Source organism: Burkholderia sp. Bp8986 (assembly GCF_003854225.1).
Lineage (GTDB): Bacteria > Pseudomonadota > Gammaproteobacteria > Burkholderiales > Burkholderiaceae > Burkholderia.
In genome coordinates this window covers 1-56,008 of the sequence record NZ_QTQM01000013.1, presented here as the reverse complement: position 1 = coordinate 56,008, position 56,008 = coordinate 1, and the positions used below count along the sequence as shown (strand labels likewise).

At 68.1% G+C, this 56,008-nt stretch carries 52 protein-coding genes and 1 pseudogene (1 of these 53 cut by a window edge); 32 read left to right on the top strand and 21 right to left on the bottom strand.

The annotated features are described in order from the left end of the window. The 3 genes in view from DID99_RS14590 to cobM are tightly spaced (at most 44 nt apart) and all read left to right on the top strand, a layout consistent with a single transcriptional unit that may run on beyond the window. Positions 1-570, top strand: partial view of a cobalt-precorrin-5B (C(1))-methyltransferase gene (locus DID99_RS14590; protein ID WP_124570493.1) — the 3' portion only. 519 nt of this gene lie to the left of the window's left edge; 570 of the gene's 1,089 nt are visible here — the last part of the coding sequence; its start codon lies off the left edge, out of view; the stop codon is at positions 568-570. Then, on the top strand, positions 567-1,298 hold the full coding sequence (locus DID99_RS14585) for a cobalt-precorrin-6A reductase (protein ID WP_124666987.1): 732 nt from the start codon (positions 567-569) through the stop codon (positions 1,296-1,298). The genes DID99_RS14590 and DID99_RS14585 overlap by 4 nt, the downstream gene beginning before the upstream one ends. A 44-nt stretch (positions 1,299-1,342) precedes the next feature. Then, a complete protein-coding gene (gene cobM / locus DID99_RS14580) occupies positions 1,343-2,071 on the top strand; it encodes a precorrin-4 C(11)-methyltransferase (protein ID WP_124570495.1) in 729 nt (242 codons plus the stop codon). A 264-nt stretch (positions 2,072-2,335) separates the two neighbouring features. Here cobM and DID99_RS14575 read toward each other — a convergent pair whose 3' ends face one another. Beyond that, positions 2,336-3,520 (bottom strand): MFS transporter, encoded by a 1,185-nt coding sequence (locus tag DID99_RS14575; protein ID WP_124666986.1) that lies wholly within the window; start codon positions 3,518-3,520, stop codon positions 2,336-2,338. A 135-nt stretch (positions 3,521-3,655) separates the two neighbouring features. On the opposite strand from DID99_RS14575, the gene DID99_RS14570 reads away from it, so the two are divergent. After that, positions 3,656-4,168: a MarR family winged helix-turn-helix transcriptional regulator gene (locus DID99_RS14570; protein WP_124570497.1), complete on the top strand. Its 513-nt coding sequence runs from the start codon at positions 3,656-3,658 to the stop codon at positions 4,166-4,168. A gap of 151 nt (positions 4,169-4,319) precedes the next feature. On the opposite strand, the gene DID99_RS14565 is transcribed toward DID99_RS14570, so the two are convergent. From DID99_RS14565 to DID99_RS14555, 3 genes are all read right to left on the bottom strand, one after another. Then, complete coding sequence (locus tag DID99_RS14565; protein WP_044843541.1) at positions 4,320-5,024, bottom strand: glutathione S-transferase N-terminal domain-containing protein; 705 nt, start codon at positions 5,022-5,024, stop codon at positions 4,320-4,322. A 322-nt stretch (positions 5,025-5,346) separates the two neighbouring features. Further along, positions 5,347-6,471 (bottom strand): porin, encoded by a 1,125-nt coding sequence (locus DID99_RS14560; RefSeq protein ID WP_124666985.1) that lies wholly within the window; start codon positions 6,469-6,471, stop codon positions 5,347-5,349. Between the two features lie 300 nt (positions 6,472-6,771). Further along, positions 6,772-9,465 carry a LuxR C-terminal-related transcriptional regulator gene (locus DID99_RS14555; protein ID WP_124666984.1) on the bottom strand — a complete coding sequence of 898 codons (2,694 nt, stop codon included), beginning with the start codon at positions 9,463-9,465 and terminating at the stop codon, positions 6,772-6,774. 255 nt (positions 9,466-9,720) lie between these two features. Between DID99_RS14555 and DID99_RS14550 the strand changes: the two genes are divergently transcribed. From DID99_RS14550 to DID99_RS14495, 12 genes are all read left to right on the top strand, one after another. Then, a complete protein-coding gene (locus DID99_RS14550) occupies positions 9,721-10,704 on the top strand; it encodes a universal stress protein (protein WP_124666983.1) in 984 nt (327 codons plus the stop codon). A 33-nt stretch (positions 10,705-10,737) separates the two neighbouring features. Then, positions 10,738-11,718, top strand: a complete 981-nt coding sequence (locus DID99_RS14545) for a quinone oxidoreductase (protein ID WP_124666982.1) — start codon at positions 10,738-10,740, stop codon at positions 11,716-11,718. A gap of 10 nt (positions 11,719-11,728) precedes the next feature. Next, a complete protein-coding gene (locus DID99_RS14540; RefSeq protein ID WP_124570502.1) occupies positions 11,729-12,577 on the top strand; it encodes a TauD/TfdA family dioxygenase in 849 nt (282 codons plus the stop codon). Between the two features lie 120 nt (positions 12,578-12,697). Beyond that, on the top strand, positions 12,698-13,753 hold the full coding sequence (locus DID99_RS14535; protein ID WP_044843535.1) for a 3-keto-5-aminohexanoate cleavage protein: 1,056 nt from the start codon (positions 12,698-12,700) through the stop codon (positions 13,751-13,753). 164 nt (positions 13,754-13,917) lie between these two features. Then, positions 13,918-15,246 carry an MFS transporter gene (locus tag DID99_RS14530; RefSeq protein ID WP_124570503.1) on the top strand — a complete coding sequence of 443 codons (1,329 nt, stop codon included), beginning with the start codon at positions 13,918-13,920 and terminating at the stop codon, positions 15,244-15,246. 22 nt (positions 15,247-15,268) lie between these two features. Next, complete coding sequence (locus DID99_RS14525) at positions 15,269-15,844, top strand: alpha/beta hydrolase (protein WP_124570504.1); 576 nt, start codon at positions 15,269-15,271, stop codon at positions 15,842-15,844. Between the two features lie 280 nt (positions 15,845-16,124). Beyond that, entirely contained in the window at positions 16,125-17,291 is a 1,167-nt protein-coding gene (locus DID99_RS14520; protein ID WP_044843531.1) for an ABC transporter substrate-binding protein, read from the top strand. 49 nt (positions 17,292-17,340) lie between these two features. Then, entirely contained in the window at positions 17,341-18,420 is a 1,080-nt protein-coding gene (locus DID99_RS14515; protein WP_124570505.1) for an ABC transporter ATP-binding protein, read from the top strand. Between the two features lie 145 nt (positions 18,421-18,565). Further along, entirely contained in the window at positions 18,566-19,438 is an 873-nt protein-coding gene (locus tag DID99_RS14510) for an ABC transporter permease (RefSeq protein ID WP_044843529.1), read from the top strand. Then, the gene (locus tag DID99_RS14505; RefSeq protein ID WP_124521752.1) at positions 19,438-20,361 is read left to right on the top strand and encodes an ABC transporter permease; all 924 of its coding nucleotides are present in this window, start codon (positions 19,438-19,440) and stop codon (positions 20,359-20,361) included. The genes DID99_RS14510 and DID99_RS14505 overlap by 1 nt, the downstream gene beginning before the upstream one ends. A 229-nt stretch (positions 20,362-20,590) precedes the next feature. Continuing rightward, a complete protein-coding gene (locus DID99_RS14500) occupies positions 20,591-21,028 on the top strand; it encodes a hypothetical protein (protein ID WP_044843527.1) in 438 nt (145 codons plus the stop codon). A gap of 277 nt (positions 21,029-21,305) precedes the next feature. Then, a complete protein-coding gene (locus DID99_RS14495) occupies positions 21,306-21,518 on the top strand; it encodes a hypothetical protein (protein ID WP_044843526.1) in 213 nt (70 codons plus the stop codon). Between the two features lie 342 nt (positions 21,519-21,860). Here DID99_RS14495 and DID99_RS14490 read toward each other — a convergent pair whose 3' ends face one another. Continuing rightward, on the bottom strand, positions 21,861-22,826 hold the full coding sequence (locus DID99_RS14490; RefSeq protein WP_124666981.1) for a D-2-hydroxyacid dehydrogenase: 966 nt from the start codon (positions 22,824-22,826) through the stop codon (positions 21,861-21,863). Positions 22,827-23,220: 394 nt separating this feature from the next. On the opposite strand from DID99_RS14490, the gene DID99_RS14485 reads away from it, so the two are divergent. The 5 genes from DID99_RS14485 (at position 23,221) to DID99_RS14465 (ending at position 27,945) form a co-directional block, all read left to right on the top strand. Further along, the gene (locus DID99_RS14485) at positions 23,221-24,411 is read left to right on the top strand and encodes a CaiB/BaiF CoA-transferase family protein (RefSeq protein ID WP_124666980.1); all 1,191 of its coding nucleotides are present in this window, start codon (positions 23,221-23,223) and stop codon (positions 24,409-24,411) included. Between the two features lie 29 nt (positions 24,412-24,440). Beyond that, on the top strand, positions 24,441-25,406 hold the full coding sequence (locus DID99_RS14480; protein ID WP_124570510.1) for a hydroxymethylglutaryl-CoA lyase: 966 nt from the start codon (positions 24,441-24,443) through the stop codon (positions 25,404-25,406). A gap of 19 nt (positions 25,407-25,425) precedes the next feature. Then, positions 25,426-25,809: a VOC family protein gene (locus DID99_RS14475; RefSeq protein WP_044843522.1), complete on the top strand. Its 384-nt coding sequence runs from the start codon at positions 25,426-25,428 to the stop codon at positions 25,807-25,809. A 294-nt stretch (positions 25,810-26,103) separates the two neighbouring features. Next, on the top strand, positions 26,104-26,931 hold the full coding sequence (locus DID99_RS14470; protein WP_124666979.1) for an alpha/beta hydrolase: 828 nt from the start codon (positions 26,104-26,106) through the stop codon (positions 26,929-26,931). A gap of 120 nt (positions 26,932-27,051) precedes the next feature. After that, positions 27,052-27,945, top strand: a complete 894-nt coding sequence (locus DID99_RS14465; protein WP_124485468.1) for a LysR family transcriptional regulator — start codon at positions 27,052-27,054, stop codon at positions 27,943-27,945. Between the two features lie 80 nt (positions 27,946-28,025). Here the strand turns inward: DID99_RS14465 and DID99_RS14460 are convergent, their stop codons facing one another. Continuing rightward, positions 28,026-29,483, bottom strand: coding sequence for an MFS transporter (locus DID99_RS14460; protein WP_124666978.1), 1,458 nt, complete (start codon positions 29,481-29,483; stop codon positions 28,026-28,028). Positions 29,484-29,969: 486 nt separating this feature from the next. Further along, on the bottom strand, positions 29,970-31,139 hold the full coding sequence (locus DID99_RS14455) for a hypothetical protein (RefSeq protein ID WP_124666977.1): 1,170 nt from the start codon (positions 31,137-31,139) through the stop codon (positions 29,970-29,972). Between the two features lie 143 nt (positions 31,140-31,282). On the opposite strand from DID99_RS14455, the gene DID99_RS14450 reads away from it, so the two are divergent. The 7 genes from DID99_RS14450 (at position 31,283) to DID99_RS14425 (ending at position 37,427) form a co-directional block, all read left to right on the top strand. After that, complete coding sequence (locus DID99_RS14450) at positions 31,283-32,209, top strand: LysR family transcriptional regulator (RefSeq protein ID WP_044843518.1); 927 nt, start codon at positions 31,283-31,285, stop codon at positions 32,207-32,209. Between the two features lie 117 nt (positions 32,210-32,326). Then, positions 32,327-33,529 carry a YbfB/YjiJ family MFS transporter gene (locus tag DID99_RS14445; RefSeq protein WP_124666976.1) on the top strand — a complete coding sequence of 401 codons (1,203 nt, stop codon included), beginning with the start codon at positions 32,327-32,329 and terminating at the stop codon, positions 33,527-33,529. Then, a complete protein-coding gene (locus DID99_RS14440) occupies positions 33,526-34,785 on the top strand; it encodes an MFS transporter (RefSeq protein WP_124666975.1) in 1,260 nt (419 codons plus the stop codon). Before DID99_RS14445 ends, DID99_RS14440 begins: the two co-directional genes overlap by 4 nt. A 279-nt stretch (positions 34,786-35,064) precedes the next feature. After that, on the top strand, positions 35,065-36,165 hold the full coding sequence (locus DID99_RS14435) for a nitronate monooxygenase family protein (RefSeq protein ID WP_124666974.1): 1,101 nt from the start codon (positions 35,065-35,067) through the stop codon (positions 36,163-36,165). Between the two features lie 168 nt (positions 36,166-36,333). Then, positions 36,334-36,705, top strand: a complete 372-nt coding sequence (locus tag DID99_RS14430; RefSeq protein ID WP_124485462.1) for a GFA family protein — start codon at positions 36,334-36,336, stop codon at positions 36,703-36,705. Continuing rightward, positions 36,702-36,845, top strand: coding sequence for a hypothetical protein (locus DID99_RS37265; RefSeq protein WP_185500367.1), 144 nt, complete (start codon positions 36,702-36,704; stop codon positions 36,843-36,845). Before DID99_RS14430 ends, DID99_RS37265 begins: the two co-directional genes overlap by 4 nt. 126 nt (positions 36,846-36,971) lie before the next feature. Further along, positions 36,972-37,427: a MarR family winged helix-turn-helix transcriptional regulator gene (locus DID99_RS14425; protein WP_044843621.1), complete on the top strand. Its 456-nt coding sequence runs from the start codon at positions 36,972-36,974 to the stop codon at positions 37,425-37,427. Positions 37,428-37,551: 124 nt separating this feature from the next. Here DID99_RS14425 and DID99_RS14420 read toward each other — a convergent pair whose 3' ends face one another. The 6 genes from DID99_RS14420 to DID99_RS14395 form a co-directional block, all read right to left on the bottom strand. Then, a complete protein-coding gene (locus DID99_RS14420; protein ID WP_124666973.1) occupies positions 37,552-38,295 on the bottom strand; it encodes a GNAT family N-acetyltransferase in 744 nt (247 codons plus the stop codon). 141 nt (positions 38,296-38,436) lie between these two features. Then, entirely contained in the window at positions 38,437-38,766 is a 330-nt protein-coding gene (locus tag DID99_RS14415) for a DUF4148 domain-containing protein (RefSeq protein ID WP_124666972.1), read from the bottom strand. A 72-nt stretch (positions 38,767-38,838) separates the two neighbouring features. Then, positions 38,839-39,165 (bottom strand): DUF4148 domain-containing protein, encoded by a 327-nt coding sequence (locus tag DID99_RS14410; protein WP_124666971.1) that lies wholly within the window; start codon positions 39,163-39,165, stop codon positions 38,839-38,841. A 90-nt stretch (positions 39,166-39,255) separates the two neighbouring features. Then, positions 39,256-39,585 (bottom strand): DUF4148 domain-containing protein, encoded by a 330-nt coding sequence (locus DID99_RS14405; protein WP_409362699.1) that lies wholly within the window; start codon positions 39,583-39,585, stop codon positions 39,256-39,258. 63 nt (positions 39,586-39,648) lie between these two features. Further along, positions 39,649-40,068, bottom strand: coding sequence for an organic hydroperoxide resistance protein (locus DID99_RS14400; RefSeq protein ID WP_124666969.1), 420 nt, complete (start codon positions 40,066-40,068; stop codon positions 39,649-39,651). Positions 40,069-40,339: 271 nt separating this feature from the next. Next, positions 40,340-40,804 carry a RidA family protein gene (locus DID99_RS14395; RefSeq protein WP_124485458.1) on the bottom strand — a complete coding sequence of 155 codons (465 nt, stop codon included), beginning with the start codon at positions 40,802-40,804 and terminating at the stop codon, positions 40,340-40,342. Positions 40,805-41,143: 339 nt separating this feature from the next. Here DID99_RS14395 and DID99_RS14390 point away from each other — a divergent pair, with 339 nt between their 5' ends. Beyond that, positions 41,144-42,076 carry a LysR family transcriptional regulator gene (locus tag DID99_RS14390; protein ID WP_124570521.1) on the top strand — a complete coding sequence of 311 codons (933 nt, stop codon included), beginning with the start codon at positions 41,144-41,146 and terminating at the stop codon, positions 42,074-42,076. 158 nt (positions 42,077-42,234) lie between these two features. On the opposite strand, the gene DID99_RS14385 is transcribed toward DID99_RS14390, so the two are convergent. The 7 genes from DID99_RS14385 to DID99_RS14355 all read right to left on the bottom strand — a co-directional run bounded on the left by DID99_RS14385 (position 42,235) and on the right by DID99_RS14355 (position 50,431). Beyond that, positions 42,235-42,942: an SDR family NAD(P)-dependent oxidoreductase gene (locus DID99_RS14385; RefSeq protein ID WP_124570523.1), complete on the bottom strand. Its 708-nt coding sequence runs from the start codon at positions 42,940-42,942 to the stop codon at positions 42,235-42,237. Positions 42,943-43,477: 535 nt separating this feature from the next. Further along, a complete protein-coding gene (locus tag DID99_RS14380) occupies positions 43,478-44,014 on the bottom strand; it encodes a DUF3331 domain-containing protein (RefSeq protein ID WP_124666968.1) in 537 nt (178 codons plus the stop codon). Positions 44,015-44,332: 318 nt separating this feature from the next. Then, entirely contained in the window at positions 44,333-45,079 is a 747-nt protein-coding gene (locus tag DID99_RS14375; protein ID WP_124667026.1) for a glucose 1-dehydrogenase, read from the bottom strand. Positions 45,080-45,238: 159 nt separating this feature from the next. Next, positions 45,239-45,880, bottom strand: a complete 642-nt coding sequence (locus DID99_RS14370) for an HD domain-containing protein (protein WP_124485454.1) — start codon at positions 45,878-45,880, stop codon at positions 45,239-45,241. 66 nt (positions 45,881-45,946) lie between these two features. Next, positions 45,947-47,416 (bottom strand): catalase, encoded by a 1,470-nt coding sequence (locus DID99_RS14365; RefSeq protein ID WP_124485453.1) that lies wholly within the window; start codon positions 47,414-47,416, stop codon positions 45,947-45,949. A gap of 373 nt (positions 47,417-47,789) precedes the next feature. Continuing rightward, positions 47,790-48,722 (bottom strand): AraC family transcriptional regulator, encoded by a 933-nt coding sequence (locus DID99_RS14360; RefSeq protein WP_124570525.1) that lies wholly within the window; start codon positions 48,720-48,722, stop codon positions 47,790-47,792. Positions 48,723-48,958: 236 nt separating this feature from the next. Continuing rightward, complete coding sequence (locus DID99_RS14355) at positions 48,959-50,431, bottom strand: efflux transporter outer membrane subunit (RefSeq protein WP_409333452.1); 1,473 nt, start codon at positions 50,429-50,431, stop codon at positions 48,959-48,961. 92 nt (positions 50,432-50,523) lie between these two features. On the opposite strand from DID99_RS14355, the gene DID99_RS14350 reads away from it, so the two are divergent. The 3 genes from DID99_RS14350 to DID99_RS14340 all read left to right on the top strand — a co-directional run bounded on the left by DID99_RS14350 (position 50,524) and on the right by DID99_RS14340 (position 55,434). After that, positions 50,524-51,141 carry a TetR/AcrR family transcriptional regulator gene (locus DID99_RS14350; RefSeq protein WP_124666967.1) on the top strand — a complete coding sequence of 206 codons (618 nt, stop codon included), beginning with the start codon at positions 50,524-50,526 and terminating at the stop codon, positions 51,139-51,141. A 76-nt stretch (positions 51,142-51,217) separates the two neighbouring features. Further along, complete coding sequence (locus DID99_RS14345; RefSeq protein ID WP_124666966.1) at positions 51,218-52,339, top strand: efflux RND transporter periplasmic adaptor subunit; 1,122 nt, start codon at positions 51,218-51,220, stop codon at positions 52,337-52,339. Then, positions 52,336-55,434, top strand: coding sequence for an efflux RND transporter permease subunit (locus DID99_RS14340; RefSeq protein WP_124666965.1), 3,099 nt, complete (start codon positions 52,336-52,338; stop codon positions 55,432-55,434). The genes DID99_RS14345 and DID99_RS14340 overlap by 4 nt, the downstream gene beginning before the upstream one ends. An 84-nt stretch (positions 55,435-55,518) precedes the next feature. Here DID99_RS14340 and DID99_RS37845 read toward each other — a convergent pair. After that, positions 55,519-55,821: pseudogene (locus DID99_RS37845) on the bottom strand (ISNCY family transposase); the annotation flags it as partial. Positions 55,822-56,008: the final 187 nt, after the last annotated feature.

Below are 56,008 nucleotides of genomic sequence, written 5' to 3'. Positions count from 1 at the left end.
GGCTTGTCGATTCTCGGCACGACCGGCATCGTGCGGCCGTTCTCGTGCTCGGCGTACATCGCGTCGATCCATCAGGGCATCGACGTCGCGCGCGCGAACGGGATCGCGCACATCGCCGCGTGCACCGGCAACGCGAGCGAGGATGCGATGCGCGCGCACTACGGCCTGCCCGACATGGCACTGATCGAAATGGGCGATTTCGCCGGCGCGGTGCTCAAGCACCTGCGCCGCGCGCCGGTCGCGCGCCTGTCGATGTGCGGCGGCTTCGGCAAGCTCAGCAAGCTCGCGGCCGGCCATCTCGACCTGCACAGCCGCCATTCGAGCATCGACCTGCCGCTGCTCGCGCAGTGGGCGGCCGAGGCGGGCGCGAACGACGCGCTGCAGGCCGCGATGCGCGCGGCGAACACCAGCCAGGAAGCGCTGAAGCTCGCGCAGGCCGAAGGCGTGCCGCTCGGCGATCTCGTCTGCGCGCATGCGCTGCGGGTCGCGCGCGACATCGTGCCGCCATCGGTCGCCGTCGAGATGTTCGCGATCGACCGGCAGGGCCGCTTCGTCGGGATCGCACGATGAGCGCGCGCATCCTGCTGCTCGGCGGCACCGGCGACGCGCTGAAGATCGCACGCGCGCTCGGTCCGCGGCACGTCTATAGCCTCGCGGGTCTCGGCAAGGTGCCCGACGACCTGCGCTGCGACGTGCGCGTCGGCGGCTTCGGCGGGGCGGCGGGGCTCGCCGCGTATCTGCGCGGTGCCAGCGTCGGCCTCGTGATCGACGCCACGCATCCGTATGCCGCGCGCATCAGCGCGAACGCGGCGGCCGCCGCGCGCGACGCGGGCGTGCCGCTGTGGGCGCTGCGCCGCGCGCCGTGGGCGCCGCAACCCGGCGACGACTGGCGAATGGTCGACGACTGGGCCGGCATCGAGGCTGCGCTCGCGCCGTTCCGCCGGCCGTTGTTCACGCTCGGCCGCGAACCGCTCGCGCATCTCGACGCGATCCCGCCGCACCAGTTCTGGCTGGTGCGCTGCCTCGATGCGCATCCCGGCAACGCGCGCGCGCAGATCGTCGCCGCGCGCGGGCCGTTCACGCTCGAAAATGAACGCGCGCTGTTCGCGCTCGCGGGCATCGACGTCGTCGTCAGCAAGAACAGCGGCGGCGCCGCGACCGAAGCCAAGCTCGACGTCGCGCGCGAACGCCGGCTGCCGGTCGTGATGCTGCGCCGGCCGCCGCTGCCCGACGCCGACCGCGCGTTCGACTCGGCCGCCGCGCTGCTCGACGCGCTCGACCCGGCCGCGCGTGCTTGATGCCACGCGACCCGGCTGTCCCATGAATTGACGGAGATTTTTCGATGACGGTGTATTTCATCGGCGCGGGCCCCGGGGACCCGGAGCTGATCACGGTAAAGGGCCAGCGCCTCGTGCGCACGTGCCCGGTGATCCTGTATGCAGGGTCGCTCGTGCCGCCGGCCGTGCTTGACGGCCATCGTGCGGAACGGGTCGTCAATACCGCCGAGCTCGACCTCGACGCGATCGTCGCGCTGCTCGCCGACGCGCATGCGAAAGGGCAGGACGTCGCGCGCGTGCATTCGGGCGATCCGTCGCTGTACGGTGCGATCGGCGAACAGATCCGCCGGCTGAAAGCGCTCGGGATTCCCTATGAAATCGTGCCGGGCGTGACGGCCACGGCCGCCTGCGCGGCGACGCTCGGAGTCGAGCTGACGCTGCCCGGTGTCGCGCAGACGGTGATCCTCACGCGCTTCGCGGGCAAGACGACGATGCCGGAAGGCGAAGCGCTCGGCGCGCTCGCCGCGCATCGCGCGACGCTCGCGATTCACCTCGGCGTGCGGCATCTCGCGCGGATCGTCGACGAAGTGCTGCCGCATTACGGGCCCGCGTGCCCGGTCGCCGTGATCTATCGCGCGAGCTGGCCCGACGAGGAACGCGTGACCGGCACGCTGGCCGACATCGTCGCCAAGGTGCAGGGCACGCAGATCGAACGCACCGCGCTGATCCTGATCGGGCGCGTGCTCGATGCGGAAGGGTTCGCGGATTCGACGCTGTACGCGAGCGGGGGGTGATGACGCGTGTACCGAACGCAACGCACTTCGCGTTGCGAGGCATCGCGACAATGCGTTGCCTCGCGAGCGGGGCAACCGATCAATACCCATCGTCGAGCGGCGCTCATCGCATGAACCAGCACGATCGGGTGAGAACGGGCAACCGCGCGAGCCGGGCCGCCGATCGATGCCCATCGTCGAACGGCACCGCATGAACCGGCAACGGGCAACCGCGCGCCGGCCACGAACCGGGTCGACGCCTTCACGTGCCGCGCCTGACCGGCGCTACGCACGCGCGACACGCCGCGCAAACTGCGGCGCGAAGCCGGCCGCCAGCGCGAACAGCACGACGCACAGGCATGCCATCGCGATCCATGCCGGCGTCAGATCCGCGAGATGCTGGCGCACGATGCCGGCCGCGAACGGAAACAACCCGGCGACCAGATAGCCGACGCCCTGCACGAACCCGGTCAGCGATGCCGCATCGGCCGGCGTCGCCGCATGATCGACCGTGACGATCAGCGACAGCGGAAACAGCGCGCCGATCCCCGCGCCAAGCAGCAGCGCGGCCGGCATCGCGAGCGTGTCCGGCGCGGCCAGCATCACCAGCAATCCGGCGAACAGCGACGCGATCGCCGCGTGCAGCGCGGGCCGGCGATCGGGCAGGCGGTCGATCGTCGCCGAGATCGCCAGCCCCGCGACGACTTCCGCGAGCGTCACGCCGCCGAGCAGGCTGCCGGCCGCGGTCGGCGACCAGCCGAGCCGCATGTAGTACGGCGGCAGCCATGCGAGCACGAGGGTGTAGGCACCCGTCGCGATCCCGAAGAACATCGCGAGCCGCCAGGCCCGCGGCGAGCGCGACGGCAGCGCCTGCATCGGCGGCGCGGCCGTCGGCCCGGACGCCGGTGCGTCGCCGCCACGACTGGCCAGCGGCCACGCGAGCGCCGCGACCGCGGCCGGCAGCGCCCAGCCCGCGAGCGCGACCAGCCAGCCCCAGCGGGCCGCGGCGAACGGAGCGACGACGCTCGCGAGCACCGCCCCGCCCATGATCGACGTCGAATAGACGCCCATCGCGCCGCCGATGCGCGTCGCGAAATGCGCCTTCACGAACCCCGGCAGCAGCGCCTGCACCATCGCGATCCCGATGCCCGCGCAACCTGCGCTCGCGAGCAGCAGCCACGCGTGCTGCGCGCCGAAGCGCGACGCGCACGCGAGCCCGATCAGCACGACGCCGAGCCACACGCCGCCGGCGATCCCCGTCACGCGCTGCAGCCGCCGCGCGCCGAGCGCGCCCAGGCCCATCAGCAGGATCGGGATCGTGGTCAGCAGGCTCGCCGCGCCATCGCCGATGCCGGTCGCAAGCTGGATCATGTCGAGCAGCGGACCGATCGCGGCCAGCGCGGGCCGCAGGTTCAACCCGACCAGTACGACGGCGGCCAGCCGCCAGCCGGGGGAAGTGAAGCGATTCATGATGGAGTGGCCCTCGATATCGGTGCACGACACCTCCGTCCTGCGTGCCGTGCATTTTCATGTAAAGTATCTCGACATCAAGATAAATGCGTATTTATCTCGACGTCAAGATAACTGGTGAGCCGAGGAGGGTTAATGGATCGAGCCGCGCATGCGCTCGCGCAATGGCGCGTCGAGCGTCCGGATCTGGATGCGTCGTCGATGCTCGTGATGGGACGGCTGCAGGAAGCCGCGCTCGTGATCGCGCGCGACGGTCTCAATCCGCTGTTCGCGCGCTACGGGATGCAGCCGGGCGAGTTCGACGTGCTGGCGACGCTGCGGCGCAGCGGCGCGCCGTTCGCGCTGACACCGACCGCGCTGTACGACGCGCTGATGATGTCGTCGGGCGGGATGACCGCGCGCATCGACCGGCTGCAGAAGGCCGGCTGGGTCGAGCGCCGGCCGAACCCGGCCGACGGCCGCGGCACGCTCGTCGCGCTGACCGACGCCGGCCGCGCGCTGATCGACGATGCGGTGGTCGCGCACGTCGACAATCAGCGCGCGATGCTGGCCGCGCTGTCGGAGGCGGAGCAGGCGCAACTTGCGGCGTTGCTCGAAAAGCTGCTGGCGGGATTGGGAGGAGAAGTGTCGGCGTCGACCGAAAAGTAGCGCCGCCGCATTGTCACGTCGAACGAACGCGACGAGCGGGACATGGAAACACCGAAAGAAAACGCGCGCAAGGCAGCGCGTGAACCGCCCGCCGCGCGATGCGGCGGGCCGGACAGACGGCGGGCCGCACCGGGTGCGCCCGCCGTGCGGCTCAGCCGCGTGCCGGGATGTTGAGCCCGCGCGCGACGGCCGGACGCGCGACGAACGCGTCCAGCGCCCGCGCGACATGCTTGAATTCGCCGAAGCCGACCAGGTCGCCCGCTTCATAGAAGCCGACGAGGTTGCGCACCCACGGGAAGATCGCGATGTCGGCGATCGTGTACGTATCGCCCATCACCCACTTGCGGTTCGCGAGATGCGCGTCGAGCACGCCGAGCAGGCGCTTCGATTCGGCGACGTAGCGGTCGCGCGGACGCTTGTCCTCGTAGTCGCGGCCCGCGAACTTGTGGAAGAAGCCGACCTGGCCGAACATCGGGCCGATGCCGCCCATCTGGAACATCACCCACTGGATCGTCTCGTAGCGGCCCGCCGGATCCTTCGGGATCAGCTGGCCCGTCTTGTCCGCGAGATAGATCAGGATCGCGCCGGATTCGAACAGCGCCAGCGGCCGGCCGTCGGGGCCGTTCGGATCGATGATCGCCGGGATCTTGTTGTTCGGGTTCAGCGACAGGAATTCGGGCGACAGCTGGTCGTTCGTGTCGAAGCGCACGAGGTGCGGCTCGTACGGCAGGCCGGTTTCCTCGAGCATGATCGACACCTTGACGCCGTTCGGCGTCGGCAGCGAGTACAGCTGGAGACGGTCGGGATGCTGGGCCGGCCATTTTTTCGTGATCGGGAAGGCGGACAGATCGGGCATGGAGGTTCGTTCGTCAACGTTGAGGATCCGCGCCCCGCCGGCCTGCTACGCGTCACCGGCAGCCGCTGACACGGCGGCGGGAACGGGACGAACGCATCGACCGGCGGGCGGGGCGCGCCGAAGACGCCCACTGTAGCCGATCCCCGCGATCGCTGCAGACGGCGGCCGCGCGTCGTGTCGGTGCGCCGCCGCGCGCAGCGCGCCTGCCTGTTTCGGTCAGCCGCCTCAACAGACGACGCATCGACGTGTCGCGAACGGGTGCCTGTGGACATCGCGCCAGGCCCTGCGCGCTGCGGCACCCGTGCCACACCGCACCGCATCGTCAGAAGTTGTGCCGCAGCCCGACCATCGCCGCGGTCGTGCCGACCCCGGGCGCGACCGGCTGCCCGTACACGAGCATCTGGTTCATCGTGCCGCGGTTGTTCTCGTGGCCGACCTGCGCATAGACCATCGACCGCTTCGACAGGCTGTAGTCGGCCGTGAGCACGACGGCCGTCGAGCGGTTTTCCGAACGGTTGCGGTCCTTCAGGTAATACACCGCCGACGTCACCTGCAACGCGGGCGTGAAGCGATAGCCGACGCCGGCCGACAGCATGTCGAGGTTCACCTTGTCCGCATGCGACGGATTCCTGCCGTTGCCGTACGACGCCGACACCGAGAAATCGCGGATCGTGTATTTCGCGCCGACGTAGATGAAGCGGTTGTTGTCGACGCCGGTCGGCGCGACACCCGGCGCCGGATTCGTGTCGTGGCCGTTGTAGTAGACGGCCGACGCGTTGAGCCCGTAGTTCGAATACCGCAGCACGACCGATTCGCGCGTGCCACCCTGGAACTGCCCGGCGACGCCGCCGGGCGCGTATTCGAGCGCGATCGACGCGCCCGCGAAGGTCGGCGACTGATAGACGAGCGCATTGCTGTCGTACAGCGCGCCGATCGCGCCGTTGGTGCTCGTCCCCGGCCAGCCGGCCGCGGTGTTCAGGCCGAGCCACGCGGTCAGCACGCTGCCGAAGAACTGCGCGTTGCGCACGTCGGTGTCGGCCATCGCGTAGATCATCGGCACGATCTGGCGGCCGGCCGTGAAGGTGCCGAACGGCCCGGACACGCCGAGCGACGCAACCTGGTTGAAGATCGCGACGGCGCCCGGCGTGTCGCTCAGCTGCATCCTGCCGGTGCCGCTGTCGAACGAGCCCTGCAGCTTGAAGTTGACCTTGTAGCCGCCGCCGATGTCCTCGCTGCCCTTGATGCCCCAGAAGCTCGAATAGATGCCGCCGTCCTTCATGCGGAACACCTTGCCGGTGTTCGGCGCGCTCGGGCCGAACGACGCGGCCGACGTGCTCTGGTACAGCAGGCCCGTGTCGACCACCCCGTACAGCGTGACGGAGGATTGCGCGTGCGCGAGCGCCGCACTGCCGGCAAGCGCCGCGAGCGCGGCCAGTTTCGTCTTCATCGAAGTCTCCAGGATCGTAATGGACCGCACGGGATCGAGCCCGGGCGGGTGAAGCGGGGGAAGCATCGAGGCAGGCGGGAGGGCGCCGGGTGCGACGCCGGTGCGAGCCGTGCGGAAAGACTACGCAACGGCGCGCGGCCGCTCCCCCCCATGCGCGGGGGGCAGGGTTGCGGAGAATCGGAGGGAAGCCCTGGTGACGCGGTTGTCATCAACGGCCGGGCAAGGCCGATCAAGGCCAGTTAAGGCGAGTTGACGCGAGTTGAGGCCGGTTCGGACGTGCGCAGGCGGGCAACGCGCGCGTCAAGGCGCGCTTTCGAGCAACCCGAGCACCAGCGCGCGGCGCACCGCGTGCTTGCGCGAGCTGGCGTCGAGCTTGCCGAACAGGTTCTTCAGGTGCCACTTCACGGTTTCCTCGCCGACGGCGAGCGCCACCGCGATCTCCTTGTTCGACAGGTTGCGCGCGAGCAGTTCGAGGATCGCGCGCTCCTTCGGCGTCAGCACGACGCTCGGCACCGCGCGCGGGCTGGCCGTGCTGCGCGGCGCGGGCGGCACGATGCGCGGCTGCGGCTGTGCGGGCCGGGCGGGTCCGTCGCCCGCGGCCGTCTCGTCGCCGATGCGGCGCGCCCAGTCGGCGACGGCCGGATGCGCGTCGGCGAGCGTGCGCGTGAGGCCGAACATGTCCGCGAGGTTCATCGCCTCGTCGAGCAGCGCGCGGCCGCCGTGCCCGGACTGTTCGAGCGCGAACGCGCTGAGCGCCATGATCTCGATGCGCTCGCGTCCCATGCTCATTTCGCGGGCCAGCACGGCGGCTTCGTCGAGCGCCGCGCACGCATCGTCCCAGCGGCGCGCGGCAAGCGCGGCGCCCGCGTGCGCCATCGCCTGCAGCAGCACGACGGGGCGCCGCCACAGCGGCCCGTGCGACGGAAACTCGGCCGCGGCAATCGCATCGATCCGCTCGACCAGCGCATGGCAGGTCGCCTCGCGATAGCGCGCCGCGTGAATGCGCACCTGCTCGGCGAGGCTCGCGACCGACAGGCGCGGCAGCCGGCGCGCGACGCCCATCGCGTCGAGCGCCTCGAGCAGGTCGATCGCGCGATGCTCGACGCCGCGCAGCAGCGCGATGCGCGCGGCCGTCCGGTAGCCGAGCAGCACGGTGTCGGGCGTGCCCGCGTGCTCGAGCACGTCGAGCCGGTTCGCGAGCAGCGCGGCGGCCTGGTCGACGCGATCGGCCTCGTACGCGATCGCCGCGCACATCGCCGCAAGCATGCAGGTCAGCGGATGGCGGCGCCCGAGATCGGCTTCCGCGCGGGCGAGCGCCGGCGACAACGCGTCGTCCGCGAGCCGGATCTGGCCTTCGCGCAGGTAGCTCAGGCCGGTGATCAGCTCGCCCCAGCGCGCGACGTAGCCGAACCCGGCCGCGGTCGCGCCGCGCGGCGCGACCTGCTGGAAGCGGCGCGCCTGCGCCGGTTCGCCGACGATGATCGCGCGCGCCGACAGGCGGTTCGCATGCATCTGCGCGAGCCACGTCGCCGCGGGCGGCGTGAAATCGGCCCACGGTTCGAACAGCTCGACGAAACGGTCGATTTCGTCCGCGTAGTAGGCGGCCGCACTGAGGATCAGCGCGCATTCGTAGCGCATCGCGGCCGGCGTGCCGGGGTCGGCCAGGATGCCGGCGATCTGGCGCCGCGCCTCGACATGGCGCTCGCCGAGCGCCAGCGCCCACGCGACCGCGATCCGCAGCGTCGGGCGCTTGTCGAGTTCCGCATCGGGCAGCAGCGCGAGCCAGTCGAGCACGTCGTTGATGCGGCCCTGCTTGATCGCGTCCTCGAGGCAGCGCTGCGCGAGCGCGTATGCCGTCTCGAACTGGCCGGCCGCATACGCGTGGCGCGCCGCTTCCTCCGTCATCCCGTGCGCGTCGAGCCACGCGGCCGCGCGTGCGTGCAGCGCGCTGCGGTCTGCTTCGGCGCTCGTCGTCAGACGGTCGCGCAGCGTATCGCGCACGAGCGGATGCAGCCGGCACCAGTCGGAAGCGTCGGACGCGATGAACAGCGGCGTGTCGCGCGCGAGCCGTGCGAGCCGGTCGGGGGCGGCCGCGTCGTCGAGCAGCGCGGCGCACAGCGACGGATGCAGGCGGTCGGCAACGCTCGTGCGGGTCAGGAACGCGGTGTCGTCAGCCGACAAATTCGCGAGCAGCAGTTCGACGAGCCGGTCGCGCGTGCCGTCCATGCGTGCGGCGAGCGCATCGACGGCCTGGCGCGGATCGGCCGAGCGCGCCATCGCGGCCATCGCGAGCTGCAGCCCGAGAGGCCAGCCGTCGACGCGCTCGAACAGCCGCGCGCACGCGTCGGCGTCGACCCGCTGCGCAAAGCGCGCGCCGACCAGCGCGATCGTCTCGTCGAGCGTGAAGCGCAGCCAGTCGGGGCCCGCGAGCGTGCATTGCCCGCCGGCGAGCAGGTCGCCGGCCGCGTGATCGAGCCCGCGCCGGGCCGCGACGACCACCCGCAGGTTCTGCGGCGCGTTGTGCAGCACGTAGGTCAGCGCGTCGAGGCCGGCGGCGGGCAGCCGCTCCGCATCGTCGACGATCAGCAGCGCGTCGATCGACAGTTGCGCGACCTCGGCCAGCCACGCGGTCAGCCCCTCCAGCGCGCGGGCCGCGCCGTCCGGAATCAGGCGCCCGAACGCGGGTCGCGCGCAACCGGTGCGCACCGCCTGCACGAGCCCCTGCAGCAGGCGCGGCGCGTCGTCGCGCTCGTCGGCGGACAGCCACACGACCGCGCGGCCGAGCGCGAGCGATTCGCGTCGCCATTGCGCGAGCAGCGAGGTCTTGCCGTAGCCGGCCGGCGCCTGCACGAGCGTGACGGGCCGGGCGTCGAACGCCGCCGCGGCGAGGCTCAGCCGCGCGCGCGCGAGCAACTGCGCCGGCACGCGCGGCGCGGTCGTCTTCAGCACGAGTTCGGTCGGGGGCGCGTCGGCGCGTTCGGGTGGGTGAGCCATCGGGGCAGCAGTCGGAATCCGGCGCTGCCGTGCAGGCCGGCGTCCGGGGTGGGCGTGGGGGGAAGGATCGGCCGAACCGCGTTCGCGCGTCAATCCCCCCCGCGGCGAGTGGGGCCGCGCCGCCGCCCGGCCGATAGCATGGGTTCCGAGGCGTGACGAACGCGATTGACCAATGCAACGGGGAGGGGGCCATGAACATCGTATCGACTGGCGCGCGCCGCAGCGCGCCGAGCGCCGGATAAACGGAGCGGCACGATGTATCGCCATCTGCTCGTGACGGTCGACGGCGTGCCCGGCGGCATCGACGCGATCGGCCATGCGCTCGAACTGGCGCGTGCGGTCGGCGCGCGGGTCACGTTCGTGCTGTCCGGCGCGGCGCCGCAATCGCCTGGCTCCGACTCGCGTTTATCCGGAGCGCGGATGCCGGAACACGGTGCGAAAGTGGAAGCCGCCGCCCGGGCCCAGGGCCTGTCCCATGCGATCGCGGGGGCCGGCCATCCGGCGGCCGGCGATCCGGGGGCCGGCCACCCGGCGGCCGGCGGCACGTCGCCCGCCACGCTCGCCGGCGAACTCGGCTGCGACCTGATCGGCGTCGCGGCGCTGCCGCACGATGCCGATGCCGGCGCGGCCGCGCAACGGCGGTTGCTGCTGGCGACGAGCGGCGTGCCGGTGCTCGTGTGCCCGGCGCGGCGTGCGCCGGCAGAGGCGCGCGTGATGGCCCGCTGTCTCGCCGCGCATCGCGCGCTCGGCGCGCAGTTGCAGGCGCTGACGCAGTTGCAGGCGCCGACGCTCGCGAGCGAAGACCCGGACTCGGCAACGCGGCCGGCCGCCGATGCAGACCGCGCGCTCGCGGTGCACGCCGCGTTGGCGTCGCTCGCGGCGCTGCAGGACGCGCGTTCCGGGCCGTCCGCCGAAGCACGCCTGTGCGCGGCATTGCGCAGACGGGCGGAGAGCACCGCGGCCGAACTCGACGAGCTCGACCGCCAGCGGCGCCGCGATGCGCACGCGCTCGGCGCGCTGGCGCGGCTCGCCGCCGACGGCTTGCCGTCGGCCGCGTTCGATGCAGCGCTCGCCGTCTATGCGCGCGGCGCGTTCGAGCAGATGGGGCGCATGGAAGGCGTGATTTTCCCGGCCGCGCGGCGCTATTTGAGCGACGCCGACTGGACCGAACTGGACGCGCCTCCGGCGAGCGGCTCAGCCGCGACGACGCCGGGCGCGGACGAACCCGACGATGCGTGACGCGCATCCGACTGAAATCCTACGGAGAACCAGATGGCACATGCAGTGCGATTCCACGAAACCGGCGGCCCCGACGTGCTGCGCTGGGAAGCGGTCGAAGTCGGCGACCCGGGCGCGGGGCAGGTCCGCCTGCGGCACGAGGCCGTCGGCCTGAACTTCGCCGACACGTATTTCCGCAGCGGCCTGTATCCGGTGCCGCTGCCGTCCGGCATCGGCGTCGAGGCCGCCGGCGTGGTCGAGGCCGTCGGCCCCGGCGTGACGAACGTCGCCGCCGGCGACCGGGTGACCTACACCGGCTTCCTGAACACGCTCGGCGCGTACAGCACCGAACGGCTGATCGCCGCCGCGCCGCTCGTGAAGCTGCCGGCCGGGATCGCCTGCGAAACGGCCGCGGCGATGACGATGCGCGGCCTGACGTCGGCGTACCTGTTGCGCCGCATCCACGCGTTCGCGCCGGGCGACACGATCCTGCTGCACGCGGCCGCGGGCGGCGTCGGGTTGATCGTGTCGCAATGGGCGAAGCTGCTCGGGCTCACGGTAATCGGCACCGTGTCGAGCGAGCACAAGGCCGCGATCGCCCGCGCACACGGCTGCGACCATACGATCGACTACAGCCGCGAGGACGTCGCGAAGCGCGTGCGCGAACTGACCGGCGGCGCGGGCGTCGACGTCGTGTTCGACAGCGTCGGCAAGGACACCTTCGAGGGCTCGCTCGATTCGCTGAAGCGGCGCGGGCTGATGGTCTGCGTCGGCACCGCGTCGGGCCCGATCCCGCCGTTCGACCCGCAGCGCCTCGCGATGAAGGGTTCGCTGTACCTGACGCGCCCGGCGCTGGCCGACTACATCGCCGATCCGGCCGAGAAGAACGACCTGGCCGGCGAGCTGTTCGCGCACGTCGCGGCCGGCCGCATCCGGATCGAGATCAACCAGCGTTACGCGCTGCAGGACGCGGCGCAGGCGCACCGCGATCTCGAATCGCGCAAGACGACCGGCTCGTCGGTATTCATCGTCTGAGGAGACGCGCATGCGAGTCGAACCCCTGACCTGTGCGATCGGCGCGGAGCTGCTGGACGTGAGCCTCGCCGACGCCGTGCACGACGACGGCCTGTTCGCCGAAATCCGCACGCAGCTGCTGCGCCATCGCGTGCTGTTCCTGCGCGACCAGGACATCACGCGCGCCGAGCACGTCGCGTTCGCACGCCGCTTCGGCGAGCTCGAGGATCATCCGGTCGCCGGCAGCGATCCCGAGCACCCGGGGCTCGTGCGGATCTACAAGTCGCCCGACCAGCCGAACGACCGCTACGAGAATGCGTGGCACAGCGATGCGAGCTGGCGCGTGGCGCCGCCGCTCGGCTGTGTGCTGCGCTGCATCGAGGGTCCGCCGGTTGGCGGCGACACGATGTGGGCGAACATGGTGCTCGCATACGAGAACCTGCCGGAACACGTGAAGCAGCAGATCGAAGACTTGCGCGCACGCCACAGCATCGAGGCGAGCTTCGGCGCGGCGATGCCGGTCGACAAGCGCCTCGCGCTGAAAGCGCAGTATCCGGACGCAGAGCATCCGGTCGTGCGCACGCATCCCGAAACCGGCGAGAAGGTGCTGTACGTGAACGCGTTCACGACGCACTTCACGAACTTCCATACGCCCGGGCGCGTGCGCGTCGGGCAGGACGCGAATCCGGGCGCCGGCCAGCTGCTGCAATACCTGATCAGCCAGGCTTACATCCCCGAATACCAGGTGCGCTGGCGCTGGAAGAAGAACAGCGTCGCGATCTGGGACAACCGCAGCACCCAGCACTACGCGGTGATGGACTACCCGCCGTGCGTGCGCAGGATGGAGCGCGCGGGCATCGTCGGCGACGTGCCGTTCTGAGCGCGCCCGCACCTTAACCGACTCGCAACCCTGTACACGACGCGCCAGGCCAGCCGCCCGGCGCGGCGGGATACGCACGCCCGTGCGCCTGCACTAAAACGATTCCCACTGGAGGACGACATGCAATTTCTCGACGATTCGCTGCACCCGGAAAACCAGGACAAGGTGGTCATCACGGTCGCGCCGTACGGCCCCGAATGGATGCCCGCCGACTTTCCGGAAGACATTCCGGTGACGATGGACGAGCACGTGCAGAAGGCCGTCGACTGCTACAACGCGGGCGCGACGGTGCTGCACCTGCACGTGCGCGAACTCGACGGCAAGGGCAGCAAGCGGCTGTCGAAATTCAACGAGCTGCTCGGCCGGCTGCGCGAGGCGGTGCCCGACATGATCCTGCAGGTCGGCGGCTCGATCTCGTTCGCGCCGGAAGGCGACGGCGCCGAGGCGAAATGGTTGTCCGACGACACGCGCCACATGCTCGCCGAGCTGACGCCGAAGCCCGACCAGGTGACGGTCGCGATCAACACCGTGCAGATGAACATCACCGAGCTGATGAACCGCAAGGACATCGCCGGCACGTCGCTGAACGAAGCCGCGCTGTGGGACGCGTACCGCGAGATGACCGTGCCGGCCGGCCCCGGCTGGGTCGACGAGCACCTGCGCCGGCTGCAGGCGGCCGGCATCCAGCCGCATTTCCAGCTCACCGGCATGCACGCGCTCGAGACGCTCGAGCGGATCATCCGCCGCGGCGTCTATCGCGGGCCGCTGAACGTCACGTGGGTCGGCATCGGCGGCGGCTTCGACGGCCCGAATCCGTACAACTTCATGGAATTCGTGCGGCGCTGCCCGGACGGCGCGTGCATCACGCTCGAATCGCTGATGAAGAACGTGCTGCCGATCAACACTGTCGCGATGGCGCTGGGCCTGCATCCGCGCTGCGGGATCGAGGACACGATCATCGACCAGAAGGGCAACCGGATGACGTCGGTGCAGCAGGTCGAGCAGTGCGCGCGGATCGCGCGCGAACTCGGGCGCGAGATCGCCACCGGCAAGGAGGCGAAGGCGATCTACCGGATCGGCGTGCAGTACGACGGCGTCGACGAGACGCTCGCGCAGCTCGGGATGGCGCCGAACCGCCGGCCGGGCCAGCTGAGCGTGCCGCTGCGCGCGGCCTGACGCACCGGGCGACCGTGCAATCGGGCGGCCCGCGAGCGCCGCCCGCCGATCGATGTGGCGCCGCACCCACCCTCGCGCAGTGCGCGAGGCAAGCTCCGACGAACGGAGCGGGGCCGCGCAAGCCGCGCCGGCGCGTTGCCGCACCGGTGCCGGAGGAGACACGCATGCTGATTCATCACGTCGAGCCGTCGCTGCAGGACGTGGCGGCCACCGGGCGGCGCGCGCCGGCCTATGCCTGGCTCGTGTTCGGGCTGACCGTCGGCCTGCTGCTGTCGGACTACATGTCGCGGCAGGTGCTCAATGCCGTGTTTCCGCTCCTCAAGCACGCGTGGGGACTGTCGGACACGCAGCTCGGCTCGCTCTCCGGCGTCGTCGCGCTGCTGGTCGGCCTGCTGACGTTCCCGCTGTCGGTGCTCGCCGACCGCTTCGGCCGCGTGCGCAGCATCGTCCTGATGGCCGCGTTGTGGAGCATTGCGACACTGGGTTGCGCGCTGTCGACCAACTACGCGGAAATGCTGGTTGCGCGCGGCCTCGTCGGGCTCGGCGAAGCCGCGTACGGCAGCGTCGGCGTCGCACTGATCCTCAGCATCTTTCCGGCGCGCCTGCGCGCGACGCTTACCGGCGCGTTCATGGCCGGCGGCGCGTTCGGCTCGGTGTTCGGGATGGCGCTCGGCGGCCTCGTCGGCGCGCATCTCGGCTGGCGCTGGTCGTTCGGCGTGATGGCCGCGCTCGGCATCGTGCTGCTCGTCGCGTACCGCGGCGTGGTCACCGAACGGCGGCTCGCGGCCTGCCGCGTCGAACCGTGCCGGCCCCATGCCGATGCGCCGCGCGACCTGCGCGGCAGCGTGCGCGCGCTGATGTCGGGGCTGTTCGCATCGCGTTCGGTGATCTGCGCGTATGTCGGCAGCGGGCTGCACCTGTTCGTGCCCGGCGCGCTGTTCGCGTGGCTGCCGAGCTACCTGAACCGTTATTACGCGATGGCGCCGGACCGCGCCGCGGTGCTTGCGGCCGGCTTCGTGCTGCTGTCGGGCGTCGGGATGGTCGGCTGCGGGATCGTCACCGACCGTGTCGGCAAAACCGACGGCAAGCGCAAGTGGTTGACCGCGATCGCGTATTGCGTGCTGACGGGCGTGTGCCTCGCGGCCGCGTTCCGGCTGCCGCCCGGGCCGCTGCAACTCGCGCTGATCTGCGCGGGCATGCTGGTCGGTGCGGGCGCGTCCGGCGCATCGGGCGCGATGGTCGCGAACCTGACGCCCGCCGCGATCCATGCATCGGCGTTCGCGACGCTCACGCTCGCCAACAACCTGCTCGGCATGGCGCCGGGCCCGCTGCTGACGGGGTGGGTCGCCGATCGCGCCGGCCTCGTCGGCGCACTGCAATGGATTCCCGTCGTGCCGCTCGCGGCCGCCGTGCTGTTCGCGATCGGACGCGCGAGCTACGCGGCCGATCTCGCGAGCGTCGAACGCGAACGGCGCGCGTCCCACCTTTCCTGAACCGAACCCACCCGGAGGCTGCATGACCCTGGCGACCGCGCCCACCATCCTGATCGTGCCCGGCTTGCGCGATCACGTCGAAGACCATTGGCAGACGCATCTGCAACGACGCCTGCCGAACGCACGGTCCGTCGCGCCGCTCGAAGCCGACAAGCTGAGCCGCGCCGCGCGCGTCGCGGCACTCGATGCGGCGCTCGCCGCGATCGACGGCCCCGTGATTCTGGTCGCGCACAGCGCGGGCGTGATGATCACGGTGCACTGGGCACGGCAGGCCACGCGCAAGATCCACGGCGCGCTGCTCGCGGCGCCGGCCGATCTCGATACGCCGATGCCCGCCGGTTATCCGGCGCCCGACGCGATCGCCGCGAACGGCTGGACCCCGGTACCGACCGGGCGGTTGCCGTTTCCGAGCGTCGTGGCCGCGAGCCGCAACGATCCGCTCGCGCGCTTCGAACGCGTCGAACTGCTGGCGGCCGGGTGGGGCAGCAAGCTCGTCGATCTCGGCGAAGTCGGGCATCTGAATCCGGCGTCCGGGTACGGCGAGTGGCGGGATGCGGAGCGGCTGATCGGGGAGGTGACCGCGCTCGGTGCGGCCTGAGCGCCATCGGCAACGCGCCGCGCATGAATTCCCTGCCGGCGCGTCAACGTGAACCGATTCCATTTGAGCGCCCAGCGACATACGACGTCCTAACACGCCGCGTGCCCGTCGCCGTGTCGCGCCGCGAAATCGCTCAATCTACAAATCCTCGGGAAACGGAAGGTTTCTGTTAGGGAAATTCCCGCCCCGCGCCAGTCGGTTTTTTGTTGACCGACATCGTATAACGCCGTCATGATTTCCTGAAAAGAAAGGTCCCATCCACCGACCGAAGTGAGGAGACATGAACGCCACCCCGATCGCTCGCCGTGTGCGCCGGATCGCACTCGCGCTGGGTTTCACGCTGTCGGCCGCGGCAGCCGTTGCCGCACCCGTATCGCTGAACGTCGTCGACGTCGCGGGCAACCTGCAGCTCACGCAGAAGGCCATCGAGGCGTTCAAGGAGAAGAACCCGAATCTCGTCGCGAACGTCACGTTCACGAACGCGCCCGCGCCGCAGCTGCCGGGCAAGATCAAGGCGATGCAGGCGGCGGGGCGCGCCGACATCGATCTCGTGCTGACCGGCACCGACGCGCTGGCCGCCGGCATCGAGCAGAACCTGTGGCTGAAGCTGCTGCCCGACAACGCGGGCGCGTTCCCCGGCGTGCTCGACCGGTACGCGCCCGGCCCGCGCAAGATGCAGGATGTCGCGCAGGGCTTCGGCCTCGAAGTGACCTACATGCCGGCCGGCCCGCTGCTCGAATACAACCCGGCGAAGGTCGCCGACCCGCCGAAGACGCCCGAACAGCTGCTCGCGTGGTGCAAGGCGCATCCGAACAAGCTGATCTATGCACGCCCGGCGAACTCGGGCCCCGGCCGCACGTTCCTGATGGGGCTGCCGTACGTGCTGGGCGACAAGAACCCGCAGGATCCGATCAACGGCTGGGACAAGACCTGGGCGTTCCTGAAGCAGCTCAACGACTGCGTGCCGTACTACCCGGGCGGCACGTCGGCCGTGATGAAGGAGCTCGGCGAAGGCACGCGTGACATGACCGTGACCGTCACCGGCTGGGACCTCAACCCGCGCGCGCTCGGCATCGTGCCGGCCGACTTCCGGATCCAGGCGTTCGACAACATGACGTGGGTCAACGACGCGCACTACATGGTGATTCCGAAGGGCGTGGCGAAGGACAAGCTCGACGTGCTGTTCAAGCTGATGAACTTCCTGCTCGAACCGGCGCAGCAGGCGATGACCTACGACGACGGCTACTTCTATCCGGGCCCGGCGGTGAAGGGCGTGACGCTCGAGATGGCGCCCGCGCACAGCCAGGAAGTGATCAGGAAGTTCGGCCGCCCCGAGTACGCGAAGCTGCTCGCGGAACGTCCGCACGTGCAGCCGCTCAACGCGCAGGCGATGGTGGCCGCGTTCCAGAAGTGGGACCGCGAGATCGGGTCGCAGAAGTCGAAATGACGGATGAACCCGCGGGCGCCGCGGCGCCCGCGCCGACGGAGTTCGCGTAATGAAGCACAGTTTCGAACGGTTGCGGCTCGACGGCGTGTGCCGCAGCTTCACCAATGCGGAGGGCGCGCAGGTCGCCGCACTGAACGGGCTCGATCTCGACATCCGGCGCGGCGAGTTCGTCGCGCTGCTCGGCCCGTCGGGCTGCGGCAAGTCGACCGCGCTGAACTGCATCGCCGGGCTGCAGCCGCTCACGAGCGGCGGCATCTGGCTCGACGACACGCGCATCGACGTGCTACCGCCCGAGCGCCGCGGCTTTGGCATGGTGTTCCAGAACTACGCGCTGTTTCCGCACATGTCGGTGCTCGAAAACGTCGGCTTCGGGCTGAAGATGCGCGGCGTGCCGAAGCAGGAAACGCGGCGGCGCGCGCAGCAGGCGCTCGAACTCGTGCAGCTCGTCGGCCACGAGGGCAAGCTGCCCGGGCAGTTGTCGGGCGGGCAGCAGCAGCGCGTCGCGATCGCGCGCGCGATCGTCATCGAGCCGCCGCTGGTGCTGATGGACGAGCCGCTGTCGAACCTCGACACGAAGCTGCGCATCGAGATGCGCGCCGAGATCCGCCGCATCCACACGCAACTCGAACGCGCGACGATCTACGTGACGCACGACCAGGACGAGGCGCTGTCGATGGCCGACCGGATCGTCGTGATGAAGGAGGGCGTCGTGCAGCAGGTCGCTTCGCCGAAGGACGTGTACACGCGCCCGCACAACCTGCACGTCGCGCGCTTCATGGGCTATCGCAACGTGCTGCCGTTCACGCTCGAAGGCATGGCCGGCGATTACGTGAACGTCGCCGCCGCGGGTGTGCGCATCACCGGCGTGCCGATGGCGGGCTTCGACGGCAAGGACGTCGTGGTCGCGCTGCGCCCGGACGACATCGAGCGCGCGGAAGCAGGGGCCGACAACGCATTCGACGCGACCGTCGAAACGGTCGAATACGGCGGCCGCGACTCGCTCATTCGTGCGATCACGCCGTTCGGCCCGATCTGGGCGCGCGTCGCCGGCGAATTCGCGCAGGGCGAACGGCTGCGGCTGCGCGTGAGCCCGGCGCGCACGCTCGTCTATGCGGGAGACGCGCGATGAACGGCCGCGGCGCCGCGTGCGCGGCAGCGCGCCCCCGGGAGGCCAGCATGAAAACCATCCCCGATCGCCGCCGGACGCACATTCTTGCGCAACGGAATGCTTCTGTCGGGCACTGTCGAAACAGCACTTGCAAGGGCGGTGCCGCATGAGCACGCTCGCGACCGGCGGCGCGCCGCGCGACGCGAAGGCGTGGCTCGTCACGCCCGCGCTCGCGTTCATCGTCGCGCTGTTCATCTATCCGTTCGCGTACGGCCTCGTGCTGTCGTTCCAGCCGACGAACGGCGGCGGCGTGCTCGCGAACTACGTGCAGTTCTTCACCGACACGGCGATGTGGCCGACCGTGCTCGTCACGCTGAAGCTCGCGGTGCCGGCGACGCTGATCAACGTCGGCATCGCCGTGCCCGTCGCGTTCGCGCTGCGTCGCAACTCGCCGTACCAGAAGTTCGTCACGACGCTGCTCGTGATTCCCGTCACGCTCGGCACGGTGCTCGTCGCCGACGGGATGCTCACGTACTTCGGCCCGAACGGCTGGTTCCCGCAGGCGCTGCAAGGGCTGCACCTGTACACCGACGAGGTGCGCCTCACGCACAACTACTGGGGCGTGCTGCTGTCGCTGATCGTGTCGGGCTTTCCGTTCGCGTTCCTGCTGATGCTGTCGTACATCAGCGGCATCGACCCGACGCTCGCGCGCGCCGCGGCCACGCTCGGCGCGAACCCGTGGCAGCAGTTCCGGCGGATCTACCTGCCGCTGCTCGTGCCGGGGCTCACGATGGCCGCGTGCCTGTCGTTCGTGCAGGCGTTCTCGGTGTTCCCGTCAGCCGTGCTGCTCGGCGCGCCGGCCGGGCCGACGCGGGTGATCTCGATCGCGGCCGCCGAAGCCGCGTTCGAGAGCTACGACTATTCGCTCGCGTCGGCGATCGCGATCGTGATGGGCTTCGTGCAGCTGCTGGTGGTCGCGTCGATGCTCGGCGCGCGCCGCTTCTTCTATACCGGTCCGGTCACGGGAGGCAAGGGCTGATGGCGACCGACAATCATGCCGCGCCGGCGTGGCCGCCGAAGCACAGCCCGCCCGGCGCGCAGCCGGTCAACGCGATGAAGCCGCGCAAACTGCGCGGCAGCCTCGCCGGCCGTGCATGGAAGGCGCTCGTGTGGGGGCTGATGGCGTTCTTCCTGCTGAACGTGATGCTGCTGATCGCGACCGTCGCGGTGAACTCGGTCGCGACGCGCTGGTTCGGCACGCCGCTGCCGCAGGGCTTCACGCTGCACTGGTATGCCAAGGCGTGGGAAGACTTCCAGCTCGCGAGCGTGCTGTGGGTGACGGTCGAAGTGGTCGGCGCGGTGGTGCTGCTGTCGGTCGCGCTCGGCGTGCCGGCCGCCTATGCGCTCGCGCGCGTGCAATTCCGCGGCAAGCGCTTCGCGCTGCTGGTGTTCCTGCTGCCGCTGATGGTGCCGCCCGTCACGTACGGGATCCCGATGGCGACCGTGATGTACAAGGTCGGGCTCGCCGGCACGCTGCCGGGCGTGATCCTCGCGAACCTGGTACCGGCGCTGCCGTTCGTGATCCTCGTGATGACGCCGTTCATCGAGCAGATCGATCCGAACCTCGAAGCCGCCGCGCGCATCTTCGGCGCGAACACGTGGCGCTATTTCCGCTACGTGCTGTTGCCGCTGCTGGTGCCCGGCATGCTCGCAGCCGGGCTGCTCGTGCTGGTGCGCACGATCGGGATGTTCGAGCTGACCTTCTTCACCGCGGGCCCGAGCACCCAGACACTCGTCGTCGCGCTGTATTACGCGGTGTTCTCGACCGGCGTGCGCGCGCCGCAGTCGATCGACGCGATGGCGATGATCTACATGGCCATCACGCTCGTGTGGGTCGTGATCGCGCTGCAGTTCGTGAGCCCGACGCAGCTCGTGAGTCGCGTGAAGCAGGAGCGGCAATAGGCGTCCACGTGTGGCGGCGTGCGTTAACGCGACTCAACGCGAAGGACAGCGGCGGCGCAGCGATGCAGGCGGTCCTGCCGATGCTTGTGCGCGCCATCCGTGCAATTGGTTACAAATGGATACCGCGAACCCTGCACGGACGTTGCAGACTACGCAGCGTACCGGCCCGGCGATACGTTCGCTCGCATCGCCGCATGCCGCCCGACGTTCATCCGATTCGCGGAGTTCCATGAAGTTTCCCACGCTGCTCACGCTCGGCTGTGCCGCCACGCTGCTTGCCGCCTGCAACCTGCTCCACGACGGCCCCGGATCGAGCGACGTCGATGCCGCGGTGCGCCGCGCGCTCGAAGCGGAAAACCACGGCGGCCTGAACGCGCTGTTCGGCCAGCCGCTGCCCGTGTCGGCCGACGTGATCTCGGCGAAACCCGACGGCGACTGCAGGAAGGTCGGCGAACGGACCTACACGTGCGACGTCGTGGTCACGTGGCGCAACCACGATTACGCGCCGTCGCGCGCGAACCTGACCTTCGTCGAGGCCGCCGACGGTTCGTGGCAGACCTCGGGCGTCGACGCGGCCATCGCGACCGGCGCCGCCAAATCGCTGATCGACAGGATCGGCAAGGCGTGGCCCGGCAACGCGGCGAGCGGCGCATCCGCGCCGCAGTGACGCGGCCGGCGACGGGCTTCGTCGCGCTTTCTTCAGAGGACGCTCCCGGCGAGCGGAGCCGCACCGTTCTCCACGGACCGCTGGCGGACTGCGCGAACGGTGCCGCGACCGCGGCGGTGCCCCATCTTGTTCGACCCGTGCTCGGGCCCGGATTAGCGGCAAAAAAGGGCGCAAACGCGACCGGGTATCGGTCGAACCCATCCTCGGTATGCGGATCGGAATATAGGGAAAACCCTTAATTCGAGCTATAATCACGACCTAGAAGAAAGGTCGAACCATGCCCGAACGTCTCCAATCCCTTGAAAAATTTGTGTTTTCCCTGGTCGTGATGTCCGCGGTCTTCTGCTCCGCATTCCTCGCGTACGAGCGTCACCCCGAGATCAAGATCGCGCTGCACGAAGGCGAAGCGCTGATGCGCGAAAGCGCCAAGTATTCGGTCATCTGCTCGCCGTCCAAGGTCGATCCTTGCGTCGAGATGTCCGCTTACTGATCGATCTTCGCGTCGAGGCTCGCGCGCCGGTCGGCGCGGCAGCGAACGGTGTCCTGGGCACCGTTTCATCAGTTTCGGACTCGTCCTACAGATTTGGCGGCCTGATTTCCTTGAAGTAGCGCCCATCAGGAATTCGGAAACCGGCCGCAAGGCAGGGCGGATGCACGAACCCGTAACGTGCCGAGTCGCTGGCGTAAGCAGCCCCCATTCCGTCGGCCCCGCTTCGAGCAATCGAGCGGGGCCGCTCCATTTGCGCGGTCGATCTGCGCGCCCCATTTACACGGCCCTGACTGCACGGCCCGAATTCGCGCGGTCCGCAGGTTCGGTCCGCAGCGACCGGCGTCACACCACCTGCCGAGGTTCGCCGCGCGCAAATGCGGCAACGTTGTCGACGAGCTGATCGGCCAGTGCCCGCATCGCCTCGTCGCTCGCCCACGCGACATGCGGCGTCAGGATGAACGCCGGATGCGACAGGATCGCGTGGAACGGGTGCGCGGCCGGCAGCGGCTCCTGCGTGACCACGTCGAAGCCGGCGCCCGAAATCTGCCCCGACTGCAGCGCGTCGACGAGTGCACCTTCATCCACGAGCCCGCCGCGTGCGGTGTTGATCAGCAGCGGCCGGCGCGCCATCCGCGCGAACGCGGCCGCGTCGATCAGGCCGCGGGTCCCCGGCGTGAGCGGGCAGTGCAGCGTGATCACGTCGCTGTCGCGCAGCAGCGTGTCGAGCGGCACATGCCCGGCGCCCCGCGCAGCGCCGTGCGCGGCGAACAGCACGCGCATGTCGAGCGCGCGGGCGATGCCGGCCACCGCACGGCCGAGCACGCCGTCGCCGACGATCCCGAGCGTCGCGCCGGCCAGGTCGCGGATCGGATGATCGAAGAAGCAGAACTGTCCGCTGTCGAGCCAGCGCCCCGCGCGCACCGCGTCGCGATACGCGACGAGGCTGCGCCGCAGCGCGAAGATCAGCGCGAACGTGTGTTCGGGTACGGTGCGCACCGCATACCCGCGAATGTTGCTGACGACGATGCCGCGCGCGGCGCACGCATCGAGATCGACGATGTCGGTACCCGTCGCGGCGATCGCGATCATTTTCAGGTGCGGCGCACGGTCGAGCGCCGTCGCGTCGAGCCGGACCTTGTTGGTCACGACGATGTCCGCGTCGCCGATACGCGCGGCCACTTCGTCCGCGGCCGTCCGTTCGAAGGTCCGCAGCGCGTGCGGAAACGGAAACGGCTTCAGCACGGTCTGCGGCGACAGCGTCGCGCGGTCGAGAAACACGATCTGCGCGGGAGAGGAACTGGAAAACATGGCGGGCCTCGCTGACGGGCGCCCGGCGGGCGCGCAACGGCAACGATTCTGCCAACGGCGCATGCGATCGGGCTTGCGCATTGCGCGAGCGCGCTTTCCCGCGTGGAAAACGTCGATGCCATCCGTGCACGGCCGGCCCGACGACTTCCCGGTTCACTGTTCCGTCGCACGAGCCGCTGTGGCAGCGCCCCGTCGTGCTGCAGGCGATGGCGCACGCGGGCGCCGCTGGGACGATGCGTGTGCGGCGCTCGACGAAGCCGCCGTGCTGGCCCGCGAAATGAGCCACGCGCCCCTTTCCGTTCAGGAAAGGCTGGTTGAGCATCGATCGATTTTCGCCGGATGCGAACGCCGTCATGATCCCCGTCATCGACAACACGATTTTCAGGAGACAGTCATGGCGCGCCCCCTGGACGGTATCCGCGTGCTGGAACTCGGCCAACTGATCGCCGGGCCGTTCGCGGGCCGGATGCTCGCCGAATTCGGCGCGGACGTGATCAAGGTGGAGCCGCCCGGCGTCGGCGACCCGCTGCGCAAATGGCGGCTGCTGCACGACGGCACGTCGGTCTGGTGGGCCGCGCAGTCGCGCAACAAGCGCTCGCTCGCGCTCGACCTGCGCACGCCCGAAGGGCAGGACGTCGTGCGCCGCCTCGTCGCCGGGACCGACGTGCTGATCGAGAACTTCCGGCCCGGCACGCTGGAAGGCTGGGGGCTCGACTGGGAGACGCTGTCCGCGATCAACCCGCGTCTCGTGATGCTGCGCGTATCGGGCTTCGGCCAGACCGGCCCGTATCGCGACCGGCCCGGCTTCGGCGTGATCGCCGAAGCGATGGGCGGCCTGCGCCACCTGACCGGCGAGCCCGGCCGCACGCCGGTGCGCGTCGGCGTGTCGCTCGGCGATTCGCTGTCGGCGCTGCACGGCGTGATCGGCATCCTGCTCGCGCTGCGCCATCGCGAACAGCAGGGCGGCAAGGGGCAGGTCGTCGACGTCGCGCTGTACGAATCCGTCTTCAACATGATGGAAAGCCTGCTGCCCGAATACTCGGCGTTCGGCGCGGTGCGCGAGCCGGCCGGCAGCAGCCTGCCGGGCATCGCTCCGACCAACGCGTACCGCTGCCGCGACGGCAGGTACGCGCTGATCGCCGGCAACGGCGACAGCATCTTCCGGCGCCTGATGGCGCTGATCGGGCGCCCCGATCTCGGCGACGATCCCGCGCTCGCGCACAACGACGGGCGCGTCGCGCAGGTCGCGCGCATCGACGCGGCGATCGGCGAATGGAGCGCGCGGCTCGATCTCGACGACGTGCTCGCCGCGCTGCACGACGCACGCATCCCGTCCGGGCGCATCTACGACGTCGCGGACATCGCGGCCGATCCGCATTACCGCGCACGCGACATGATCGTCGACGCCGCGCTGCCCGACGGCACGCCCGTGCTCGTGCCGGGCATCGTGCCGAAACTCGGCGCGACGCCGGGATGCATCGAGCGTCCGGCGCCCGCGCTCGGCGCCGATACCGACGCGGTACTCGAATCGATCGGCATCGATGCCGCGACGCGCGACGACTGGCGCACGCGCGGCGTGATCTGAAGCGACCAACCTGCGACCGGGACGACGACATGAACCAGCCCCATCCCCAACGACTTTATATTCAAGAAGTCGCGACACGCGACGGTTTCCAGAATGAAGCGGCGTTCGTCGACACCGACGACAAGATCGCGCTCGTCGACGCGTTGAGCGCGTGCGGCTACGCGAAGATCGAGGTCACGTCGTTCACGTCGCCGAAGGCGATCCCCGCGCTGCGCGACGCGGAAGCCGTGATGCACGGCATCGTGCGCGCGCCGGGCGTCGTCTATACGGTGCTCGTGCCGAACGTGCGCGGCGCGGAACGCGCGCTGTCGTGCGGCGTCGACGAGGTGAACCTCGTGATGTCGACGAGCGAGAGCCACAACCGCACGAACCTGCGGATGACCCGCGAGCAGTCGTTCGCGCAACTGCGCGACGTGATCGACACGGTGCGCGGCACCGGCGTCGCGCTCAACGTGTCGCTGTCGACCGCGATGGGCTGCCCGATGGAAGGCGACGTGCGTGCGGAAACCGTGCTCGCGTGGATGCAGCGCTTCGCGGATCTCGGCGTGCACGGCTTCACGCTGTGCGACACGACCGGCATGGCGTATCCGTCCCAGGTGCGCGACCTGGCCGAACGCGCACGCGAACGCTTCGGTGCGCTGCAGCTCACGCTGCACTTTCACAACACGCGCGGGATGGCGCTCGCGAACACGCTCGCCGCGCTCGACGCCGGCATCGACCGCTTCGACGCATCGCTCGGCGGCCTCGGCGGCTGTCCGTACGCGCCGGGCGCGACCGGCAACGCGTGCACCGAGGAGCTCGTGCACATGCTCGCGCTCGACGGCTACGATACGGGCGTCGACTTGGCGGGCGTACTCGCCGCGGCCGCGCGGTTGCCCGCGCTGATCGGGCATGACGTGCCGAGCCAGATCCTGAAGGCCGGGCGCCGCTCGGACCTGCATCCGCCGCCGCGCGCCGAAGCCGGCCACATGCCGGCGCAGCGGGCTTTGTCGTAACCGAACCGGAGCGAATCACATGGCACTGATTGACCACCTCGACCACCTCGTGCTGACTTGCGTCGATCCGGAGCGGACGAAGCATTTCTATACCGAAGTGCTGCAGATGCAGCTCGAAACCTTCGGCGCGGGCCGGCTCGCGTTCCGCTTCGGCAACCAGAAGATCAACCTGCACGTGCGCGGCGCGGAGTTCGAGCCGAAGGCGCACGTGCCGGTGCCCGGCGCGCTCGACCTGTGCTTCATCGCGTCGGTGCCGCTCGACGACGTGATCGCGCATCTGCACCGCGTCGAATGGCCGATCGTCGAAGGGCCCGTCGAGCGCACCGGTGCGACACAGAAGATCCGGTCGGTGTACGTGCGCGACCCGGACCTGAACCTGATCGAGATCTCCGAGCTGATCTGAGTTGCGTTGCGTTGAATTGCACGGCGCGCGCGGCGGTCATGCCGAGCTGTCGTGCGGCGTGGGCGCAGCATCGCGTCCGTTCTGCCGGTTCCGCATGCGCCGGCGCGATGCGCCCGCCACGCAGCAATCCTCCGCCGAAAGCGGACAGGCGCGTATCGCACCCGCCGATTCCGGATAGGCGCGCCGCGTTGCACTGCGGATAATGGCGTGCATCGGCGCCGGTCCGTCCGCCGCCTTCGCAGCGGGCGCGACGCGCGTCCCGCAGATCCGCAATCCGACCCACGCACATTCCGAATGACGATCCTCTATCGCGGCATGGACCGCGCGGCGCTCGACGCCGCTTACCTGAACACGAAGGCCATTCCCGACTTCCCCGCGGTACTCGCGTCCTGCCAGGCACGCAGTGCCGCGCTTTACGCCGCGACGCCCGCGCAGCGCGACCTGCGTTACGGGTCGCGCCCCGCGCAGCGCTTCGACTGGCTGCGCTGCGGCCTGCCCGGCGCGCCGCTGTTCGTGTTCATTCACGGCGGCTACTGGCAGCACTGCGCGAAGGAAGATTTCGCGTACGCGGCCGCCGGGCCGCTCGCACGCGGGTTCGATGTCGTGCTCGCCGAATACACGCTCGCACCGGATGCATCGATGACCGACATCGTCGGCGAGATCGGCGCGCTGCTCGACCATCTCGCGGCCGATCCCGATCGCATCGGCACCGGCGGCCGGCCGATCCACCTGAGCGGCCACTCGGCAGGCGGTCACCTGACCGCCGTGTATCGCGCGCATCCGGCGGTCGTGTCGGCGCTCGCGATCAGCCCGCTCGTCGATCTCGAGCCGATCTCGCTGTGCGTGCTCGGCGAGAAGCTTCGACTCACCGCGCACGAAATCGCCGCCTACAGCCCGCTGCGTCATGTCGGCCCCGGTGCGCCGACCGTCGTCGCGGTCGGCGCGACCGAGTTGCCGGAACTCGTGCGCCATGCGCATGAATACGCGGACGCATGCGAGGCGGCCGGCGAGCCGGTTGCACGCGCGTGGCTGCCGGGCATGCAGCACTTCACGGTACTCGACGATCTCGCGCGACCGGACAGCGCGATGCTCGCCGCACTGCAGGCGATCGCGCCGCGCTGAGCGCGCCGTCCTGCGCCGTTTCGCGCGCTTTCGCCGCGTGCATGGCCGGGCGTATGATCGGCATCAAGCCGGTCGGGCGCCATTCGCACGCGCCGCACGGCACCCCCCAGGATCCTCGTCATGGTGAACCCGCTTCATTTCGATCTGCAGTCGCTGCGCGTGTTCGCTCTCGTCGCCGAGCACGGCAGCCTGACCAAGGCGGCCGAACACGGTCAGCTCACGTTGTCCGCGGTCAGCAAGCGGATCGCCGAACTCGAGAGCGTGACCGGCAGCGCGCTGTTCGTCCGGCATGCGCGCGGCGTCGAGCTGACGCCCGCGGGCCGCGCGCTGCTCGAACATGCGGCGAAGGTCATCGAGCAGGTGAACCGGATGGCGCACGAGATGAGCGATTACGTCGCCGGCGTACGCGGCCACATTCACGTGTGGACCAATACGTCGGCGATCGTCCAGTTCCTGCCGGCCGATCTCGCCGCGTTCCTGACCGACAACCCGGGCATCAAGGTCAGTCTCGAGGAAAGGCTGAGTCACGAGATCGTCGATGCGCTCGGGTCCGGCAAGGCCGATCTCGGCGTGTTCGCGGACAACGTGCCGGCGCCCGGCATCGAACGCCGGCTGTACCGGCGCGACGAGCTCGTGCTGCTCGTGCCGCGCGGGCATCGCTTCGCCGCGCGCGACAGCATCCGCTTCGCGGATACGCTCGATGAAGACTACGTCGGCCTGAGCGACGGCAGTTCGCTGCTCGCGCGGATGACCGACGCCGCGTTCGCGGCCGAGCGCTCGCTGAAGCTGCGCATCCAGGTATCGAATTTCGACGGCGTGAGCCGGATGATCGAGGCCGGGCTCGGGATCGGCGTGCTGCCGCGCGACGCGGTGACGGGCGAGCGCGCGGCGCGGCTCGGCGTCGTGACGCTCGACGACGCGTGGGCGACGCGCACGCTGTGGGTCGGCGTGAAGGCCGGCACCGTGCTGACCACGGACATCGCGAAGCTGTTCGATTTCATGTCGGCGCGCTGAATGCGAAGAATGCGCGACCTGCGTTCAACGCGCGCCAGGCGCGACGCACGGGGCACGCATGCCCCGTGCCGCATACCGCGTCATACCGGGTTGATGTCGTCCTGGCTGCGCCGCGTGGTCAGCGGCCCGAGCATGCGCAGCGTGACCGCGACGATGCCGACCGCGACCGAGATCACGCCGAACATCGCTCCGGCGCCGTGCTCGGCCAGCACCGGCAGCAGCACGAACGGCAGCGCGCCGCTGACGATGCGCGACAGCGAGTAGGTGCTGCCGATCGCGGTCGAGCGCACGCGCGCCGGGAAGATCTCCGCCTGATACACGTGATACGCGTTGCTGAACACGTTCGACGCGCAGGTCGTCAGGAACCCGAAGCAGACGATCAGCGCCGTATTGCCCGAATACGCGAAGCACAGCCCGAACGCGGCGATCGAGAGGATCGACACGATCACGAGCGTGCGGCGCTCGATCCAGTTCAGCAGCGGAATCGACAGCAGCGAGCCGATCGGATAACCGATGAACGACAGTGCGATGAACAGCGTGCTGTCCGTCACGTCGAACCCGCGGCTCTTGACGACCGTGCTCGCGAGCGTGCCGAAGCCGTAATAGCCGAAGCCCTGGAACAGGTGGAATACCGCGAGCATCAGGTAGCGCGCGCCGTAGGGCCGGCGGCGCAGCAGCGCGATGCGCTCGCCGACGCGCAGCGGCCGCTGCGGTTCGGCCGATGCCGCGAACTGGTCGGGCACGCGCACCCCCGCGCTGTCCGCGAAGCGCTTCGCCGCGGCATGCGCATCCGCGGCGCGGCCCTGCGCGAGCAGCCAGCGCGGGCTTTCCGGCAGACGATGCTGGACCAGCAGCACGTACACGGCGCCGAGGCTGCCGATCGCGAGGATGATGCGCCAGCCGGCCACGCCCGCGACGTGCAGCGGATTCAGCCACAGCGCGAGGAAGCCGACCAGCGGCACGGCGACGTACGAAGTCGTATAGGCCCATGCGGCAAGCCGTCCGCGCTTGTCCTTCGGCAGGATTTCGGACAGGAAGCTGTCGGCGACCGGGTAGATCGCGCCGACGCCGATGCCCGTGAGAAAGCGGCATGCGACGAGCATGTCGGCGTTCACGGAGAACGCGCCGATCAGCGAGAACGCGCTGTACCAGACGAGCGTCATCAGGAACGCCTTGCGCCGGCCGATGCGGTCGGCGAGGCTGCCGAGACACAGCGCGCCGACGAACATTCCGATGAATGCCGACGCGAGCAGCAGCTTGAAATCGGCGCTTTGCCGGCTCAGCCCGTATTCGTGCTGCAGCGCGGAGCCGATCGTGCTGACGAGGAAGATCTCGTACATGTCGAAGAACAGCCCGATGCCGATCACCCAGACGACGAACCGGTGCAGCGCACCGACCGGCAGGTCGTCCATGAATTCGCCGAGCGTGATGCCACGCGCGGGCAGGGCCGTCGCATCGGCGCCGGCCCGGGCCGCGGACGATGCGGCGGACGCGGGTCCGCCCGCGGTGCCGCCAAGGTCGAGGGATTGGCTGTTCATCGTGTCTCCTGATTATCGATTTGCCGTGGCGCGATGCCCGGCCGTTCGCGGCTATTCGCGGCCGGCATCACGGGCCCGGTCGCGCGACGCGGCGCACGTGCCCGCAAGGCCCGCGAAAGGCCGGATGCGCGGGATGGCGCCGATCGTCCGAAACATGGTCGGCGAATTTGCGCGACGCGATAATTGCGGATGCTTCAAGCATCCTTTCCCGCGCAGAAAGGCCGGGAAACGCCCGCTGGGCGGGCGTCGGACGGAAGGCGAGCCGAAGCGGGAAGGTCAGGGCAGGGAAAACGATAGGCCGCGCTGCGCGGATTCGGCGGCCGGTGATGGTGATGGCGTACCGCGCGGTTCGGTATCCTCGGTCAATCCGCCGGCGCCGCGCGACGGAACGGCGGAGCGACGCCGCGGGACCTTGCATTCGTCAGCGTTCATCGATCGCTGCGACGCACCGAATGTGCAGCGCCGCCGCTCGTCCGCCCATCCGGCTCATGGCGACGCGCACGGATCGGACCGTTCATCCGTCGCCGCCGCACCGGCATCGGTGCCGGTCCCGACCCCGACGTCGGCCCGTTCATGCCGCACCGTCTCCGACGCAACCGCCTGCAGCTTCACCGCCAGGTCCGGCGCGATGCCGAGCTGCGCGGCTGCTTGCTCCCGCGCGCCCAGGGTGCGCACGTCGACGCCGGCGATCTGCTGGAACAACACGAGCGCGCTGAGGTAAGCGCCCGTCACGCCCGGATGCTGATAGTCGAGCCGCGAGATCGGCGGGTCGTTGTGCGCGCGCATGCCGTACCACAGCAGCGGGGCGCCCGACGGCGCATACGGATCGGGATCGGCGATGCCCGCCATCCACGCGCGCTGCCATGCGCGGCCGACCGGCGCGACGGCCACGATCGACGGATCGGTGCGGCGGGCGCGTTCGAATGCATCGCGATACGCGGCGACGAGTTCGGCGAGACGCTCGACATAGCGCGCGTGAAAGCCGGCGCTGCCCGGCTCGCCCGCCAGCGCCTTCGCGAGATCGGCGCCCGGCCAGGTTTCGTACAGATAGACGCGCGCTTGCGGTGCAGCAGCGCGAATGCCGCGCGCGATCTTCGCGACGCTCGCGCAGAAGGCGGCGGGATCGCTGGCACGGCTATGCGTGAGCACGAACGGCAGCGGCTTCGCGCTCAACTCCTGCAGCACGACCGCGTCCCAGACGGGCCGGTCGATCACGTCCGATGCAACGCGGTCGTGTTTGGCGAGACTCGTCGCCGACATCGCTTCGAGATGGACGTCATAGTCGAGCCCGGCTTCGACGGCAAACCGCGCGAAGATGCCCGGAATCCCGCCCCACGGGCCCGGCTCGCGTTCCGCGCGGGCGCCGGTCTGCCCGAAGTTCTCGTCGATCACCCGCGCCGCGGCCGCGCCTGCGGCCTGACGGCCGGCATGCATCGCGCCGTACGAACGCACGGGCGTGTAACGGCCGTGCGTGAGGCTGTCGCCGACGAACAGGATGCGTTGCGGCGAGCGGATTGCGGGCGCCGGCAACCCGGGCGGCGACACCGCCGCCGAGCCGGCCATCGCCGGCCCGGCGACCAGCCACGCGACGACGCACGCCGACGCGCAACGCATGACGACGCAACGCAACGCGGGCACGGCAGGCAAGTCGGTCATCTCGAAGTTCCGCAAGGACGCGTGGCCGAAGTATTTCACGAAGCGGCGCGACCGCGCTGCCCCCGCGTTGCGCAACGCGTACGGTAGACTGCTCGCTGGCTTTTCCCGCCCACGACACGACCCCACGCGCCCCCGCACACGACATGGACCGAATCGATGCGATGAAGGTGTTCGTCGCCACGCTCGACGAGGGCAGCCTCGCGGGCGCGAGCCGCCGCCTGGGCCGCTCGCCGGCGGCCGTCAGCCGCGCGCTCGCGTTTCTCGAGGAACACACGGGCACCGCGCTGCTGTACCGGACCACCCGGACGATCCGTTTGAGCGAAGCCGGTGAACGTTATGCGGCAGCGTGCCGCCGCATCCTCGCGGATCTCGAGGAAGCCGACATGCTGATCGCCGACGAACGCTCGGCGCCGCGCGGCCTGCTGACGATCACCGCACCGGTCGCCGCGGGCGAAGACGTGCTGCGTGCGCTCATCGACGAATTCATCGACCGCCATCCGGCCGTGTCGATTCGCCTGCAACTGCTCGACCGTCCCGTCAGCCTGATCGACGAGGGCATCGACGTCGCGCTGCGCATCGCGCACCTGAGCGATTCGACGCTCGTCGCGATGCCGGTCGGCGCGGTGCGGCGTGTCGTCGTCGCGTCGCCGGACTACCTTGCGAACCATCCGCCGATTACCGCGCCGGCCGATCTCGCCCGGCACCGGATCATCTCGATGACGCACTTCGGGCTCGATTCGTGGAGCTTTCCGCCGTCCGCGCCGTCGGCGCTGCCGCAGGTGGTCCAGTTCGCACCGCGCTTCATCGTCAACACGATCCGCGGTGCGCTCGCGTCGGCGCTCGCCGGCCACGGCGTCACGCGGCTGTTCTCGTATCACGTCGCGGAGCCGGTGCGGGACGGCGCGCTGCGCATCGTGCTGCGCGACAGCGAGCACGCGCCGCTGCCGATTCATCTGGTCACGCCTTACGGACGCCTGTCGGTGCCGAAGGTGCGGACGTTCGTCGATTTCGCCGCGCCGCGATTGCGCGAGCATTTCGCGCAGCTGGCGGCCATCACCGACGGAGATTGAATCGCGTTTCGGAAGAATGGCTTCCGTTCTGCATGGATTCTCCCGATACCCGGTTCAATCTAGACTTCCTTCAACCGGCGGATGCGCGTGCATCCGCCCAGCGAATGGGAGGTCTCCATGCAACAAGCGCTTCTCGACCGGCCGCACGCCCCCGCGTTCAACGTGTGGCGCGGCACGGTATCCGGCGCCAGCGCGAGCCTGATCGGGATCGGCCTGGCGCGCTTTGCGTACACGCCGCTCTTGCCGGCGATCATCGGTGCGCACTGGTTTCCCGCGCCCACCGCCGCGTATCTCGGGGCGGCCAACCTCGGCGGCTATCTGGCCGGCGCGCTGGTCGCCGGCACGCTCGCGCGCCGCGCCGGCTCGACCGCCGTGCTGCGCGCGATGATGCTGCTCGCGACACTCGCATTCGTCGCGTGCGCGGCACCAGTGTCGTTCGTGTGGTTCTTCGTGTGGCGTTTCGCGTCCGGCCTGTCGGGCGGGGCGCTGATGGTGCTCGCGGCGCCGGCGATCCTCACGCACGTGCCGCCGTCCCGGCGCGGTTTCGCGAGCGGCGGCATCTTCACCGGGATCGGGCTCGGCATCGCGGCATCGGGCACGATCGTGCCGATCCTGCTGCGGCAAGGGCTCACCGTCACGTGGCTCGGGCTCGCGATCGTGTCGCTACTGCTGACCGCCGTCGCGTGGCGCGGCTGGCCGGCCGACGACGCACGGCCCGCAGCCGCCGCGGCGCATGCCGCGCACGCGCGCAACCCGCCGGCCGGCAGCCTGCGCGCGCTGTACGTCGAATACGGGCTCAACGCGGTCGGGCTCGTCCCGCACATGATCTTCCTCGTCGACTACGTCGCGCGCGGACTCGGCAAGGGCGTCGACGCGGGCGCGCAGTACTGGGTGCTGTACGGCCTCGGCGCGATCGTCGGGCCGCTCGCGTGCGGGCATCTGGCCGACCGTGCGGGCTTCGGCCGCGCACTGCGGATCGCATTCGCGATCGAAGCCGTCGCGGTCGCGCTGCCGCTGCTCGGCCTGGGCCCGGCCGCGCTGATCGTGTCGAGCCTGCTCGTCGGCGCGTTCACGCCCGGCATCGTGCCGCTCGCGCTGGGCCGCGTAAACGAGCTGCTCGCGCATCATCCGTCGGTCGCGAAGCGCGCATGGCGCAGCGCGACGACCAGTTTCGCGATCATGCAGGCGGTCGCCGCCTACGGTCTGTCGTACCTGTTCGCATCGAGCGGCGGCCGTTACGAAGCGCTGTTCGGCGTCGGCACCGCCGCGCTGTTGCTGGCGCTCTCGGTCGACGTGATCTCCTCGGCGAGGGCGCGATGAGCACGACCGCCCACGCACCGGCCGCCGCACACGCCGGCCGCTCGAGCGCCGGCTACGCCGAACGCAATGCGCGCTACTGGCGGCGCAATCTTGCCGTGTGCGTGTTCGGTTCGTTCACGACGCTCGTGAGTCTCAGCATGCTGCTGCCGTTCCTGCCGCTGTATGTGCGGCAGCTCGGCGTCGACGCGCAGTCGGCCGTGATCCAGTGGTCGGGCGTCGCGTTCGGCGCGACGTTCCTCGGCACGGCCGTCACCGCACCGCTGTGGGGCCGCCTCGCGGATCGCTTCGGCCGCAAGCCGATGCTCGTGCGCGCGGCACTCGGGATGGCCGTCGTGATGTCGCTGATCGGCGTCGCGCACAACGTGGTGGAACTCGTTGCACTGCGGCTGATCGCCGGGCTCGTCGGCGGCTATGCGTCCGCGTCGACCGTGATGGTCGGCACCCAGGCGCCGCGCGAACGCGCGGGCTGGGCGCTCGGCATCCTGTCGACCGGCGCGCTCGCGGGCAATCTCGTCGGGCCGCTCGTCGGCGGCCTGCTGCCGGGCTGGCTCGGCATTCGCGGCACGTTTTTCGCGGGTGGCGCGATGATCGCCGTCGCCGCGCTGCTGACGATCGTCGTCGTGAAGGAGGACTTCGATCCGGCCACCGACGCGCACGCGCGGCACGCCCGCGCAACGTCGGCGAACCCGGCCCGGCGCACCGATCGCGTGGCGGTCGCCGCGCTGCTCGTGACGGCGATGATGGTGCTGCTCGCGAACATGTCGATCGAGCCGATCATCACGGTCTATATCGGCGGGCTCGGCGTGGACGGCAATCATCTGGCGCGCATCGCCGGCGTCGTGATGGCCGGCTCCGCACTCGGCAGCATGCTGACCGCCGCGCGGCTCGGCGCGCTCGCCGACCGGATCGGCAGCTGGAACGTGATCGTCGGCTGCCTGCTGCTGACCGCGCTCGCGATGCTGCCGCAGGCGTTCGTCACGCACTGGTGGCAGCTCGCCGCGCTGCGCATGCTGATGGGGATGACGCTCGCCGGGTTGCTGCCGTCGATCGGCAAGCTGGTCCGGCAGTCGGTCGACGAGCGCGCGACGGGCCAGATGCTCGGCTACCTGCAGTCCGCGCAGTTCGGCGGGCAGGTGATCGGCCCGGTGATCGGCGGACAGATCGGCGTCGCGCTCGGACTGCATTCGGTGTTCTTCGTGACGGCCGCGCTGCTGGCGGCCTGCGCGGCGCTCGCATATCGGGTGCGCAGCCGGTAGAAGCGCTGCGCGCTGGCCCGCGGGCGGCGCTCTGGCGTAGCATGGGCGCAGTTGCGGGGCGGCCGGTTCGAACGCCGTGCGGAGGCGACGCCGCAACCACGCGTCGCGACGGCCGCGTCGTCGTTTGGTCAGCCGCCGTATCCGGCACCGCTTTCGCATTCGCATGACAGGGTCCATACGACGCACCGCGCATGCGCGACGTCGCCGGACCCGACCCAGCCGCTTCGGCCGGCAGCCGGCCCGAGCCTTCCGATCCCGGACGTTGCAGGAGGCAACGACATGAATCGACCGACCGACAACCGGACGCTGCTGCGCACGCTCGGCGTCCGTACTCCGATCATCCAGGCGCCGATGGCCGGCGTCAGCACGCCCGCGCTGGCGGCTGCCGTGTCGAACGCGGGCGGGCTCGGCTCGCTCGGCGTCGGCGCGGCGAACGCCGACGGCGCGCGCAAGATGATCCGCGACACGCGCGCGCTCACCGACCGGCCGTTCAACATCAACCTGTTCTGCCACCAGCCGGCCCGTGCCGATGCCGCCGTCGAGCGCGCGTGGCTCGAGTGGCTCGCACCGGTGTTCCGCGAATACGGCGCGACGCCGCCGGCGGCGCTGTCGGAGATCTACACGAGCTTCGTCGCGGACGATGCGATGCTCGCGATGTTGCTCGAGGAAAAACCGGCGGTCGTGAGCTTTCATTTCGGGTTGCCGTCCGACGAGGCGATCGCGATGCTCAAGCGCGCCGGCATCACGCTGTTCGCGTCCGCGACGCATCCCGACGAAGCCCGCCAGATCGCCGCGGCCGGCATCGATGCGATCGTCGCGCAGGGCATCGAGGCCGGCGGGCATCGCGGCGTATTCGACTCGACGGCGCACGACGACCGGCTCGGCACGTTCGCGCTGACGCGACTGCTCGTGCGCGAATGCGCGCTGCCGGTGATCGCCGCCGGCGGCATCATGGACGGCGACGGCATCGCCGCGGCGCTCGCGCTCGGTGCGCAGGCCGCGCAACTCGGCACGGCGTTCGTCGCGTGTCCGGAAACGTCGATCGACGACGGTTATCGCCGCGCGATCCTCGGCGACGCGGCGCACCGCACGACCTTCACGACCGCGATCTCCGGCCGTGTCGCGCGCGGCATCGCGAACCGGCTGACGGCGCTCGGCGACGATCCGCACGCACCGGCGACGCCCGCCTATCCGATCGCGTACGACGCCGGCAAGGCGCTGCATGCGGCCGCGAAGGCGAAGGGCGAGTTCGGCTACGGCGCGCAGTGGGCAGGGCAGGCGGCGCCGCTCGTGCGGTCGCTGCCGGCGGCGGAACTGTTCGCGACGCTCGAGCGCGAGACGCGGGCGGCCATCGCGCGGCTGCAGCACGCGCTGGACTGAGTGCCGGATCACGCGGCGTGCGGCGGACGCGCCGGAAGGCGCTGAAATCCGCACCGTTCGCGACAAAATTGCAATGCTCTGTGTCTGCGCACCGCGCGGATACAGAGCGATACAACGCGTCCGCCCGGGTTCGTTATAAAGCAGACATCACCTCTCGAGGAGCACGACATGTCTGCTACATGGTTCAACGGATCCTGCCATTGCGGCGCCGTGAAATTCCAGGTCCGGACCGCGCTTGCGCCGGCCGTTCGCTGCAACTGCAGCCTTTGCCGCCGTCGCGGCGCGTTGATGAGCCCGATGTTCCCCGCCGCCGACCTGAAGATCGTCGCAGGCGAGGACGCGCTGACGACCTACCGTTTCAACACGCGCACGGCCCGTCACTTTTTCTGCAGCCGGTGCGGCGTCTACCCGTTTCATCAGACGCGCAAGGATCCCGCGTGTTGGCGCGTCAATCTCGGCTGCCTCGAAGGCGTCGAACCGTATGCGCTCGACGCGACCGTCGCCGACGGCGCGAGCCTGTCCGTCGTGGAGGATGCATGAAACGCTGGCTGACGATCCTGCTGTTCGCCGCGGGCGGCCTCGCGACCGAAATCGCGCATCCGGTGCAGTGTTCGCTGCTGTCGATCAGCCGGCAACGGCACGGCGAGCGCCGGGGCCGGAACGACGGCGATCGAGCCTGAGCGTGAGCGGGCATCGCTCGCGTCGCGTGCTGTCGATCGGAAACGATAATCATGCTTCCGATAAGATCGTACGCGATATATAATGCATTCATCTGCGACACGCTCCCGTGTCGATGGAGGATGCTCATGAAACCGACCGAAACCCAATCGCCCGCCACGCCGAAGCTTTCCGAGTTCCTGTGCTTTGCGATCTACTCGACGAACCTCGCGTTCGGCAAGGCCTACAAGCCGATCCTCGAGGAGCTCGGCCTCACGTACACGCAATACATCACGATCATTGCGCTGTGGGAGGAGGGCGACCAGACGGTCGGGCAGCTCGGCGAAAAGCTGTTCCTCGAATCGAACACGCTGACGCCGATCCTGAAGAAGCTCGAGGCGATGGGCTATCTGGAACGGCACCGCGATCCGTCGGACGAGCGCCAGGTGGTCGTGAGCCTGACGAAAAGCGGTCGCCGCGTGCGCGAGAAGGGGCTCGACATGAATCTCGTCGAAGCCACCGGGCTCAAACCCGACGAATTCGCGAAGATGCAGAAGGCGATCGTCACGCTGCGCGGCAACCTGATCGATTCGATCGACGAGTAAACCACGAATAGCCTGGCCGCCGGCTCGATGTCGAGCCGGCGATACGATTGCAGCCGGCTTCCTCCACGATGTCCATGCTTTTCCGGCCGTCCGGACCGACCTTTGCAATGCTGCGCCCGGTTGCTTACGGTTGACGCTCGGGCTGGCCCGTCCCGGTATCCTCACGCCCCAACACCAGCAATTGCATGTCGCGACGGATCGTGAAACCGAGTGCCAGATAGCGCTCGATTGCGACGCGATTCGACGACAGCACATGCAGAAACGGCGTTTCCGCCCGCGTGCGAATCCGCGCGATCAATGCGCGGATCAGTCCGGCCGCGAGGCCCTGGCCGCGAAAGGCGGGATCCACGCACACGGCGCTGATCTCCGTATGGCCGCCGGCAGTCAGTCGCTGACCGGCCATCGCCACGAGCCGTCCTTCTCTCCGTACACCGAGATAGCCGCCGAATTCGATCGTGCGCGGGCCGAACGGACCCGGCTCCGTCGCCGCGATCAGCTCGAGCATGGCCGGTACGTCGCCTTCGGTCAGCCGGACATGCTCCAGCGGCTGCGCATCGTCAGGTGTTCCCTGCCAGATCATCTGATGCAGCACCGCGCGCCGGACCACGGAACATCCGCCCGGCGTCGGGATCTCGTCAGGCGTGACCAGTGCCGCGGGCCCGTGCGTGTCGATCAATGCGCGCAACGCGTCGAAAGCGGCCGGGCTGCGCTCGGCGAGGCCGGCAAACGGCGCGAGTTCGGGAGGAAAGCGCCGCGCGCGCTCGTCGCCGAGCGCAAAACGCTGCTGCTCGCCGGCGAGCGCATGCCACACGGCGTTGTCGAGCGGATGCGCTCCGCTTCCTTCGTTCCCCGTCGTTGCTTGCCGCATTGCCTGCTCCCTGATTGAAGGTCGTTCGTCGCACAGCATAGACGCGATCGTCCATTCAGGTCTCAGACGAACAAAAAGCGCATACGATTGTATCGCATACGCTTTATTTGATGGATGACGTCGTCGATTTCGGCGCGGTGCTCAATGACCGAAGTAGATCGAGCGCTCGGCCGTGCGAACGACGTTCCGGCTGCCGGCTTGCGTCGCGCCGTCGGCGTCGCTGCCGTAACCGGATGCGTCGGTATCGGCCGCTGTCGCAGCGTTGTCGCGCACCCGCTTCAGCGCGGCCTGCAGATTCTGCGGATAGTTCGGATCGTTCGGGCGATTCGGCAGGTAGCCGGCCTTCTGGAGCGCGGCCAGTTCCGCCCGCACCTGCGCACGCGTGACGGTGCTTTCGGTCGCGAATGCCGGTGCGGCAGCGGAAACGGACACGGCGACGAGCAGGGCAGCAATCAGTTGGGTCTTCATCATTTACCTCGACAGAAAAGAGTGATCGGAGTGTGGGCGTCGCACGCCGGCAATCGGCGCCGATCGCGATTTCATTCAATGGCCGAAGTAGATCGAGCGCTCGGCGACCCGCATGGCAGGACGGCTGCCCGACTGCGTGCCGGCTGCCGCGTCGCTGCCGTAACCGGACGTCGCCGTATCGGCTGCGGCGGTGTCGTTCGCGTGGATACGCGTCAGCGCGGCCTGCAGGTCGTCCGGATAGTGCGGATCGTTCGCGCGGCCCGGCACATAGCCGGCTTGCTGCAGCTGGGCGAGCTCGGCGCGCACTTGCGCACGCGTCACGACGGCTTCACTGGCAAAGGCGGGGGCGGCAACGGCGGCGGATACGGCAACGAGAAGGGCGGCGATCACTTGGGTTTTCATCATTTACCTCGACAGATTCAATGGAAAGAAACGGGGCGTTCAGGCATGTGCGGCATGTCGACGCGATTCGTCCGGAATCGCGGATCGCGCTCAACGACCGAAATAGATCGAATGCTCGGCCATCTGCACGACCGCGCGTCGGCCCGACTGCGTCGCCGCGACGGCGTCGCCGCCGTAGCCCGCGTTCGACGGTGCGTTGGCCACCGCGTCGTCCGCGTGGATCTGCGTCAGCGCGGCCTGCAGGTTGTCCGGGTAGGTCGCGTCGCTGGCGCGGTTCAGCGGGTAGCCGGTCCGTTCGAGCTGCGCGAGTTCGGCGCGCACTTGCGCACGCGTCACGACGGCGTCACTGGCGAAGGCCGGCGCGGCAACGGCAGCGGACACGGCGACGAGCAGGGCGGCGATCAGTTGGGTCTTCATCATTTACCTCGACAAGAAAATGGCACGAGATTCGGGAGGGCGGCGCCTGGCCGCCCGATTCAACGTTCAGACGATGCGGATTTCGACGTCGATGTTGCCGCGCGTCGCTTTCGAGTACGGGCAGGTCTGATGCGCGGTGTCGACGATGTGCTGCACGACGTCACGATCGAGCCCGGGCGCGCTCACGTTCAGGCGGGCCTGCAGGAAGTACGCGTTGCCGCCCACGCCCAGGTCCACTTCCGCATCGACCGCGAGATCGGTCGGCAGCGTCACCTTCGCCGCACGTGCCGCGAGCTGCATCGCGCCGATGAAGCAGGCCGACCAGCCGGCCGCGAACAGTTGTTCCGGATTCGTGCCGGTTCCGGCGGTGCCCGGCGACGACAACTGGATGTCGAGGCGACCGTCGGAACTGCGCGCCGCACCGTCGCGGCCGCCGGAAGTCGTATGCGTCTTGCCCGTGTACAGCACTTTTTCGATCTTGCTCATCGTTCACTCCGTCAGGTTGGAAGGTTCTATCTAATGCGATTCGATCGCATGCGATGCAGTTTGGTCGAGACGCCGAACCTCGTCAAGCGGATTCGATTAAATCGCATGCGATATTTTGTATTTCAATGTATCTGGATCGTGTACGGCCTTGCCAGGCAAGGATGTGCTGTGTTCCATCCCTTATATCGAAAAGATCGCGTCGCGCGACATTCCGGGCGCGGACAGGGCGGCCGCCGTCGGAACGGCGGCTGCCCGCGCAACCACAACGCGGCTACGCCGGCCGGATTTCGGCGATCACGACCAGAATCACGGCTGCGTCGGCCGGCAACTGGCGCTGGGAAAACGCCGAGCGCGCATGCCCGGCCTTGTCGCCGAGCACGGCGGCGAACAGATCGGATGCGCCGTCGATCACGGCCGGCTGGCCGAAAAAGCCGTCCGCCGACGCAACGTGCCCCTCGACACGCACGATGTGATGCAGGCGCTCGAACCCGCCGAGGTGCTTGCGGATCTGCGCGAGCACGTTCAGCGCCGCGAGTTGCGCCGCATGCCGCCCGTCGTCGACGTTCAGCCGTTCGCCGACGCGGCCTGTATAGGCAACCTTGCCGTCGACGAGCGGCAGTTGTCCGGAGATGAACAATAGATTGCCGGCTTCGCTGACGGCCGTGTAGCTGCCGAGCGGTTGCGGCGGTTCGGGTAACGTGAGGCCGAGTTCGGCCAGCTTCTGTTCGATCGTCATCGCTTGCTCCTTCGGGGAAGATTGAGTGGCGCCCAGGCTCGGAAGCTTCACTCGCACGGGTCTCTGGCAGTCACTCTATTGAGGCGCTCGACGCCGGTAAATATCGTTCGCGCAATTGAATCGACACGCGATGTAACGAATCGCGCGCGGCGCAATGTGGCGCGAACGGTTGCCGGCGACTGTCGTCGGTACGCTGGTTTCCCGGCCGGGATTCATGCACACTCGCTGCTTCAGCGTCACGCGACGAAACGGCGCGCGCCGGCTCGCCGCGAGCGCGATTCCGTGATGCCTACGTTCACGTTGCCGGCCACGCCACGCACGAAGCAGCAGGAGCGCCCCATGCAGAGAAAATTCGACGACCTGCTGCTCGGCAGCATCGAGCTGTTCTGCCTGGCCGCGGAACTCGGCAGCTTCACGCTCGCGGCGACGGCTGCGAGCGTCACGCCGGCCGCGGTCAGCCGCTCGGTCGCGCGCCTCGAGGAGCGTCTCGGCGTACGCCTGTTCGTGCGGACGACACGGCAGATCCGCCTGACCGATTCCGGCCGGCGCTATTTCGAGCAATGCCGTGATGCGCTCTCGCAGCTCGTCGACGCCGAGCGCGAAGCGACGGGCCAGCAGGCCACGCCGGCCGGCGTGCTGCGCATCAGCATGCCGACGCCGTACGGACACTATCGCGTGTTGCCGCTGTTACCCGCGTTTCGCGAGCGATATCCGGACGTGCGCGTCGAAACGCATCTGAGCAACCGCAACATCGACTTCGCCGAGGAGGGTTTCGATCTTGCGATCCGCGGCCGCGCGCCGGCGGATTCGAGCCTGGTCGCGCGCAAGCTGGAGGATGCGGAACTCGTTGTCGTCGCGACGCCCGGCTACCTGAAACGCGCCGGCGTGCCGCGCGCCGTCGACGATCTGCACGCGCACGAATGCATCCAGTTCGAGCTCCCGAGCAGCGGCCGGCCGATTCCGTGGTTGTTCAACGACGGCTCGGCGGAAATCGACGTCGCGACGACCGGCGGCTACGGCACGTCGGGCGACGTCCTCGCCGGCGTCACGCTCGCGCGCAGCGGCGCGGGCCTGTTCCAGACCTATCGCTTCATCGTCGACCGGGATCTGCGCGAGGGCACGCTCACGGAGGTGCTGTCCGGCCAGGGCGGCCGGTCGCGGCCGTTCATGCTGCTGTATCCCCACGCGCGCTATCTGTCTTCGCGCGTGCGCGTGTTCGTCGACTTTCTCGTCGAACATCTTCAACAGGCGCCCGGCAAGCGGGCGCGCTAGGCTCGTCCGGGGGGAATGCCGGCAACGGGGCAGAGCGGGGCGCGAATGGCGCGGCTGCGCCGTTGCAGGACCGCCGCGCTCCGCTCACCGTTCGCGTTGTTCGCGTTGTTCGCGTTGTTCGCGTTGTTCGCGTCGGCGCAGTCTCCCATCGTCGCTGCTCAATGCCCGGCGCTCTGGCCGCCATCCACGTGCAGGATCTCGCCGGTAACGAACGGCGCCGAATCGAGATACAGGATCGCGCCGACGATGTCGCTCATCTCGCCCATCCGGCCGACCGGATGCAGCGAGGCGAGCGTCGCGTGCGTGTCGGGCGCATGCATCGGCGACTTGATGATGCCGGGGGACACGGCGTTCACGCGGATGCCGGCCTTCGCGTACTCGATTGCGAGCGACTTCGTCGCCGCGTTGAGTCCGCCTTTCGTCAGCGATGCGAGCACCGACGGCACGTTGCTGTTCGCGTGGTCGACGAGGCTCGTCGTGATGCTGACCACGTGTCCGCCGCCGTTGCGCTGCATCGCCGCGATCGCGCGCTGCGTGACGTGGAAGAACCCGTCCAGGTTCACGCGGGTGATGGCCGCATAGTCGTCGGCGGTGTATTGCGTGAACGGCTTCGCGATGAACACGCCGGCGTTGTTGACGAGCGTGTCGACCCGGCCGAAGCGCTCGAGTGCGGTATCGACCACCCGCCGCGCGACGGCCGGGTCGCCGATGTCGCCCGCGACGGTGACCAGGCCGGGATCGTCCGACGCGCCGATCGAACGGGACGTCGCGACGACCCGATGGCCCTGGGCGCGGAATGCGTTGACCGTCTCCGCGCCGATGCCTTGCGATGCGCCGGTGATGATGATGACTTTGGATGTGCTCATGATATGCCTCGACAGGTGACTGGTTTTCGGCTTCGGTGCCGACCGGATCGATGAATCCGATGGACCAGACTTTAGGCGCGTCGCGCCGGAGTTCGAACACCCACCGTGGACCAACAGTCTTGCGTCGCGGGAACAAATGCGGGAAAGAACGGGGCGGCCGCGACGGCGATCGTTGCAGCGGAAGGGGAATCGACGCGGCTGCGAACGAAGCAGCAATCGCGGGCGACACCGCGCGTCGAATCGCCGTGAAATCCGGGATTCGTGCGAGGAAGTGCTGTCAATGCCGCGCGATGGTGTGCTCGGACACGTCGGGTACTTCGATGACTTATCGGATCTGTCCGGATAACTTTTCTTATCACAATAGCATCGATATGAATCGAAACCGGCGAGTACGAAAACGCGTCTGACCTGACCTGCATACGCTTCCTGTTCCGTCCGCGGCCCAGGCTTGCTCATCTGCTGGCGCATCGAATCGAACTGCAATCACCGCAACGGTCCGTACGTCTCCTTTTTCTCGCCTACGTCGGCCTCCGACTCAAGCCTCGGAGAACAGTCGGGCAAGGTGCGGTTCGAGATCGGGGAGAGCATCTGCGTGCCGATCTCCAAGCCGGTCTGGCGTCGAGGGCTTGGGTTCCGCGCCCAACCTGGCCGATGTCTGACCGACCCGATACCGCGGCAGATCGATGGACGACGCCTTGATCATCGCCATCGAGTTGCTGCACATCGCATTCCGTGTGCGCTTTGGACGAAAGACCGAATCCCCCCGGGCAATCGAGTCGCCCGTCAGAATGCAAACCCCGTCCTCTCGGGCAACAACTCTCCGCCAGGTCTGTTCGCCATATCGACACGCCGTCGAGCTGCTCCACGAGATGAGAACGGTGTCGGTTGACGGGCGCTCGAGAATCACGATGCGGACGGCCTCCAGGTTTGCGTGGCTCATGCACGCACGCTCATCCACTCCCGGAAAGGGCGGTGCGGCCGGAGGCGATCGCAGGACGTCGAGAATCCTGTCCCAGCGATGCCGGTCGCTGATGCCGTTCGTGACATCGTCGGTACCTGGAGTGTTTTCCATAGCTTCATGATCGCCATTGGATAAGCGTCAAAGGCGACGTCGGCGTGAACCCGGCGTGTGCGATCGTGCTGACGCCGATCCGCGGCCACGCACCGTTCAACGAACGAAAAACGCGTGAAAAGCGGGAGAGGGAGGTGACCCGCGAATGCAGGTCACACCTGCAAAGTACGGGCGTCGACGTTTCGTGTCGGTGACTTCGGTCGTCACGCTTCAACTGGACGTGACGACGCACTGACGCGTGAGAAATCCAGAACGACCGTCACGCTTGTTTCGTCGATTTTGAGGCCGACCGTGCGTGCGCGGTTTCGCGAACCTGCGTCATCGCATGCCGCCACTGGCGACGATATGCTCGCCCGTTAGCCACTTTGCGTCGTCGGACGCGAGAAAAACCGCAATCGACGCAACGTCGTCCGGTCTGCCCACGCGCCCGAGCGGCGTCTGGCTGACCGCGGAACTCTCGAACTCCGATCCGATCACCCCGGCGCTCTGTGCGCCTTCGGTCACGATCACGCCGGGATTGATCGTATTCACGCGAATGCCTCGCGGCCCGAGTTCACGGGCGAGCGCGCCGGTGATGGAATCCACCGCGCCTTTCGTGCCGCTGTAGACGGCAGTCGTCGCCGGTGTGAGCGTCGAGACGACCGAACTGACATTGATGATGCTGGCGCCTTCGCCCAGGTGCTGGACGGCGGCCTGTGTGGTGAGCAGCACGCCGAGCACGTTGATGTCGAACTGCCTGCGGTATTGCGCTTCCGTGAACGCCTCGATCGGGGCGAACTCGTAGACGCCCGAGTTGTTGACGAGGATGTCGAGGCGGCCGTACGTTTCGATCGCCGCATCGACGATGCCTTTTGCATCGGCAGCCTTCGACACGTCACCTCCGACGGCAACCGCTTTTCCTCCGGCCGTGGTGATGGCGGACACGACGTCGTCCGCGCCCGTCTTGCTGCTTGCGTAGTTCACTACGATCGACGCGCCCTCTGCCGCGAGCGCCTTGGCGATGGCGGCACCGATACCCTTCGACGCACCGGTTACGACGGCCACTTTCCCTGCAAGCTTGCCCATGATGTTCACCTCAGTGTGAATGATTCCGTTGATGGACACCGGCATGCCGTCTCGCCCAATGCGATCGCCGGTGTTTTCTGCCTATGCGGACCTGCGTACGATCGCGATCGGGTGGCGCGGCGCGACTGGCCGGGCATCGATGCGCGGGACACGGCACCTTCAACCCGGCCATGCCGAATTGCGGATGACGGAACAGAAATTCCCCCGATGGAAATGAGGCTCCTTGTCGGCGATCACGTCGGCTTTCACGTTGCCGAACGTGGTTTCCGGCTTGTGCCTGATGCCGTCGTAGAACGCCTGAATGATCTCTTCCTTGAAGTGCGGCGGGCGGGGATGCGCATGCGTCACGGCTTCGCGCTCCTCGTGCGTGAACGCGTGGTACGACAGTCCGAGCACATCCATCTCGACCCCGGCGGTCACCAGCGCGACGACCGGGTGCATATGGCGCGGAATGCCGGGCGTGGTGTGCAGCGCAATCGCCGTCCAGACGAGATCGATGTCGGCCGCGTCGATGCCCCGGCCCGAGAGAAAGTCGCGGGCCGCATTGGCCCCGTCGACTTCGAAGCGTTCGGTGGCGCTGCTGTACGCTCCGGTGAGGCCGACGTCATGAAACATGGCACCGGCGTACAACAGTTCCGGATCGAATTTCAGGCCGCGGCGCACACCCTCCAGCGCACCGAACAAATATACGCGGCTCGAATGATGAAAGAGCAGCGGGGTGGACGTGTCGCGCACGAACTCGGTAATTTCCCGCGCAAGCTGACTGTCGGGCACCGCGACATCCTGAATGAACTCTGACATGACGGTCCTCCATCGAAATGTGAGCGGACGCCGGCGTCGTGGCGGACGCCGCACGCGAATGGCTGGCTACTTGGCTGCAGTCGTCGCCCCGATTCTTGCCAGGGCCTCGCGAACACCCGCGCCGTACTCGGGGTCGGCCTTCGTGCAATTGAGGATGTGGCGTTCCTGGATATGCGCCTGAACGGAGGCCATCTGGCGTGCGGTGTTGTCGAACAGCAATTGTTGCTGCGCCTGACTCATCAGGCGAAACAGGTTTCCCGGCTGCGCGAAGTGATCGACGTCCACGCGGTGGTCCCAATGCGCGGCGTCGCCTTCGATTCTCAGCGGCGGCTCGTGAAGATCGGGCCGCACTTCCCACTCGCCGGAACTGTTCGGATAGTAAGAAGGCGTGCCGCCGAGGTTGTCGTCGGTGCGCATGGCGCCGTCGCGGTGGTAGCTGTGGAAGGGGCACTTCGGCGCATTGACGGGAATGTGATTGAAGTTCACGCCCAGCCGATACCGTTGCGTGTCGCCGTAAGAGAACAGACGTGCCTGCAGCATCTTGTCCGGCGAAAAGCCGATGCCGGGCACGACGTTCGCGGGCGAGAAGGCCGCCTGCTCGACCTCGGCGAAATAATTGCCCGGGTTGCGGTTCAATTCGAGTACGCCGACCTCGATCAACGGGAAATCGCTTTTCGGCCAGACCTTGGTCAGGTCGAACGGATTGAACGGCAGAGACCTGGCCTCGTCGTCGTTCATCACCTGAATGAAGAGTGTCCAGCGCGGGAAGTCGCCGCGCTCGATGCTTTCGTAAAGATCGCGGCCATGCGTTTCGCGGTCCTTGCCCACGAGCTGTTCGGCTTCGCCGTCCGTCAGATTCGCGATGCCTTGCTGCGTACGGAAGTGAAACTTTACCCACGTCCGCCGATTGTCGGCATCGACCAGGCTGAACGTATGGCTGCCGAAACCATGCATGTGGCGATAGCTGCGCGGAATGCCCCTGTCGCTCATGACGATCGTGACCTGGTGAAGCGCCTCCGGCAAAAGCGTCCAGAAATCCCAGTTGCTGTTTGCGCTGCGCAGTCCCGTGCGCGGGTCGCGCTTGATCGCGTGGTTGAGATCGGGAAAACGCAGCGGATCACGGAAGAAGAACACGGGCGTGTTATTGCCCACGATGTCCCAGTTTCCTTCTTCCGTATAGAACTTCACCGCGAAGCCGCGGATATCGCGCTCGGCATCGGCGGCGCCGCGCTCGCCGGCGACCGTCGAAAAGCGCATGAATACGGGCGTTGCCTTGCCGATTTCCGAAAAGAGTTTGGCCTTGGTGTAGCGCGTGATGTCGTGCGTTACCGTGAATACGCCGTGCGCGCCCGATCCTTTGGCGTGCATGCGTCGTTCGGGAATCACCTCGCGGTCGAAGTGCGCGAGTTTCTCGATCAGCCAGATATCCTGCAGCAGCGCGGGGCCGCGCGGGCCGGCCGTTTCGATGTTCAGATTGTCGGCAACGGGCGCGCCCGTTGCGTGATCAAGACGCGTAGACGTATCGCGGTTTTTCATGCCTCGACTCCAGGAGGGTTGGGCGGACCGGCGCAGCGCCATACCGTTCCAGGCTGGCGGCCGCGCGAAACTTTACGGGCAAATCAGCGTGCTATCCCGGCGGGTGCGGTGAAAAGAAACGGCCATACCGCGACGGCCACCCGCTCGATCCGTGACGAGCCGCGCGGGCATCGACGAGTCGATGTGAGAGAAGCGTACCTGTCGGGTGCCAGAACGATCTTGTATAAAACAACGATTCGATGGACGAATCGCGGACGGCCGTCGAACACCGGGGCAGTGGTTGGACTCGGATCAGAGGCGGTGGTGCGTCGCGCGTCGACGCATATCGAGCGAGCGCGCAAGCGCCGATAACGACGTTCGCACCTGTCCGGCGCTATCGGTTCCGCTGCGCCCAGTCTTTCGGCCCGCACCCTTCGAGGCGCGAGAACACGCGCGAAAAATGACTCTGGTCGAAAAATCCGCAGTCCGATGCGACGCTGGCCAGGCTCGCATCTGTTTCCCGCAACAGCGATTTCGCGCGCTCGATGCGGCGCTTGAGCAGCCACTGATGGGGTGTGCTGCCGGTCGTCTGCTTGAAGGCTTCACCGAAATAGCTGGTGGAGAGATTGCACTCGCGCGCGAGATCGGCAATCGAAGGATTGTCGTGCAGGTGGGACGCGAAATAATCTTCGATGCGCCGCATCTGCCACGGAGCGAGTCCGGAGCGGCGCGGCCGGAGCGCCGGATCGGCTCGGCCATATCGTGTGACGACGTGTTCGCAAAACGCCAGCGCGAGGTAATCGATGAACAGCGCACTCGTCAGGTCGGGCTGCTGCAGGACCGCCTGCAGCGTATGCGAAAGACTGAACAGCACCGGGTCGCTGGCGCCGAGATGCGGCTGCACGAGTCCGCCTATGCGCCGGCGCCGCTTTTGATCGGTGAATTCCTCGATCGCGCTCTGGGCCAGATAGAGCCGCATGGTATCGAACGGCATGTCGAGACGGCGCGTGGGGCTCGAGCGCAGGTCGAGCAGAAAGCAGCTGCCGGGACTGCACGACGCGGAAGCATCGAGGTTACCGCCTGAATAACGGAGGCCGGGATCGGGGCTCAGTATCAGCGGCATCTGAAAGACAAAGGCTTCCTCCGGTTGCGGCGTGAGCGAGCGCCCCGGTTGAGGCCGGGGGTTCGTCAACCGTGTGAACGAGATAGGCTGCCCGTGGGAGAAAACGCCGGCCCGCACGGTGGGCGCATCTCGCAGTAGAAACCGTTTGGCGAGGGCGTCGTCTGCAACGGGTTGCCCGAAATCGACGTGATTCCTATCGTTCATTCATCGCGCCTTGGAGTGCGCCCGTACAGGCGTCGTGTGCCTTTACCCGACGGCGGGTTCAAATGAAAACAGGCCCAATTTAGCGCAATTCGATGACTGGCGCGCGACTGGTGTCGTGATGCGCGAGACGCTCTCCGATTGCGGGCGCGACGCGCACGTCAATGGTGCGGTGCGCTATTGCGCGAACCAGGAACGTGCGCAGGCTCCATTGCGCGCGCCAGTGCAGGGCGGTGGCGTCAGCGTGAGCTCAACGACGTCTGCGCATCGTGCGATGCCGGGTCCCAGCCGCCGCCGAGCGCCTTGAACGTCGAGATCGCTGCACGAGCGGATTCCGTCTGTGCCTGTGCACGCGCGTCGGCGGCCTGGAGCAGCGTCTCGTTGGCGTGCAATACGTCGATGAAACTCGCTGCACCGCTGCGGTACGCGGTCATCGAGGAATCCTTGGCGCGGGAAAACGACGACTCGGCATGCGACAGCGTGGCAGCCTGCGCCTCTCGATTCACCAATGACGAGAGCGAGTTTTCGACGTCCTCGGAGGCGCGGAGCACGGCCTGCCGATAGGCCGCGAGCGCTTGCGCGTCGGCGCCTTTCGCCGCGTCGACATCGGCACTGATGCGGGCGAAATCGAACAGTCGCCAGCGCAGCCCGACGAGGCCGGCCGCCTGGTTGGCGCCGCCCGAGAACAACGTACCGGCGGCGGCCGAGGTCGCGCTGCCGAGGAAGGCGTTCAGCGAGACCGTCGGGTAGTACTCGCCGATCGCAGCGCCGATGCGCGCATTGGCGGCGGCGAGGTGACGTTCGGCGGCGATCAGATCGGGACGTCTTTGCAGCAGATCGGCTGGCGTGCCCATTTCCGCGAGCGCCGGCGCGACGGGGATCGGGGAAGGCGAGCCCAGCTCTGCGCGGTGCGTGCCAGGAGGTGTACCGAGCATCACGTCGAGGGCGTTCGACGCCGCATCGAGCGCCGCGAGGAGGACGGGCACGCTGGCCTGCACCTGGTCGAGCGCACCTTGCGCCTGCTGAACCTGATAGTCGGCCGCCGCGCCCTTCGAATACAGGAGTTTCACGTCTGCGAGAAGCGCCTGCTGCGTCTGCACCTGCCGGGTCGCGATATCCAGACGGGCCTGGAGCCCCCGGATCGTGACGTAGATATCGGCAGTCTGGGCCGCGACGGCAAGCCGGGTGGCAACTGCCGCCGCCTGCGTTGCCGAGTAATCGGCGAGCGCGGCTTCACGCTGACGGCGCAGACCGCCAAAAATGTCGATCTCCCAACCGGCCTCCAGGTTGGTTTCGTACGCGGTGCCCCAGCGCTCGTACCCCGGCGTGGCGTTGAGCAATCGCCCCAACGGCGTATCGACAGACTGATAGGCTCGTGCCGCCGACGCGGAAACCGAGGCCGATGGCAGGAGCGCCGCGTTGGCCGTGCCGAGGCGCGCGCGCGCCTGAGTGATTTGCGCGACGGCCTGGGCCAGGTCCAGGTTCTGGGCCAGCGCCAGCGAAACGTAATGCGTGAGCAGCGGGTCGTTGAAGCTTTCCCACCATGCGGACAGATCGGCAACCGGCGCCTTTGCCGCGCGGGCGGGCGGCTGGGTCATGTAGTGCTGCGCCAGCGGCGCATCCGGGCGGCGGTAGTCGGGACCCACGGCGCACGCCGAAAGGGCGGCGACGCTAGTCAGGAGAACAAGTGGACGGCGCAAGGGCATGATCATCTCGGGAGCGACAACGGGAGGGGAAATATAGTGACCAATATACAATATGGTCACACGTTGTCAACTGACGAGCGTCGGACTAAGCTTGAGGCATGAACAAACCGACTCCCTCCACCTCTTCGTCCCGTGGCCCCTCGGACCACGAAGTTCGCGCCCAGATCGTCGACGCCGCGACGGAATACTTCAGCCGTTACGGCTACGAAAAAACCACGGTCTCCGATCTCGCGAAGGAAATCGGGTTTTCAAAAGCCTATATTTACAAGTTTTTCGACTCCAAACAGGCGATCGGTCAGGTCATCTGCGCCAATCGCCTCGCCGCGATGATCGCCGCAGTCAGGGAAAACATCGACGGCGCGCACAGTGCGACGGAAAAATTTCGCTGCATGATCAAGACCTTACTTTCAACCGGAGGCCAGCTTTTCTTCCAGGATCGCAAGCTCTACGATATTGCCGCCGTGTCGGCCGAATCGCTCTGGCCATCTGTCCAGAGTTATGAGGACCAGATCCGGCAACTCATCGCCGATATCCTGCGGCTCGGACGAGAAACCGGCGAATTCGAACGCAAGACGCCGCCGGACGAGGCGGTGAATGCGATCTTTCTGGTGATGAAGCCTTACTTCAATCCCTTGCTGCTGCAGTACAACCTCGATGGCGCGGAAGAGGCGACGGCCCAACTCGCGAGCCTGGTACTCAGAAGTCTTGCTCCATGAATCTCGCCGTGACTATTGACTGATTTGGTCACTGGTATCAGAATGAGGTCTCCTGTTCTTTGCGAGAGGGGATCTCATGTTCCGGCGCCATCGTCTTGTCTACACATTGGGCCTGGCTTCGCTTGCGCTCGCAGCATGCGGCGAGCATCCGGCTGCTGATCCGCGTACCGAGGCGCCACTTGTGCGTACAAGCGCCGTTCACGGTGCGGCGGGTGCGAGCCGGTCGTTTTCGGGTGTCGTGGGCGCCCGCGTTCAGAGCGATCTCGGTTTCCGCGTTCAGGGTAAAGTCATCGAGCGACTGGTCGACGCGGGCCAAACGGTCAAGCGCGGCCAGCCCCTGATGCGCATCGATCCGATCGATCTGGGGCTGCAGGCCCGTGCGCAGCAGAAACTCGTGGACGCTGCGCAGGCGCGCGCGACGCAGACGGCTGCCGACGAGGCGCGGTATCGGGATCTCGTCGGGGCGGGCGCGGTGTCGGCATCGACCTACGACCAGCTCAAGGCGGCGGCCGATTCCGCCAGGGCCCAGCTCGTCGCAGCGCAGGCGCAGGCCGTGCTCGCCAACAATGCTTCCGGATACGCCGTCGTCATGGCGGACGCCGACGGCGTGGTGGTCGAGACGCTGGCGGAGCCGGGCCAGGTCGTCGCGCCGGGACAAATCGTCGTGCGGCTCGCGCATGCCGGCCCCCGCGAGGCCGTCGTCCAGCTTCCCGAGACGCTGCGTCCCGCGTCCGGCTCGATTGCCGCGGCGACGCTTTACGGCGCGGACCAGAAGCCCGTTCCCGCCGTCCTGCGCCAGCTCTCCGATTCTGCGGATCGGCTGACACGAACCTATGAGGCCAGATACGTCCTCGAGGGCGCGCTCTCGAATGCGCCGCTCGGCGCGACCGTGACCATCGATCTCGCCGGCAATGCCGGCCAGACACAGGCCGGCATGGTGGTGCCGGTCGGCGCCTTGTTCGATCCGGGCACGGGCACCGGCGTCTGGACCGTCGATCGATCTCAATCGCGTGTGACCTGGCACAAGGTTCGTGTCACCGCATTGAGCGACGACAGTGCGACGGTGACTGGCGATCTTCGCGAAGGCGACCAGGTCGTCGCGCTCGGTGCCCAGTTGCTGCACGACGGAGAGCGCGTGCGTCTCGCCAACGACAAGCTGGCCGCGGCATCCGTCTCCACGCAAGGAGCAGCGCAATGAGCGGCTTCAATTTGTCGGCTCTTGCGGTGCGGGAGCGCTCGGTCACGCTGTTTCTGATCATCCTGATTTCGATCGCCGGCGTGATTGCCTTCCTGAAACTGGGGCGGGCCGAAGATCCGCCATTCACCGTCAAGTCGATGACGGTCATTACGGCATGGCCCGGCGCGACCGCGCAGGAAATGCAGGACCAGGTGGCCGAGCCGCTCGAAAAGCGCATGCAGGAGCTGCGCTGGTACGACCGGACCGAGACCTATACGCGTCCGGGGCTGGCCTTCACCACCGTGACCTTGCTCGACAGTACGCCGCCCGCGGACGTGCCCGAGGAGTTCTATCAGGCCCGCAAGAAGCTGCACGATGAAGCGGGCAACCTGCCGCCCGGGGTGATCGGCCCGCTCGTCAATGATGAGTATTCCGACGTAACGTTCGCGCTGTTCGCGCTCAAGGCGAAAGGCGAGCCGCAACGATTGCTGGTGCGCGACGCCGAGGGATTGCGCCAGCGGCTTCTTCATGTGCCGGGCGTCAAGAAGGTGAACATCATCGGCGAGCAGGCGGAACGGATCTACGTGTCGTTTTCGCACGACCGGCTCGCGACGCTCGGCGTGACGCCGCAGGAGATCTTTGCCGCGCTGAACAACCAGAACGTTCTCACGCCGGCTGGTTCGATCGATACGGCGGGCGCGCAGGTCTTCATTCGTGTCGAAGGCGCCTTCGACAAGCTGCAGACCATCCGTGACACGCCGATCGTCGTTCAGGGCCGCACACTGAAGCTCTCCGATGTGGCAACCGTCGAACGCGGTTACGAAGACCCGGCCACGTTCCAGATTCGCAACAAAGGCGAACCGGCGTTGCTCCTCGGCGTCGTGATGCGGGACGGCTGGAACGGGCTCAATCTCGGCAAGGCGCTCGACACGGAAGTCGCATCGATCAATGCCGGGCTGCCGCTGGGCATGAGCCTCACGAAAGTGACCGACCAGGCCGTCAACATCCATTCGGCCATCGACGAATTCATGGTGAAGTTCTTTGTCGCGCTGCTCGTGGTGATGGTCGTGAGCTTCGCGAGCATGGGATGGCGTGTCGGCATCGTCGTGTCGGCGGCGGTGCCGCTGACACTCGCGGGCGTCTTCGTCGTCATGGCCGCAACGGGCAAGAGCTTCGACCGCATCACGCTCGGTTCGCTGATTCTCGCGCTCGGCCTGCTCGTCGACGACGCGATCATCGCCATCGAAATGATGGTCGTGAAAATGGAGGAGGGCTATAGCCGCGTCCAGGCATCAGCTTACGCGTGGAGCCACACGGCCGCACCGATGCTGTCGGGCACGCTGGTCACGGCTGTCGGCTTCATGCCGAATGGCTTTGCGCGCTCGACGGCCGGCGAATACACCAGCAACATGTTCTGGATCGTCGGCATCGCGCTGGTCACCTCGTGGATCGTGGCCGTCGTCTTCACACCGTACCTCGGCGTCAAGCTGTTACCCGACATCGCCGTAATCGAAGGCGGCCACGAGGCGATCTACAACACGCCGAACTACCGGCGCTTTCGCCGCTTCCTCGGGCGCGTGGTCGCGCGCAAGTGGATGGTCGCCGGGATCGTGGTGGCATCGTTCGTGGTCGCCGTGATGGGCATGGGGCTCGTGAAGAAGCAATTCTTCCCGACTTCCGATCGCCCGGAAGTGCTCGTCGAAGTGCAGATGCCCTATGGGACTTCGATCGAGCAGACCGCGTCGGCAACGGAAAAGGTCGAGGCATGGCTCGCGAAGCAGCCGGAAGCGAAGATCGTGACCTCGTACATCGGGCAGGGCGCTCCGCGCTTCTATCTGGCCATGTCTCCGGAGTTGCCGGATTCGTCCTTCTCGAAGATCGTGATCCGCACGAATGACGAGCGACAACGGGAAGCGCTCAAATTCCGTCTGCGCAAGGTCATCGCCGAAGGGTTGGTGCCCGGAGCGCAGGTTCGCGTCACGCAGCTGGTGTTCGGCCCTTACTCGCCTTACCCCGTTGCGTTCAGGGTCATGGGCCCGGACGCCCAGACGTTGCGCACCATCGCCGCACAGGTCGAACGGACCATGAACGCCAGCCCGATGATGCGAACGGTGAACGCCGACTGGGGGCCGCGCGTTCCCACCGTGCATTTCACGCTCGATCAAAATCGGCTCGGGGCGTTTGGACTGACGTCCAGCTCGGTCGCGCAGCAACTGCAATTCCTGCTGACCGGCATTCCCGTCACGCACGTGCGCGAGGACATTCGTTCCGTGGAGCTCGTCGCGCGTTCGGCGGGCGACATCCGGCTCGACCCGCAACGGATCGACGGATTCACGCTGATCGGCGCCGCAGGGCAGCGGGTGCCGCTCTCGCAGGTCGGCAAAGTCGACATCCGCATGGAGGATCCGATCCTGCGCCGGCGCGACCGAACGCCGACGATCACCGTACGCGGCGATATCGCCGAAGGGTTGCAACCGCCCGATGTGTCGACCGCGATGCTCGCGCAGCTTCAGCCCATCATCGCGAAGCTGCCGGGCGGCTACCGGATCGAGGAGGCCGGCTCCATCGAGGAGGCCAACAAGGCGACAACTGCGCTCGCGCCGCTGTTCCCGATCATGATCGCGCTGACGCTGCTCATCATCATTTTTCAGACGCGCTCGATTTCCGCCACGATGATGGTGTTCGCGACCAGTCCGCTGGGTTTGATCGGTGTGGTGCCGACACTCCTGCTGTTCAATCAGGCCTTCGGCATCAACGCATTGGTGGGGCTCATTGCGCTCTCAGGCATCCTGATGCGCAACACGCTGATCCTGATCGGCCAGATCGAAGAGAACGCGCGCGCGGGCATGACGCCGTTCGATGCGGTGGTGGAGGCAACGCTGCAGCGCTCGCGGCCCGTGATCCTGACTGCGGTCGCCGCGATGCTTGCGTTCATTCCGCTTACCCATTCCGTGTTCTGGGGCACGCTGGCTTATACGCTTATCGGAGGAACATTCGCCGGAACGGTTCTGACGTTGGTGTTTCTGCCGGCCATGTACTCGATCTGGTTCAAGATCCGTCCCGGGGCAGGGGAAAACCACTCTGCGCTCGAACCCAGCGCCAGCGTGACGACGTAGGCAGGTGCGCTCCGGGCGATGACGGTCTCGCCCGGGGCGTCGATGTGAACCGGCAACGATGCGTCCGGACGGAAGGCAACTCCGCCCGTGACATTCCGGGAGCTTCTCGCAGGCCAGCGTCGGTCCGAAATCGGCGTAGCGATCGCGGATGATCGACAGTGCCCGGTCGGCGGCGCCTGGGTCCAGCCGACGATTGCCGGGCTTCGATCGGTGTCCCGATACCAAACCCGCCGGGCCGTGCTCACGCAGCCGCCGAATCTGCCGCGTCGTCAGGCCCAGCCGTTCGGCCGCACGCCATGACTTCAGCTTGCCGTCCGGCACCTCCTGGATGACCTTGAATCGGTCCAACTCGCGCATCGTCATCGTGATCCGTTCTGTCGCAGTCATCGAAGCTCCCAGCGCCGGACACCCGGCAGCTGGTCAGCTTACGATGGGTCGAAAAGCGGACATTTCAACTTTGCCCAGATGCGACATTACAACTTTGCTCCCACAATCAATGTCGTAGCCATTTCAAGATGTCGGGGCACCAGCCAGATAGAAATGTCCGGTTTTAAGGTTGGTTGGCTGCGTCTCT

Bases quoted from the DNA above. Each gene is read 5' to 3' on its own strand.
- DID99_RS14585 (WP_124666987.1), top strand. From the start codon at position 567: ATGAGCGCGCGCATCCTGCTGCTCGGCGGCACCGGCGACGCGCTGAAG.
- cobM (WP_124570495.1), top strand. From the start codon at position 1,343: ATGACGGTGTATTTCATCGGCGCGGGCCCCGGGGACCCGGAGCTGATC.
- DID99_RS14575 (WP_124666986.1), bottom strand. From the start codon at position 3,520: ATGAATCGCTTCACTTCCCCCGGCTGGCGGCTGGCCGCCGTCGTACTG.
- DID99_RS14570 (WP_124570497.1), top strand. From the start codon at position 3,656: ATGGATCGAGCCGCGCATGCGCTCGCGCAATGGCGCGTCGAGCGTCCG.
- DID99_RS14565 (WP_044843541.1), bottom strand. From the start codon at position 5,024: ATGCCCGATCTGTCCGCCTTCCCGATCACGAAAAAATGGCCGGCCCAG.
- DID99_RS14560 (WP_124666985.1), bottom strand. From the start codon at position 6,471: ATGAAGACGAAACTGGCCGCGCTCGCGGCGCTTGCCGGCAGTGCGGCG.
- DID99_RS14555 (WP_124666984.1), bottom strand. From the start codon at position 9,465: ATGGCTCACCCACCCGAACGCGCCGACGCGCCCCCGACCGAACTCGTG.
- DID99_RS14550 (WP_124666983.1), top strand. From the start codon at position 9,721: ATGTATCGCCATCTGCTCGTGACGGTCGACGGCGTGCCCGGCGGCATC.
- DID99_RS14545 (WP_124666982.1), top strand. From the start codon at position 10,738: ATGGCACATGCAGTGCGATTCCACGAAACCGGCGGCCCCGACGTGCTG.
- DID99_RS14540 (WP_124570502.1), top strand. From the start codon at position 11,729: ATGCGAGTCGAACCCCTGACCTGTGCGATCGGCGCGGAGCTGCTGGAC.
- DID99_RS14535 (WP_044843535.1), top strand. From the start codon at position 12,698: ATGCAATTTCTCGACGATTCGCTGCACCCGGAAAACCAGGACAAGGTG.
- DID99_RS14530 (WP_124570503.1), top strand. From the start codon at position 13,918: ATGCTGATTCATCACGTCGAGCCGTCGCTGCAGGACGTGGCGGCCACC.
- DID99_RS14525 (WP_124570504.1), top strand. From the start codon at position 15,269: ATGACCCTGGCGACCGCGCCCACCATCCTGATCGTGCCCGGCTTGCGC.
- DID99_RS14520 (WP_044843531.1), top strand. From the start codon at position 16,125: ATGAACGCCACCCCGATCGCTCGCCGTGTGCGCCGGATCGCACTCGCG.
- DID99_RS14515 (WP_124570505.1), top strand. From the start codon at position 17,341: ATGAAGCACAGTTTCGAACGGTTGCGGCTCGACGGCGTGTGCCGCAGC.
- DID99_RS14510 (WP_044843529.1), top strand. From the start codon at position 18,566: ATGAGCACGCTCGCGACCGGCGGCGCGCCGCGCGACGCGAAGGCGTGG.
- DID99_RS14505 (WP_124521752.1), top strand. From the start codon at position 19,438: ATGGCGACCGACAATCATGCCGCGCCGGCGTGGCCGCCGAAGCACAGC.
- DID99_RS14500 (WP_044843527.1), top strand. From the start codon at position 20,591: ATGAAGTTTCCCACGCTGCTCACGCTCGGCTGTGCCGCCACGCTGCTT.
- DID99_RS14495 (WP_044843526.1), top strand. From the start codon at position 21,306: ATGCCCGAACGTCTCCAATCCCTTGAAAAATTTGTGTTTTCCCTGGTC.
- DID99_RS14490 (WP_124666981.1), bottom strand. From the start codon at position 22,826: ATGTTTTCCAGTTCCTCTCCCGCGCAGATCGTGTTTCTCGACCGCGCG.
- DID99_RS14485 (WP_124666980.1), top strand. From the start codon at position 23,221: ATGGCGCGCCCCCTGGACGGTATCCGCGTGCTGGAACTCGGCCAACTG.
- DID99_RS14480 (WP_124570510.1), top strand. From the start codon at position 24,441: ATGAACCAGCCCCATCCCCAACGACTTTATATTCAAGAAGTCGCGACA.
- DID99_RS14475 (WP_044843522.1), top strand. From the start codon at position 25,426: ATGGCACTGATTGACCACCTCGACCACCTCGTGCTGACTTGCGTCGAT.
- DID99_RS14470 (WP_124666979.1), top strand. From the start codon at position 26,104: ATGACGATCCTCTATCGCGGCATGGACCGCGCGGCGCTCGACGCCGCT.
- DID99_RS14465 (WP_124485468.1), top strand. From the start codon at position 27,052: ATGGTGAACCCGCTTCATTTCGATCTGCAGTCGCTGCGCGTGTTCGCT.
- DID99_RS14460 (WP_124666978.1), bottom strand. From the start codon at position 29,483: ATGAACAGCCAATCCCTCGACCTTGGCGGCACCGCGGGCGGACCCGCG.
- DID99_RS14455 (WP_124666977.1), bottom strand. From the start codon at position 31,139: ATGACCGACTTGCCTGCCGTGCCCGCGTTGCGTTGCGTCGTCATGCGT.
- DID99_RS14450 (WP_044843518.1), top strand. From the start codon at position 31,283: ATGGACCGAATCGATGCGATGAAGGTGTTCGTCGCCACGCTCGACGAG.
- DID99_RS14445 (WP_124666976.1), top strand. From the start codon at position 32,327: ATGCAACAAGCGCTTCTCGACCGGCCGCACGCCCCCGCGTTCAACGTG.
- DID99_RS14440 (WP_124666975.1), top strand. From the start codon at position 33,526: ATGAGCACGACCGCCCACGCACCGGCCGCCGCACACGCCGGCCGCTCG.
- DID99_RS14435 (WP_124666974.1), top strand. From the start codon at position 35,065: ATGAATCGACCGACCGACAACCGGACGCTGCTGCGCACGCTCGGCGTC.
- DID99_RS14430 (WP_124485462.1), top strand. From the start codon at position 36,334: ATGTCTGCTACATGGTTCAACGGATCCTGCCATTGCGGCGCCGTGAAA.
- DID99_RS37265 (WP_185500367.1), top strand. From the start codon at position 36,702: ATGAAACGCTGGCTGACGATCCTGCTGTTCGCCGCGGGCGGCCTCGCG.
- DID99_RS14425 (WP_044843621.1), top strand. From the start codon at position 36,972: ATGAAACCGACCGAAACCCAATCGCCCGCCACGCCGAAGCTTTCCGAG.
- DID99_RS14420 (WP_124666973.1), bottom strand. From the start codon at position 38,295: ATGCGGCAAGCAACGACGGGGAACGAAGGAAGCGGAGCGCATCCGCTC.
- DID99_RS14415 (WP_124666972.1), bottom strand. From the start codon at position 38,766: ATGATGAAGACCCAACTGATTGCTGCCCTGCTCGTCGCCGTGTCCGTT.
- DID99_RS14410 (WP_124666971.1), bottom strand. From the start codon at position 39,165: ATGAAAACCCAAGTGATCGCCGCCCTTCTCGTTGCCGTATCCGCCGCC.
- DID99_RS14405 (WP_409362699.1), bottom strand. From the start codon at position 39,585: ATGATGAAGACCCAACTGATCGCCGCCCTGCTCGTCGCCGTGTCCGCT.
- DID99_RS14400 (WP_124666969.1), bottom strand. From the start codon at position 40,068: ATGAGCAAGATCGAAAAAGTGCTGTACACGGGCAAGACGCATACGACT.
- DID99_RS14395 (WP_124485458.1), bottom strand. From the start codon at position 40,804: ATGACGATCGAACAGAAGCTGGCCGAACTCGGCCTCACGTTACCCGAA.
- DID99_RS14390 (WP_124570521.1), top strand. From the start codon at position 41,144: ATGCAGAGAAAATTCGACGACCTGCTGCTCGGCAGCATCGAGCTGTTC.
- DID99_RS14385 (WP_124570523.1), bottom strand. From the start codon at position 42,942: ATGAGCACATCCAAAGTCATCATCATCACCGGCGCATCGCAAGGCATC.
- DID99_RS14380 (WP_124666968.1), bottom strand. From the start codon at position 44,014: ATGGAAAACACTCCAGGTACCGACGATGTCACGAACGGCATCAGCGAC.
- DID99_RS14375 (WP_124667026.1), bottom strand. From the start codon at position 45,079: ATGGGCAAGCTTGCAGGGAAAGTGGCCGTCGTAACCGGTGCGTCGAAG.
- DID99_RS14370 (WP_124485454.1), bottom strand. From the start codon at position 45,880: ATGTCAGAGTTCATTCAGGATGTCGCGGTGCCCGACAGTCAGCTTGCG.
- DID99_RS14365 (WP_124485453.1), bottom strand. From the start codon at position 47,416: ATGAAAAACCGCGATACGTCTACGCGTCTTGATCACGCAACGGGCGCG.
- DID99_RS14360 (WP_124570525.1), bottom strand. From the start codon at position 48,722: ATGAACGATAGGAATCACGTCGATTTCGGGCAACCCGTTGCAGACGAC.
- DID99_RS14355 (WP_409333452.1), bottom strand. From the start codon at position 50,431: ATGATCATGCCCTTGCGCCGTCCACTTGTTCTCCTGACTAGCGTCGCC.
- DID99_RS14350 (WP_124666967.1), top strand. From the start codon at position 50,524: ATGAACAAACCGACTCCCTCCACCTCTTCGTCCCGTGGCCCCTCGGAC.
- DID99_RS14345 (WP_124666966.1), top strand. From the start codon at position 51,218: ATGTTCCGGCGCCATCGTCTTGTCTACACATTGGGCCTGGCTTCGCTT.
- DID99_RS14340 (WP_124666965.1), top strand. From the start codon at position 52,336: ATGAGCGGCTTCAATTTGTCGGCTCTTGCGGTGCGGGAGCGCTCGGTC.